The organism is Acinetobacter guillouiae, assembly GCF_002370525.2.
Taxonomy (GTDB): Bacteria; Pseudomonadota; Gammaproteobacteria; order Pseudomonadales; family Moraxellaceae; genus Acinetobacter; species Acinetobacter guillouiae.
This window is the reverse complement of the sequence record NZ_AP014630.1, coordinates 4,556,047-4,613,717: the sequence shown is the minus strand read 5'-3', so window position 1 is coordinate 4,613,717 and position 57,671 is coordinate 4,556,047. Positions and strand designations below refer to the sequence as shown.

47 protein-coding genes, 2 tRNA genes, 3 rRNA genes and 2 pseudogenes (2 of these 54 only partly in view) are annotated in these 57,671 nt (G+C 39.5%); 31 read left to right on the top strand and 23 right to left on the bottom strand.

The annotated features are described in order from the left end of the window. The 13 genes from tauA to AS4_RS21415 all read left to right on the top strand — a co-directional run. Window positions 1–634, top strand: partial view of a taurine ABC transporter substrate-binding protein gene (tauA, locus tag AS4_RS21475; protein WP_004818131.1) — the 3' portion only. 356 nt of this gene lie to the left of the window's left edge; the window shows 634 of its 990 coding nt (coding positions 357–990); the start codon falls outside the window, past its left edge; the stop codon is at window positions 632–634. 18 nt (window positions 635–652) lie between these two features. After that, window positions 653–1,477, top strand: a complete 825-nt coding sequence (tauB, locus tag AS4_RS21470; protein ID WP_096735441.1) for a taurine ABC transporter ATP-binding subunit — start codon at window positions 653–655, stop codon at window positions 1,475–1,477. Continuing rightward, a complete protein-coding gene (gene tauC / locus AS4_RS21465) occupies window positions 1,477–2,319 on the top strand; it encodes a taurine ABC transporter permease TauC (RefSeq protein WP_096735440.1) in 843 nt (280 codons plus the stop codon). The genes tauB and tauC overlap by 1 nt, the downstream gene beginning before the upstream one ends. Window positions 2,320–2,675: 356 nt before the next feature. After that, window positions 2,676–3,539: a taurine dioxygenase gene (gene tauD, locus AS4_RS21460; protein ID WP_004719027.1), complete on the top strand. Its 864-nt coding sequence runs from the start codon at window positions 2,676–2,678 to the stop codon at window positions 3,537–3,539. Between the two features lie 297 nt (window positions 3,540–3,836). Then, window positions 3,837–5,738, top strand: a complete 1,902-nt coding sequence (locus AS4_RS21455) for a 5'-nucleotidase C-terminal domain-containing protein (RefSeq protein WP_096735439.1) — start codon at window positions 3,837–3,839, stop codon at window positions 5,736–5,738. 534 nt (window positions 5,739–6,272) lie between these two features. After that, window positions 6,273–8,396 (top strand): AAA family ATPase, encoded by a 2,124-nt coding sequence (locus tag AS4_RS21450; protein WP_096735438.1) that lies wholly within the window; start codon window positions 6,273–6,275, stop codon window positions 8,394–8,396. Window positions 8,397–8,982: 586 nt separating this feature from the next. Next, window positions 8,983–10,521, top strand: a 16S ribosomal RNA gene (locus tag AS4_RS21445). Window positions 10,522–10,580: 59 nt separating this feature from the next. Beyond that, a tRNA-Ile gene (locus tag AS4_RS21440) sits at window positions 10,581–10,657 on the top strand. A 44-nt stretch (window positions 10,658–10,701) separates the two neighbouring features. Continuing rightward, a tRNA-Ala gene (locus AS4_RS21435) sits at window positions 10,702–10,777 on the top strand. Window positions 10,778–11,114: 337 nt separating this feature from the next. Beyond that, window positions 11,115–14,005, top strand: a 23S ribosomal RNA gene (locus tag AS4_RS21430). A 169-nt stretch (window positions 14,006–14,174) separates the two neighbouring features. Next, window positions 14,175–14,289, top strand: a 5S ribosomal RNA gene (gene rrf / locus AS4_RS21425). The 16S, 23S and 5S rRNA genes sit together here with 2 tRNA genes alongside, the layout of an rRNA operon. Window positions 14,290–14,483: 194 nt before the next feature. Continuing rightward, entirely contained in the window at window positions 14,484–14,795 is a 312-nt protein-coding gene (locus AS4_RS21420; RefSeq protein WP_096735437.1) for an ankyrin repeat domain-containing protein, read from the top strand. Window positions 14,796–15,203: 408 nt separating this feature from the next. Further along, window positions 15,204–15,515, top strand: coding sequence for an ankyrin repeat domain-containing protein (locus AS4_RS21415; RefSeq protein WP_096735437.1), 312 nt, complete (start codon window positions 15,204–15,206; stop codon window positions 15,513–15,515). 266 nt (window positions 15,516–15,781) lie between these two features. Here AS4_RS21415 and AS4_RS21410 read toward each other — a convergent pair whose 3' ends face one another. Genes AS4_RS21410 through tssH form a run of 6 tightly spaced genes read right to left on the bottom strand, consistent with a single transcriptional unit; the run spans window position 15,782 to window position 23,351 of the window. Then, a complete protein-coding gene (locus AS4_RS21410) occupies window positions 15,782–16,765 on the bottom strand; it encodes a M15 family metallopeptidase (RefSeq protein ID WP_096735436.1) in 984 nt (327 codons plus the stop codon). After that, complete coding sequence (locus AS4_RS21405; RefSeq protein WP_096735435.1) at window positions 16,762–17,358, bottom strand: hypothetical protein; 597 nt, start codon at window positions 17,356–17,358, stop codon at window positions 16,762–16,764. Before AS4_RS21405 ends, AS4_RS21410 begins: the two co-directional genes overlap by 4 nt. Window positions 17,359–17,369: 11 nt before the next feature. Continuing rightward, window positions 17,370–18,170 carry a type IVB secretion system protein IcmH/DotU gene (gene icmH, locus AS4_RS21400; RefSeq protein ID WP_004723567.1) on the bottom strand — a complete coding sequence of 267 codons (801 nt, stop codon included), beginning with the start codon at window positions 18,168–18,170 and terminating at the stop codon, window positions 17,370–17,372. A 14-nt stretch (window positions 18,171–18,184) separates the two neighbouring features. Beyond that, entirely contained in the window at window positions 18,185–19,549 is a 1,365-nt protein-coding gene (tssK, locus tag AS4_RS21395; protein WP_004823587.1) for a type VI secretion system baseplate subunit TssK, read from the bottom strand. Window positions 19,550–19,555: 6 nt separating this feature from the next. Next, window positions 19,556–20,659 (bottom strand): type VI secretion system protein TssA, encoded by a 1,104-nt coding sequence (gene tssA / locus AS4_RS21390; protein ID WP_004723563.1) that lies wholly within the window; start codon window positions 20,657–20,659, stop codon window positions 19,556–19,558. A gap of 19 nt (window positions 20,660–20,678) precedes the next feature. Beyond that, complete coding sequence (tssH, locus tag AS4_RS21385) at window positions 20,679–23,351, bottom strand: type VI secretion system ATPase TssH (protein ID WP_096735434.1); 2,673 nt, start codon at window positions 23,349–23,351, stop codon at window positions 20,679–20,681. A 365-nt stretch (window positions 23,352–23,716) separates the two neighbouring features. On the opposite strand from tssH, the gene AS4_RS21380 reads away from it, so the two are divergent. From AS4_RS21380 to AS4_RS21325, 13 genes and pseudogenes are all read left to right on the top strand, one after another. Continuing rightward, the gene (locus tag AS4_RS21380) at window positions 23,717–24,361 is read left to right on the top strand and encodes a hypothetical protein (RefSeq protein WP_096735433.1); all 645 of its coding nucleotides are present in this window, start codon (window positions 23,717–23,719) and stop codon (window positions 24,359–24,361) included. Window positions 24,362–24,390: 29 nt separating this feature from the next. Further along, complete coding sequence (gene tssB / locus AS4_RS21375; RefSeq protein ID WP_004723560.1) at window positions 24,391–24,900, top strand: type VI secretion system contractile sheath small subunit; 510 nt, start codon at window positions 24,391–24,393, stop codon at window positions 24,898–24,900. After that, window positions 24,893–26,374 carry a type VI secretion system contractile sheath large subunit gene (tssC, locus tag AS4_RS21370; RefSeq protein ID WP_004823591.1) on the top strand — a complete coding sequence of 494 codons (1,482 nt, stop codon included), beginning with the start codon at window positions 24,893–24,895 and terminating at the stop codon, window positions 26,372–26,374. Before tssB ends, tssC begins: the two co-directional genes overlap by 8 nt. A 46-nt stretch (window positions 26,375–26,420) precedes the next feature. After that, window positions 26,421–26,924 carry an Hcp family type VI secretion system effector gene (locus AS4_RS21365; RefSeq protein ID WP_004723558.1) on the top strand — a complete coding sequence of 168 codons (504 nt, stop codon included), beginning with the start codon at window positions 26,421–26,423 and terminating at the stop codon, window positions 26,922–26,924. Window positions 26,925–26,987: 63 nt separating this feature from the next. Continuing rightward, entirely contained in the window at window positions 26,988–27,461 is a 474-nt protein-coding gene (gene tssE / locus AS4_RS21360) for a type VI secretion system baseplate subunit TssE (RefSeq protein WP_004723556.1), read from the top strand. 17 nt (window positions 27,462–27,478) lie between these two features. Further along, entirely contained in the window at window positions 27,479–29,287 is a 1,809-nt protein-coding gene (gene tssF, locus AS4_RS21355; RefSeq protein WP_004823592.1) for a type VI secretion system baseplate subunit TssF, read from the top strand. After that, entirely contained in the window at window positions 29,251–30,243 is a 993-nt protein-coding gene (tssG, locus tag AS4_RS21350; RefSeq protein ID WP_034617199.1) for a type VI secretion system baseplate subunit TssG, read from the top strand. The genes tssF and tssG overlap by 37 nt, the downstream gene beginning before the upstream one ends. After that, a complete protein-coding gene (locus tag AS4_RS21345; RefSeq protein ID WP_096735432.1) occupies window positions 30,244–31,635 on the top strand; it encodes a hypothetical protein in 1,392 nt (463 codons plus the stop codon). Between the two features lie 34 nt (window positions 31,636–31,669). Further along, window positions 31,670–35,575: a type VI secretion system membrane subunit TssM gene (tssM, locus tag AS4_RS21340; RefSeq protein WP_096735431.1), complete on the top strand. Its 3,906-nt coding sequence runs from the start codon at window positions 31,670–31,672 to the stop codon at window positions 35,573–35,575. Window positions 35,576–35,609: 34 nt separating this feature from the next. Continuing rightward, window positions 35,610–36,006: pseudogene (tagF, locus tag AS4_RS22245) on the top strand (type VI secretion system-associated protein TagF); the annotation flags it as partial. 71 nt (window positions 36,007–36,077) lie between these two features. Further along, window positions 36,078–36,569, top strand: a pseudogene (locus AS4_RS22240) (type VI secretion system-associated protein TagF); the annotation flags it as partial. A gap of 118 nt (window positions 36,570–36,687) precedes the next feature. Continuing rightward, window positions 36,688–37,338 (top strand): OmpA family protein, encoded by a 651-nt coding sequence (locus tag AS4_RS21330; protein WP_434087049.1) that lies wholly within the window; start codon window positions 36,688–36,690, stop codon window positions 37,336–37,338. A 38-nt stretch (window positions 37,339–37,376) separates the two neighbouring features. Then, complete coding sequence (locus AS4_RS21325; protein WP_004723549.1) at window positions 37,377–37,643, top strand: PAAR domain-containing protein; 267 nt, start codon at window positions 37,377–37,379, stop codon at window positions 37,641–37,643. Between the two features lie 226 nt (window positions 37,644–37,869). On the opposite strand, the gene AS4_RS21320 is transcribed toward AS4_RS21325, so the two are convergent. Further along, complete coding sequence (locus AS4_RS21320) at window positions 37,870–38,412, bottom strand: NADPH-dependent FMN reductase (protein ID WP_004723548.1); 543 nt, start codon at window positions 38,410–38,412, stop codon at window positions 37,870–37,872. 158 nt (window positions 38,413–38,570) lie between these two features. Between AS4_RS21320 and AS4_RS21315 the strand changes: the two genes are divergently transcribed. Continuing rightward, window positions 38,571–39,137: a 5'-methylthioadenosine/S-adenosylhomocysteine nucleosidase family protein gene (locus tag AS4_RS21315; protein WP_096735430.1), complete on the top strand. Its 567-nt coding sequence runs from the start codon at window positions 38,571–38,573 to the stop codon at window positions 39,135–39,137. A 103-nt stretch (window positions 39,138–39,240) separates the two neighbouring features. On the opposite strand, the gene AS4_RS21310 is transcribed toward AS4_RS21315, so the two are convergent. From AS4_RS21310 to ubiG, 14 genes are all read right to left on the bottom strand, one after another. Beyond that, on the bottom strand, window positions 39,241–39,855 hold the full coding sequence (locus AS4_RS21310) for a TetR/AcrR family transcriptional regulator (RefSeq protein ID WP_016539535.1): 615 nt from the start codon (window positions 39,853–39,855) through the stop codon (window positions 39,241–39,243). 835 nt (window positions 39,856–40,690) lie between these two features. Then, window positions 40,691–41,488 (bottom strand): ATP-binding cassette domain-containing protein, encoded by a 798-nt coding sequence (locus AS4_RS21305; protein WP_096735429.1) that lies wholly within the window; start codon window positions 41,486–41,488, stop codon window positions 40,691–40,693. Between the two features lie 9 nt (window positions 41,489–41,497). Next, on the bottom strand, window positions 41,498–42,319 hold the full coding sequence (gene ssuC, locus AS4_RS21300; RefSeq protein WP_004723544.1) for an aliphatic sulfonate ABC transporter permease SsuC: 822 nt from the start codon (window positions 42,317–42,319) through the stop codon (window positions 41,498–41,500). Continuing rightward, window positions 42,316–43,485 carry an FMNH2-dependent alkanesulfonate monooxygenase gene (ssuD, locus tag AS4_RS21295; protein WP_004723543.1) on the bottom strand — a complete coding sequence of 390 codons (1,170 nt, stop codon included), beginning with the start codon at window positions 43,483–43,485 and terminating at the stop codon, window positions 42,316–42,318. Before ssuD ends, ssuC begins: the two co-directional genes overlap by 4 nt. Before the next feature lie 22 nt (window positions 43,486–43,507). Next, window positions 43,508–44,440: a sulfonate ABC transporter substrate-binding protein gene (locus tag AS4_RS21290; protein WP_096735578.1), complete on the bottom strand. Its 933-nt coding sequence runs from the start codon at window positions 44,438–44,440 to the stop codon at window positions 43,508–43,510. Window positions 44,441–44,534: 94 nt separating this feature from the next. After that, window positions 44,535–45,494: a sulfonate ABC transporter substrate-binding protein gene (locus tag AS4_RS21285; protein ID WP_004823603.1), complete on the bottom strand. Its 960-nt coding sequence runs from the start codon at window positions 45,492–45,494 to the stop codon at window positions 44,535–44,537. Window positions 45,495–45,829: 335 nt separating this feature from the next. Beyond that, the gene (gene argA, locus AS4_RS21280) at window positions 45,830–47,185 is read right to left on the bottom strand and encodes an amino-acid N-acetyltransferase (protein ID WP_096735428.1); all 1,356 of its coding nucleotides are present in this window, start codon (window positions 47,183–47,185) and stop codon (window positions 45,830–45,832) included. Between the two features lie 419 nt (window positions 47,186–47,604). Beyond that, window positions 47,605–47,967 (bottom strand): RcnB family protein, encoded by a 363-nt coding sequence (locus AS4_RS21275; protein WP_004823605.1) that lies wholly within the window; start codon window positions 47,965–47,967, stop codon window positions 47,605–47,607. Window positions 47,968–48,159: 192 nt separating this feature from the next. Beyond that, window positions 48,160–48,456: an RcnB family protein gene (locus AS4_RS21270; RefSeq protein WP_004723538.1), complete on the bottom strand. Its 297-nt coding sequence runs from the start codon at window positions 48,454–48,456 to the stop codon at window positions 48,160–48,162. A gap of 208 nt (window positions 48,457–48,664) precedes the next feature. Continuing rightward, window positions 48,665–49,066 (bottom strand): RcnB family protein, encoded by a 402-nt coding sequence (locus tag AS4_RS21265; RefSeq protein ID WP_034614751.1) that lies wholly within the window; start codon window positions 49,064–49,066, stop codon window positions 48,665–48,667. A gap of 281 nt (window positions 49,067–49,347) precedes the next feature. Next, window positions 49,348–49,503 carry a hypothetical protein gene (locus tag AS4_RS21860; RefSeq protein ID WP_167468963.1) on the bottom strand — a complete coding sequence of 52 codons (156 nt, stop codon included), beginning with the start codon at window positions 49,501–49,503 and terminating at the stop codon, window positions 49,348–49,350. A 227-nt stretch (window positions 49,504–49,730) separates the two neighbouring features. Continuing rightward, window positions 49,731–50,477 (bottom strand): YciK family oxidoreductase, encoded by a 747-nt coding sequence (locus AS4_RS21260; protein WP_004723535.1) that lies wholly within the window; start codon window positions 50,475–50,477, stop codon window positions 49,731–49,733. Between the two features lie 261 nt (window positions 50,478–50,738). After that, complete coding sequence (locus AS4_RS21255; protein WP_171478430.1) at window positions 50,739–51,413, bottom strand: HAD family hydrolase; 675 nt, start codon at window positions 51,411–51,413, stop codon at window positions 50,739–50,741. Then, window positions 51,410–52,123 (bottom strand): bifunctional 2-polyprenyl-6-hydroxyphenol methylase/3-demethylubiquinol 3-O-methyltransferase UbiG, encoded by a 714-nt coding sequence (gene ubiG / locus AS4_RS21250; protein WP_004723533.1) that lies wholly within the window; start codon window positions 52,121–52,123, stop codon window positions 51,410–51,412. The genes AS4_RS21255 and ubiG overlap by 4 nt, the downstream gene beginning before the upstream one ends. 229 nt (window positions 52,124–52,352) lie before the next feature. Between ubiG and AS4_RS21245 the strand changes: the two genes are divergently transcribed. After that, window positions 52,353–52,970: a thiol:disulfide interchange protein DsbA/DsbL gene (locus AS4_RS21245; protein ID WP_004723532.1), complete on the top strand. Its 618-nt coding sequence runs from the start codon at window positions 52,353–52,355 to the stop codon at window positions 52,968–52,970. Window positions 52,971–53,050: 80 nt separating this feature from the next. Here the strand turns inward: AS4_RS21245 and AS4_RS21240 are convergent, their stop codons facing one another. Next, the gene (locus AS4_RS21240; RefSeq protein ID WP_096735426.1) at window positions 53,051–53,695 is read right to left on the bottom strand and encodes a TetR family transcriptional regulator; all 645 of its coding nucleotides are present in this window, start codon (window positions 53,693–53,695) and stop codon (window positions 53,051–53,053) included. A 174-nt stretch (window positions 53,696–53,869) separates the two neighbouring features. On the opposite strand from AS4_RS21240, the gene AS4_RS21235 reads away from it, so the two are divergent. Together AS4_RS21235 and AS4_RS21230 are read left to right on the top strand one after the other, a co-directional pair. Continuing rightward, window positions 53,870–54,892: a ferredoxin reductase gene (locus AS4_RS21235; protein ID WP_096735425.1), complete on the top strand. Its 1,023-nt coding sequence runs from the start codon at window positions 53,870–53,872 to the stop codon at window positions 54,890–54,892. A gap of 119 nt (window positions 54,893–55,011) precedes the next feature. Continuing rightward, a complete protein-coding gene (locus tag AS4_RS21230) occupies window positions 55,012–56,151 on the top strand; it encodes a fatty acid desaturase family protein (protein WP_096735424.1) in 1,140 nt (379 codons plus the stop codon). Between the two features lie 119 nt (window positions 56,152–56,270). On the opposite strand, the gene AS4_RS21225 is transcribed toward AS4_RS21230, so the two are convergent. Continuing rightward, window positions 56,271–57,041: an AraC family transcriptional regulator gene (locus AS4_RS21225; protein WP_096735423.1), complete on the bottom strand. Its 771-nt coding sequence runs from the start codon at window positions 57,039–57,041 to the stop codon at window positions 56,271–56,273. 103 nt (window positions 57,042–57,144) lie between these two features. On the opposite strand from AS4_RS21225, the gene AS4_RS21220 reads away from it, so the two are divergent. Continuing rightward, window positions 57,145–57,671, top strand: the 5' portion of a protein-coding gene (locus AS4_RS21220; protein WP_096735422.1) for a Bcr/CflA family efflux MFS transporter. Its footprint extends 610 nt past the window's final position; 527 of the gene's 1,137 nt are visible here — the first part of the coding sequence; the start codon lies at window positions 57,145–57,147; its stop codon lies beyond the right edge, outside the window.

Genomic DNA, 57,671 nt, shown 5'->3' with positions numbered 1-57,671 from the left:
TAGTCCTCAAGACTTGATTGGGAAAAAGGTGGCCACCCCATTTGCTTCGACTTCCCATTACAGTTTATTGGGGGCTTTGCAGCATTGGAATATTAAAACCAATCAAATACGGTTGTTGAACCTAAAACCAGCTGAAATTAATGCAGCATGGCGCAGAGGCGATATAGATGCAGCTTTTGTCTGGTCACCTGCACTTGCCAATATTAAGAAAACTGGCAAGGTTATGACGGATGCAGGGCAGGTTGGGCAATGGGGTTCGCCTACATTTGAAGTTTGGGTGGCACGTAAAGATTTTGCACAGAAGCATCCTGAGGTCTTAACAAAGTTTTCTACAGTGACACTGAACTATTACCAATCTTATAACCAGAATAAAAGTCGTTGGACGGCCAATTCAGCTGAAGTGCAAAAAATTGCCAAAATTACCGGCGTAGATGCTCAAGATGTGCCAGCGCTTCTTGCTGGTGCCGCCTATCCAGATCGTCAGGCGCAATTAAGCACTCAATACCTTGGTGGGCGGACTACACAAAATATTGTCAACTCAGTGAACTTTTTAAAAGCACAAGGTTTGGTGAGAAAGGTTTCTCCAAATTATCAACAGTTTATTAACACGCGTTTTATTCAAACATCGAAATAGAGATCGGAAGTATTCATCATGGCTGTATTGACTGTAGAACATGTACAAGCACAGTATCCGGGTGCTGAACAACCGGTACTGAAAGATGTGTCATTTCAGCTGGGCTCTGAGCAACTGATGGTTGCATTAGGTGCTTCAGGCAGTGGTAAAACAACCTTATTAAATTTGATTGCTGGATTTACTCAGCCACAAGCAGGCACTTTAAAACTGGATGGTGAAGTAATCATTGCACCTAGCCGAGACCGTGGTGTGGTGTTCCAAGATGATGTTTTATTGCCTTGGCAGAATGTAGAAGACAATATTGCTTTTGGTTTAGAGCTTGCAGGGGTTGATAAAAAAACACGCCAAAACCGTGCACAAGCATTACTTAAATTGGTGAATTTAGAAGGCTTTGGGCAACGCCATATCTGGGAACTTTCAGGCGGGCAACGTCAACGGGTTGGTTTAGCGCGTGCTTTGGCTTCTGACCCTAAAATATTATTGATGGATGAGCCTTTTGGTGCTTTGGATGCGTTCATTCGTGAACAAATGCAGTGCTTATTATTAGATGTTTGGAAGAGTACGTCCAAACCTACTTTCTTAATTACCCATGACATTGAAGAAGCTGTTTTTCTGGCTACAGATCTGATTATTCTTGCACCAAATCCTGGGCGAATTGTGGAAAAGCTGGAGTTGGATTTTGCTAAACGCTATGCCAATGGCGAGCCAGCACGAAGTATTAAATCAGATCCCAAGTTTATTGAAATGCGAGAGCATGTGTTGAGTTGTGTATTCATTCAAAATAATCAGGATCAATACCATGTTGCTCAGAGCGACCAAGCTCAAGTGGAAAAGGTGGAGTAATGACAGCACAATTAGACCCTAAATTGATCCCTCGTACAGTTGAATTTCAGACTGTGGCGGTGAAGGTTCCACGTGAAGTCAATATTACTTTGATCAGTAGTATCACGATCATTACTTTGATTGCAATTTGGTGGCTGGTCACCACTTTAGGCTGGATTGATGCTTTATTCTTACCATCACCAACCGCCGTGTTGCAGCGTTTCAATGATTTGTTCAGCAATGGCTATATGAGTATTAGCTTGTGGAATCATATTGGCGCAAGTTTGGGTCGTATCGGCACGGCGTTGATTGCTGCGGTTATCACTGCTATCCCAGTGGGGATTGCGATTGGTCGCAATAAAATTGTGCGGGGTATTTTAGATCCCATCATTGAGTTTTATCGTCCGATTCCACCACTGGCGTATTTACCCTTGATTGTAATTTGGTGTGGTATTGGTGAATTGTCCAAGATGCTACTGATCTATCTGGCAATTTTTGCACCGATTGTTATCGCAACAGCAACTGGTGTCCGCTCAGTCGACCAAGCCAAAATTCGTGCTGCACAGTCTTTGGGTGCAAGCCCAATGCAAATTATTAAACATGTGGTTTTACCAAGCTCTTTACCGAGCATTTTAACTGGTATCCGTATTGGTCTTGGGGTGGGATGGTCGACTTTGGTGGCAGCAGAGTTGGTTGGTGCTTCTGAAGGTTTGGGCTTTATGGTGCAATCATCTTCACAGCTTTTGGCTACAGATGTGGTGATTGTCGGGATTTTAATTATCGCTGTGATTGCCTTTATTCTGGAAATTGGTTTACGTCGTTTGCAAAGAAAATTGGTCCCTTGGGATAAGCAATCTCAGTAAGTTATTTTCGCTACACTGTTCGATAGCGTGACGCTATATTTAGTTTTAACGATGCATTTGAGGGTCTGTTAACATTTCATAAATGGCTTGCGTTGTAGGTTAAAATTGAGCAGGCAAGGCATGAAACGAAGAGAATAGCGAGACTATTTTCGAGTTTCATAACGTAGGCTGAGATAATTTTAGCCACAACCCTTCGGGACTAGTGTGTTTTTTGCCGCTACGTCGTTACGAACTACTCATTTAGAATGACTAAATTTCGTATTTCGTGCCTAGTATCGCCTAAAAAACACACGTAGTCGCAAACATAGACGAATTGTCAACAGACCCTAATACATCGTGAGATGATCGAGGAAGAAATGAACGCTGTTGTTTCAAATATTTTTAAAGTTACCCCATTAAATCCAACGATTGGTGCGCTGATTGAAGGTGTGAATTTCAATCAGCCTTTAACACCTGAACAAAAGGCTTTGATTGAAGCAGCTTTATTGAAACATCAGGTGATCTTTTTTAGAAATCAGCCGATGACTGCACAGCAACATGCGGCTTTGGCACGTCAATTTGGTCAGTTACACATCCACCCAATTTACCCCAATATTCCAGAACAACCCGAAATCATGGTTTTAGATACGGAATTAAATGATTTACGGGATAATGCATTGTGGCATACCGATGTGACTTTTCTTGAAGCACCAGCAATGGGTGCAATTTTAAGTGCAAAAAAAGTCCCTGCATGGGGTGGAGATACACTTTGGTCAAGTGGAACAGCGGCGTTTGAAGCATTATCCAAACCGATGCAAGCGATGTTGTCTGGTTTAACTGCAACACATGATATTGCACGTTCATTTCCAGTAGATCGCTTTGGTGGTGATCCTGCCGAATTAGAAAAGCTAGAACAGGCCAAGAAAAAACATCCTCCGATTAGCCACCCTGTGATTCGTACTCATCCTGTCACAGGTCGTAAAGCTTTATTTGTGAGTGAGGGTTTTACCACACGAATCAATGAACTCGAAGCCAAAGAAAGCGATGCTGTCTTGAAAATGTTGTTTGAACATATTCAGAAACCAGAGTTTGTAGTGCGTTGGTCGTGGCAGGCCAATGATGTGGCATTTTGGGATAATCGTTGTACCTTCCACTATGCCGTTGATGATTACCGTCCTCAGCACCGTGTTATGAATCGAGCCACTTTGATGGGTGATAAACCTTTTTATCAAGCAGATTAAGATTTAACTTGTCGTAAAAACCAATCAAATTTGATTGGTTTTTTATTTTTGAAACAACTAAATTTGAATACAACTTTTTGAAACTTCAATATTTAAAAAATACATTAAAGAAAAATCATAAAGAGAGCTGTTGTTCAAAGTATCGGTATGCTGTGTTTGTCGGTGTTCACAAAACAAATTGAATATTCATGCTCTGATGAAACTTTGTTGCTGAGCAATAATGTTTAATTATTCATCAAAATTAAACAAATGATCAACATACTAGGCCATAAATATTTATTGCTTGTTGGAAATATCATGTTGATTAATAATAAAAAGCAAATCATTTTGCTGAGTGTGCTGTCTACGCTGTTGGTTGCTTGTAATGATGATAATGATCATTCAAATACTGAAAAACCAGTTGAGGCAAAAGCTTTAGAACTGAATATCTTGCATATTAATGACCATCATTCACATTTAGATGAAGAAAGCATTAAATTTAAAAGCAATGTAGGGACAGGGGATGAAGAGTTTAGTGTTGCAAGCGGTGGATTTGCACGTGTTGCCAGCTTAATTAACCAACTTGCAGTAGAAAAGAAAAATGCTTTAAAAATACATGCAGGTGATGCGATCACTGGCGATTTGTACTATAACTTAACGGATGGGAAAGCAGACGCAGATGCAATGAATACCGTTTGTTTTGATACATTTACGCCGGGTAACCATGAGTTTGATTCTAAAGATGATGGATTAAAGAAATTTATTGGTTTCTTGGATCAAAGTTCTTGTAAAGACAAAACCCAAATTTTAACGGCCAATGTCAGTTTTGGTGCATCATCACCACTGTATAAAACCAACCGCATTTTGAAGTCACAAGTGTTTGAAAAAGAAGGGGTGAAATTTGCAATCATTGGTTTAACGGTTGCCAAGAAAACCAAAAACTCTTCGCAACCGAATGCTGATACATTATTTGCAGATGAAATTGAAACAGCGCAAAAAGAAATTAATCAATATAAAGCGCAAGGCATTAAAAATATTATTCTTCAAACCCATGTGGGATACGACTTAGACCAACAGTTGGCAAAATCACTTACCGATGTGGATGTGATTATTGGGGGCGATTCACATACATTATTGGGCCCTGACAGTCTTAAAAAATATGGCATGACACCAGAAGGTGCTTATCCAACACAGCTGAGAAACAAAGATGGTCAATTGGTCTGCGTTGCGCAAGCTTGGCAATACAGTTATATCGTGGGTGATTTAAATGTGAAGTTTGACAAGAACGGGAATGTCGAAAGCTGTAGTGGGACACCACATGTACTTATTGGCAATAACTTTACCCGTACCGCCAAAGACGCAAAAGCAGTCACCGAAACAGAAAAACAAGCAATACTGACGCAATTTAAAACAGATCAGGTTCCATTTACTGTTGTAGCGCCTCTACAAAAGACCTTGGATGTTTTAAAACCATATCAGGAACAAAAGAAAAAATTTGCTCAGGAAATCGTAGGTCAAGCCACAGATAATCTCTGTTCACGTCGAGTCCCTGGTACACAACGTGATGTAAATCGTTCAACACTCGGCGATATCTGTAATAAGAATACCCATGTCGATCAACATGGTGGAGATATTCAACAAATTATTGCTGAAGCGTTTTTACAACAAGGAAAGACCTTCTTTGGCGCTGATATCTCATTCCAAAATGGTGGTGGTGTCCGTGAAGATGTTGCTTTAGGGGATGTGACAGTTGGTAAAATTTATAATGTCTTACCGTTCAAGAATACATTGTTGCGTTTAGATCTGACGGGTGCTGAAGTTAAAGCCACCTTAGAGGATGCAATAGATGGTGTGATTACCCAGAATAATACGGGTAGTTACCCATATACCGGTGGTATGCGTTGGAATGTTGACTTTACCAAAGACAAAGGCCAGCGTCTTAACCAAATACAAGTACGTAATGCATCTGGGCAATATGAAAATCTTGATCTCAATAAGACTTACAAAGCGATCACGATTGATTTTCTTGCCAATGGTGGTGACTACTATACCACCTTGAAAACCATTACTGGTGAGCGCCGTGTGAATGTTGGCTTAGACTATGCTGAGGCTTTCCTCAAATATGCCCAAGGTTTGGCTGGTCAGACAGGTCAAAAGAAAATTAATAAATTAGCAACGGCTGAATACAGTACCCAGCTATTTATCGATAAAGCAAAATAAACTGAAACAGACAATCAAAATCCCGCTTCGGCGGGATTTTTTCGTTGGGTCGTTGATGAAAACTGACAAAATCCTATGTTGGTGATGAATAAATAATTGCAAAAATCCATGCTTAACTTTAAAATGAGCCAAAATTTAGCCACGATGGCTTAAATAATCACAATGACAAAGCTAATTTTCTTTTCACTCGCCTCAATTTGATCTTGTAACGTTGCCTTTTGACAAGATTGTTTACAACCACTGACTGGTTGCAGGATAACCATAATATCTTGATTGAACCCATCATTTTAAGCAGGGTGCTTAAAATGTGATTTGAATCAGCTGTTAAATTCAATATTCGGGAGAAAAATCATGTTGTTTAACGTATTTCTCATTTTGGGCTTTAAATAGACCCTATACATTTTTAATCGTTTAAATTAAACGAAAATAAACCTTATTTTAAAGAATATACATGTTCTGAGGGATGACTTTGCTTGCAGAAAATGCAAATTGAAAAAAGTTTAGCCTTAGTCATGAAAAGAAAAAAGTGAATATATGAACGAATATATTAATCAACCTTTTGCACAAAATATGCATCAGGTTGACGTAGCGGATTTTGCTGAAATTTCTCCGATTGTAAAACTTTGGGCTTTTCGATTTTTGGTCGAGTTAGGTGGTGCAAAAGAATTTATTTCTGATCATTGCTTTAGTCATCAATGGATTGCAAAAAAGTTAGGTTTTTCTGAAGCATTACTTGCAGATAAGTTCGATGAGCAAGCTGCTTATCAGAAACTCAACCATTTGCATAAAAATAGCCAACAGCAAAATTTATTAGATAATTTTCAGTTCAATGCTGAGTTGCAATATAACCTAAAGTTAATACAGCAATTACTGGATTTAAATGCTGTTGAAAGTACGATTTTAGGTTTTATCGTGATGTTAAACAGTGAACAACTTCTAGATGATATTGCGGATACCATCGGTGAATTGACTGCGTCTAAAACCATACGTGCTTTGGCTGTGGTTTTAGATTTACCTTATGAAGCAATTCGGCAGGCTTTGTCTGTACAAGGGCGTTTACATCGCAGTGGCTTAATCAGTGTTCAACAACACTATCGTAATTATTTACGTGGGAAATTGAATCTGGTGTCAAACCAATTGGCCGATAAGTTATTGGTGAAAACCAATGATGTGATGGATCTGTTTGTTGGAACCATTAATAAAAGTCAGCCTGCTGAATTAACCTTAGAGGATTATCCTCATTTACACACTGAATTGACTTTACTCCTAGCTTACTTAAAGCAAGTCAAAATGAGTAAGCAACAGGGGGTAAATATCTTCCTTTATGGCAGTTCAGGCACAGGCAAGACACAACTGTGTAAGACCCTTGCAGATGAAATGGCGGTGCAACTTTTTGAAATCTCCTGTGAAGATGAAGATGGTGATGCAATTTCAGCCACAGGGCGTTTATGTGCGTATCGTGCAGCACAATGCATTTTCGACAGTCAATCTGCTTTATTGATGTTTGATGAAGTTGAGGATGTGTTTAATGACACCGAAAATGGCGTGGGGATGAAAAGTACTGCGCAAAGTCGTAAGGCTTGGGTCAATCGTATTTTAGAGCAAAATCGTACACCAACGATTTGGGTGTCTAATTCTGATCAGCTTGATCCTGCGTTTATACGCCGTTTTGATATGGTGCTTGAAATTAAAGTGCCACCTAAAAAGCAACGCAGAAGCTTTATCGAACAACATTGTGGTCAAGAACTTAATCCTTTGTATCAGGAAGCCTTGGCCAATGTTGAGCAATTATCTCCAGCAATTTTACGCCGTAGTTATCGTGTTGCCAAAGCGGCTCAAATGCACAATGCGCATTTAGTGGTACAGGAAAGCATGACCAAATTGGTGTCCAATACCTTAAAAGCACAGGGTCATCAAGGCATTAAATTGCAAGATAGTAATGCTTTGCCCAAGTTCTATGATCTGAACTATATCAATTGTAAGCAGAATCTTGCGGAGATCGCATCAGGTATCCAGCAACATGGTTTTGGCCGTTTATGTTTATACGGAGCATCAGGAACAGGTAAAACTGCATTTGCACGATGGTTATCTGAAACCATCAATCGACCTTTACTGATTAAGCGTGGTTCAGACTTAATTTCTGCTTGGGTTGGTGAAACAGAACAGAACCTTGCTAAAGCGTTTCATGAAGCCGAAGACTTACAGGCAATTTTATTGCTGGATGAAGTAGATGGTTTATTACAAGATCGCCGCCAAGCAACCCGCTCTTGGGAAGTTTCGCAGGTAAATGAGTTTTTGGTTCAAATGGAAAGCTTTAATGGCATCGTGGTGGCGACAACCAATCGCTTTGATGAGCTTGATCAAGCTGCGTTACGCCGTTTCGATTTTAAAATGCATTTTGATTTTTTAAATTATGCACAGCGTTTGGCTTTACTGGAAAATGTCTGTACACAACTCAAACTTATTGTTCATGAAGCCGATATAAAAGTAAAACTGCAATCTTTAGATCGTTTAAGTGCTGGAGACTTTGCAGTGATTGTACGACAGTCCTGTTTTCATCCTTTTGAAAATGTGGATTCTATTCTGCAGCATTTAACAGATGAAATGACTGCAAAATATAAAAGTGCACAAAGTATAGGATTTACCGCATCAAATTGATGCGGTTTTTCTTTTTGAATCCTAATTCAGTTGAATAATGCTCAGATTTTGTGATTCGAGAGTGGAAAACAAAGCATAAAAATAACTTTAATATGAAAAAAATAATGAAAAATGCTTAAAAAATAGATAAAAAGCATAAAAAACACTGATTTTGAGGAAAAAACGCACATCCGATAAAAAAGTTTAAAAAAAGGGGTTGTGTTGGTTTGTGAATGCTGTAGAATGCACATCCATCGGCGGTGATGTTAAATAAAACTTCTGATAAATCAGGCACTTGATTAAGTTGTTAAGATTTCGAATTGAGATTTTAAGATGAGGTTAGGGTTGGGTTTGTTAGAAAAAATAATTAACATTATTGATTGACTTTTTAGAGATAGAGAGTAGTATAGCCGACCTAGCTTGATGCTGACGAAGCATTGAGAAGATCATTAAGAGAATATGAAGAACAACTTGTGTGGATTTTTACTGATTGATTAATCGAAATATTATCATTAATTGATTGGTTTAAATTACTCGAAGTTTATTTGAGAGAATTTGTCAGTACATTGATGAGCCAGAATTGTGACCTTAAGTCACTAATGATTTTTAACTGAAGAGTTTGATCATGGCTCAGATTGAACGCTGGCGGCAGGCTTAACACATGCAAGTCGAGCGGGGGAGATTGCTTCGGTAATTGACCTAGCGGCGGACGGGTGAGTAATACTTAGGAATCTGCCTATTAATGGGGGACAACATCTCGAAAGGGATGCTAATACCGCATACGCCCTACGGGGGAAAGCAGGGGATCACTTGTGACCTTGCGTTAATAGATGAGCCTAAGTCGGATTAGCTAGTTGGTGGGGTAAAGGCCTACCAAGGCGACGATCTGTAGCGGGTCTGAGAGGATGATCCGCCACACTGGGACTGAGACACGGCCCAGACTCCTACGGGAGGCAGCAGTGGGGAATATTGGACAATGGGGGGAACCCTGATCCAGCCATGCCGCGTGTGTGAAGAAGGCCTTATGGTTGTAAAGCACTTTAAGCGAGGAGGAGGCTCTCTTGGTTAATACCCAAGATGAGTGGACGTTACTCGCAGAATAAGCACCGGCTAACTCTGTGCCAGCAGCCGCGGTAATACAGAGGGTGCGAGCGTTAATCGGATTTACTGGGCGTAAAGCGTGCGTAGGCGGCTTTTTAAGTCGGATGTGAAATCCCCGAGCTTAACTTGGGAATTGCATTCGATACTGGGAAGCTAGAGTATGGGAGAGGATGGTAGAATTCCAGGTGTAGCGGTGAAATGCGTAGAGATCTGGAGGAATACCGATGGCGAAGGCAGCCATCTGGCCTAATACTGACGCTGAGGTACGAAAGCATGGGGAGCAAACAGGATTAGATACCCTGGTAGTCCATGCCGTAAACGATGTCTACTAGCCGTTGGGGCCTTTGAGGCTTTAGTGGCGCAGCTAACGCGATAAGTAGACCGCCTGGGGAGTACGGTCGCAAGACTAAAACTCAAATGAATTGACGGGGGCCCGCACAAGCGGTGGAGCATGTGGTTTAATTCGATGCAACGCGAAGAACCTTACCTGGTCTTGACATAGTAAGAACTTTCCAGAGATGGATTGGTGCCTTCGGGAACTTACATACAGGTGCTGCATGGCTGTCGTCAGCTCGTGTCGTGAGATGTTGGGTTAAGTCCCGCAACGAGCGCAACCCTTTTCCTTATTTGCCAGCACTTCGGGTGGGAACTTTAAGGATACTGCCAGTGACAAACTGGAGGAAGGCGGGGACGACGTCAAGTCATCATGGCCCTTACGACCAGGGCTACACACGTGCTACAATGGTCGGTACAAAGGGTTGCTACCTAGCGATAGGATGCTAATCTCAAAAAGCCGATCGTAGTCCGGATTGGAGTCTGCAACTCGACTCCATGAAGTCGGAATCGCTAGTAATCGCGGATCAGAATGCCGCGGTGAATACGTTCCCGGGCCTTGTACACACCGCCCGTCACACCATGGGAGTTTGTTGCACCAGAAGTAGGTAGTCTAACCGTAAGGAGGACGCTTACCACGGTGTGGCCGATGACTGGGGTGAAGTCGTAACAAGGTAGCCGTAGGGGAACCTGCGGCTGGATCACCTCCTTAACGAAAGATTGACGATTGGTAAGAATCCACAACAAGTTGTTCTTCATTGATGTATCTGAGGGTCTGTAGCTCAGTTGGTTAGAGCACACGCTTGATAAGCGTGGGGTCACAAGTTCAAGTCTTGTCAGACCCACCAAGTCTACTGAACACAGAAGAGCAGATATATTAAGATCTTAAGCTGGGGACTTAGCTTAGTTGGTAGAGCGCCTGCTTTGCACGCAGGAGGTCAACGGTTCGACTCCGTTAGTCTCCACCACTATATAAAGACTAAGTGATTACAGAACTTAGTAAGCAGATAGCTTATTAAGTTCTGTGATTTATCACAGTTAACTACTCGCTGACGAGGCGGTAGTGAATCATTAACAGAATATATTTGAGTTGAAATAATTGTTTAAACTCGTTTTAGTTGATGTTAGCAAGTAATTGTTAATATTGAATGAAATGAGCACTAGCGATAAAACTGAATCAAGCGTTTTGGTATATGAATTAAATTGAAGCTGTATGGTGATTAAGTTCACAGGCAACAAATAGAAGTGATTAAGTTCACATTGTTGATCCTCCTTGTAGGGATTAACGACTGTTTGGGGTTGTATAGTCAAGTAATTAAGTGCATGTGGTGGATGCCTTGGCAGTCAGAGGCGATGAAAGACGTAATAGCCTGCGATAAGCTTCGGGGAGGCGGCAAATATCCTGTGATCCGGAGATTTCTGAATGGGGAAACCCACTTACCATAAGGTAGGTATCGCATGATGAATACATAGTCATGCGAGGCGAACGAGGGGAAGTGAAACATCTCAGTACCCTTAGGAAAAGAAATCAATTGAGATTCCCTCAGTAGCGGCGAGCGAACGGGGATCAGCCCATTAAGTTATATGTGTTTTAGCGGAAAGCTCTGGGAAGTGCTACCGTAGAGGGTGATAGTCCCGTACACGAAAGGGCACATATAATGATGACGAGTAGGGCGAGGCACGTGAAACCTTGTCTGAATATGGGGGGACCATCCTCCAAGGCTAAATACTCCTGACTGACCGATAGTGAACCAGTACCGTGAGGGAAAGGCGAAAAGAACCCCTGTGAGGGGAGTGAAATAGATCCTGAAACCGCATGCATACAAGCAGTGGGAGCCGACTTGTTCGGTGACTGCGTACCTTTTGTATAATGGGTCAGCGACTTATATTCAGTAGCAAGGTTAACCGCATAGGGGAGCCGTAGAGAAATCGAGTCTTAATAGGGCGTTTAGTTGCTGGGTATAGACCCGAAACCGGGTGATCTATCCATGAGCAGGTTGAAGGTTGGGTAACACTAACTGGAGGACCGAACCCACTGTCGTTGAAAAGCCAGGGGATGACTTGTGGATAGGGGTGAAAGGCTAATCAAACTCGGTGATAGCTGGTTCTCCCCGAAAGCTATTTAGGTAGCGCCTCGGACGAATACCATAGGGGGTAGAGCACTGTTTCGGCTAGGGGGTCATCCCGACTTACCAAACCGATGCAAACTCCGAATACCTATGAGTACTATCCGGGAGACAGACTGCGGGTGCTAACGTCCGTAGTCAAGAGGAAAACAATCCAGACCGCCAGCTAAGGCCCCCAAATTATAGTTAAGTGGGAAACGATGTGGGAAGGCATAGACAGCTAGGAGGTTGGCTTAGAAGCAGCCACCCTTTAAAGAAAGCGTAATAGCTCACTAGTCGAGTCGGCCTGCGCGGAAGATGTAACGGGGCTAAAACTATATGCCGAAGCTGCGGATGTATACTATGTATACGTGGTAGGGGAGCGTTCTGTAAGCCGATGAAGGTGTATTGAGAAGTATGCTGGAGGTATCAGAAGTGCGAATGCTGACGTGAGTAACGACAAAACGGGTGAAAAACCCGTTCGCTGAAAGACCAAGGGTTCCAGTCCAACGTTAATCGGGGCTGGGTGAGTCGACCCCTAAGGCGAGGCCGAGAGGCGTAGTCGATGGGAAATTGGTTAATATTCCAATACTTCTGTGTAATGCGATGAGAGGACGGAGAAAGTTAAGTCAGCCTGGCGTTGGTTGTCCAGGTGAAAGGCAGTAGGCATGCATCTTAGGCAAATCCGGGGTGCTCTATGCTGAGAGCTGATAGCAAGCTAGTTTACTAGCGAAGTGGCTGATACTATGCTTCCAGGAAAAGTCTCTAAGCTTCAGTTACACAGGAATCGTACCCTAAACCGACACAGGTGGTCAGGTCGAGTAGACCAAAGCGCTTGAGAGAACTCTGCTGAAGGAACTAGGCAAAATGGTACCGTAACTTCGGGAGAAGGTACGCTGCTGACGGTGATAGGACTTGCTCCTTGAGCTATTGGCAGCCACAGAAACCAGGCCCCTGCAACTGTTTATTAAAAACATAGCACTCTGCAAACACGAAAGTGGACGTATAGGGTGTGATGCCTGCCCGGTGCTGGAAGGTTAATTGATGGGGTTAGCGTAAGCGAAGCTCTTGATCGAAGCCCCAGTAAACGGCGGCCGTAACTATAACGGTCCTAAGGTAGCGAAATTCCTTGTCGGGTAAGTTCCGACCTGCACGAATGGCATAATGATGGGGGCGCTGTCTCCAGCAGAGGCTCAGTGAAATCGAAATCGCCGTGAAGATGCGGTGTACCCGCGGCTAGACGGAAAGACCCCGTGAACCTTTACTGCAGCTTGACATTGAACTTTGATCTTACTTGTGTAGGATAGGTGGGAGGCTTTGAAGTAGTGACGCCAGTTGCTATGGAGCCATCCTTGAAATACCACCCTGGTAATATTGAGGTTCTAACTCTGTCCCGTTATCCGGGACGAGGACCATGTCTGGTGGGTAGTTTGACTGGGGCGGTCTCCTCCTAAAGAGTAACGGAGGAGTACGAAGGTGCGCTCAGCGTGGTCGGAAATCACGCGTAGAGTATAAAGGCAAAAGCGCGCTTAACTGCGAGACCCACAAGTCGAGCAGGTACGAAAGTAGGTCTTAGTGATCCGGTGGTTCTGTATGGAAGGGCCATCGCTCAACGGATAAAAGGTACTCTGGGGATAACAGGCTGATACCGCCCAAGAGTTCATATCGACGGCGGTGTTTGGCACCTCGATGTCGGCTCATCTCATCCTGGGGCTGAAGCAGGTCCCAAGGGTATGGCTGTTCGCCATTTAAAGAGGTACGCGAGCTGGGTTTAGAACGTCGTGAGACAGTTCGGTCCCTATCTACCGTGGGCGTTGGAAATTTGAGAGGATCTGCTCCTAGTACGAGAGGACCAGAGTGGACGAACCTCTGGTGTACCGGTTGTGACGCCAGTCGCATCGCCGGGTAGCTATGTTCGGAAGGGATAACCGCTGAAAGCATCTAAGCGGGAAGCCTACCTCAAGATAAGATTTCCCTAGGACTTTATGTCCTCTAAAGAGCCGTTGAAGACTACGACGTTGATAGGTTGGATGTGGAAGTGCGGTGACGCATGAAGCTGACCAATACTAATTGCTCGTGAGGCTTGACTATACAACACCCAAGCAGTTGTATACGAAGCATCATTTGATTCATAAAAGATCAAACATACTTGATTTAGTTGTAAAGCTAGTTAAACTATTCAACTCAAATGTTCTGTTAATAACTCATTTGGTACGAAGTAAGGCATTTAAATAAGACCCGAACAAGTCCATAACAGTTTGCTGGCGACAATAGCAAGAGTGAACCACCTGATCCCTTCCCGAACTCAGAAGTGAAACCTCTTAGCGCTGATGGTAGTGTGGGGTTACCCATGTGAGAGTAAGTCATCGCCAGCTTTTAAATCTAAAACACCCCGTTCTCTAGCGAGACCGGGGTGTTTTTTTATGCGTGGGATTTGTAGTGTTGATTAGCGAAATGAAATAGATCTCGTTATATTAAGCTAATTGATGACTGAATTCATTGAATAATGGACTATTGACCTTTAAAATTTTTAGCTAAATAATAATTGAACAAAAATTTGGTATTTCTTATGAAACTTAACTCATTCTCACCGCTTCCTGATCATGATGAAGAATTACATCTTCCTGAACTGGTGTATGCTGCATCTTTAGGGGAGTTTGAACAGGTCGAACAACTATTATCACAAGGTATTGACGTTAATCAAACTGATGATGAAGGCTATAGTGCGCTACAAGCTGCGGCGGAGAATGATCATTTAGATATTGTTAAATTATTGATTTCTAAAGGCGCAGACAAAGACTATAAAAGTCAATTTACCGCATTAGAGCTTGCAGAAATGGCTGAAAATCAACAGATTATTACGTATTTAAATGGTTTATAGATTCTCAAACAATATGATGTGAATCAGATATTCTATAGATATAAAAAGAAAACCCCATCATCCTGATGGGGTTTTCTTCGTATTGGTGTGTTAGATCTGACTCCTGTCGAATCTCACGTTCCTGATGCTCAGACGCTTTATTGTTGTTTTATGTCTGGGAAACTTCCTGTTCCCTATAACTATAGAATATAAGACTGTGCTTTGATCGTATAGATGACAATCGCTGTGATTACTGTAAGCATTTTCCTACACAGACAACATGGTGCGTGGGATTTGTAGTGTTGATTAGCGAAATGAAATAGATCTCGTTATATTAAGCTAATTGATGACTGAATTCATTGAATAATGGACTATTGACCTTTAAAATTTTTAGCTAAATAATAATTGAACAAAAATTTGGTATTTCTTATGAAACTTAACTCATTCTCACCGCTTCCTGATCATGATGAAGAATTACATCTTCCTGAACTGGTGTATGCTGCATCTTTAGGGGAGTTTGAACAGGTCGAACAACTATTATCACAAGGTATTGACGTTAATCAAACTGATGATGAAGGCTATAGTGCGCTACAAGCTGCGGCGGAGAATGATCATTTAGATATTGTTAAATTATTGATTTCTAAAGGCGCAGACAAAGACTATAAAAGTCAATTTACCGCATTAGAGCTTGCAGAAATGGCTGAAAATCAACAGATTATTACGTATTTAAATGGTTTATAGATTCTCAAACAATATGATGTGAATCAGATATTCTATAGATATAAAAAGAAAACCCCATCATCCTGATGGGGTTTTCTTCGTATTGGTGTGTTAGATCTGACTCCTGTCGAATCTCACGTTCCTGATGCTCAGACGCTTTATTGTTGTTTTATGTCTGGGAAACTTCCTGTTCCCTATAACTATAGAATATAAGACTGTGCTTTGATCGTATAGATGACAATCGCTGTGATTACTGTAAGCATTTTCCTACACAGACAACATGGCTATTAATTTACATCAATATTATTTGCCATAAGCCCTTTGCCTTGTGCTTCAGCAATCAAGCGTTCAGCAGATTCACGGTTTTTACGCAGTCCCGGCATACGGAACTCAGTATGACCATAGTCGTGAATGCGTGTCCAACGTCCACCCCATGTTAAACCTACAGATTCAGCAACAACCCCATATAATTGATAACCTTTCCATGCCCAAGGATCTCGTTCAGAAATAACAACTTTACCATCTCGTTTAAAGGCAACATCGGCTGCTAAACCAAATTGATGATAACTTTGATAGGCTTTGGCTAAAGTCGTGGCTGTATTGCCAGATAAACGAGTTTGACGCTCTGGACTACGATAACCTTCTAAAAGCACCATTTCATAACCATGGCGCTCTTTCATGATTTTAAAGACCATGAGTAAACGCTGCTTATAACTTGGATGCATTTTGTCCCATTTACGGTCAACCATTGCTGTATCGAAGCTGCTACGTTGATCTCCAATCCCTTCATTATCTATAGCTGATGGATTTACACTTGGGAATTGATGATTTGGAAGAGGATTTTCTCTTTCCAATATCTGTGCTTGAACAATCGCAGCATCAATTAAGCTTTCATCCACTGCTGGAGGAGGAGTTAAAACCTCACCATTTAATAGCGCATAAATTTGAGGGTCAGTTTTTCTTAAATATTCTGCTTCAACCTTTGTCGGATCAATTGGTCGTGTAAATGCAAAAACAAGAATGCTGGAAAGTAAAAAGAAACCCGCAATCAAAATCCACCATTGCTGTAAATGCCAATGGGTTTGGGTTTGATTGGCTGAGGCTGCTTGATTCATTTGTTCTGCAAAGTGCTTTGCAGAAGCCAGCTTTCTCTTACCTTGCGGTAAAAGTGCTTTAAGGTAGTCTAAAGTTTTATGTCTAATTTCATAAGACATCAGAAAAGTTAGACCAAGCACCAAAAAGATAAAACAAATGACAACAAACAAAATCATGGTTTGTTTTCTATGACTTTACGGTCTATCGTCACTTTCACTGTACCTTCAGGGGAAGCTTCTTGCGCTTCCTCTTTTTTAGGTGCGGCTTCTTTTTCAGTAGGTTTAGCCGCAGTTTCTGCTTTTGCTTCTACTTTCGCTTTTGGTACTGGTTTTGCGGTTATTGCAGCTTGTGGTCTGGTTGCAGCTGGCGGTGGCACTGCTGGTTTCGCCTCTGGTTTTAGTATTTGTTCAAACGGGGAGGCATTCGGATTTGGATTTTTCTGAGCAGCAACCTTATTTTCATGTTTAAAAATCTGATTGAAATCTTTTTCATTGATATGCTGCTTATATGCACCAGCATTTTCATCGTGATGATTGGTTGCTGTTTCTTCAGCATGCACATCGCGTAGTTCAGGTTCTTGAGTTGCAACCGAATCCGTATTGGTACTGTTATTTTCTGTTGGGTTGATATTGATAAAAACAAAAAAGAAAATAGCAGAGATAACCATCCCAGCAATTAAACCAAGTAGAAAAACAGATGATTTCCCCAATGTTTTTTTAGCGGGTTTACTTTGTAATATACGAATAGATGTTTGTTTTTCTTGTGTCATAATTCAACCTGTCAAGGCAATTGAATAGTGATATGTGCTTGTTCAGCAGGTGCAGAAATCACATTATTAAATTTCGCAATAGAAGCATTTTCCGTCTTATTCAACATGAATTTTAGGCCAGCGAAAGCCAGTACAGCAAATAACAACAGGAAAATTAAAATCCAAACAAAGGGTAATTCTTTATGAATAATATTTTTGATTTGATCTGGTAAAGCCGCAAAAGGAGAAAAGGCAGTCTTTTTGCCTTTTAAATAATCGATTTCATCACCGACTCGTGCCACAAGATGATTTAAACTTTCAATTGATTCAATACGATACTTACCTTGGAATCCAAGCAATAAGCAATAATGAAAAACTTCGAGAGAAGCCAATCGTTCTTTACCACGAGCACGAATCAGTTCGAGAAACTCAAAGAAACGATAACCTGCAAGCTGTGAACCAAATAAAGTTAATTGGAGTGGACTGATTAACCAATGATTTTGTAGGTTAAAGAATGATGGATCTTGTTGAGTAACAATGGTTTCATCAATTAAGGCGCAATATGCATATTTTGCATCATGAATATCTTCAGGAGAAAACTGCAGTTTTTTTGCTTGGTGTTCAAAACGATTCAACAAATCTAAAATTTTGTCTTTAAAGCCGTTTGCATTTTCTGGCACATACTGATTCTTCAATAAGAAAACAATATAAAATCCGTCATGTAGAAGATCGACTAAATTGGTTGCTTGTGTGATTTTGGATTGTTGCGGTAAAGAACCTCCACCAATTTGTCCATCATCAAACAGTGAGGGGGCAATATTATTCTGGCTCATGACATACTCCTCGCTTAACCATTCATCACTGCAATTAATTCAATACTGATATCTTGGAAACCTGCAGGGACATATATACAGATGGTTTCAGAATCAAGCATACGTTGATACATTTCATGATGTGGTTCAATTTCAAAATAATTCACACCAGAACGTACCGGGATAGCAGTTGGAATTTGGACTAAATGATGAATTGGGATTGCAGGAAGTGCTGCAACAACACGTTGTTCAACATCGACAGTATTCCCGACTTTGAAACGCAGTGGGACAATTTGAATCAGTTCATGGGTTTGCATCATGCTACTAGAAACAGCGATATAAAGTCTTGATTCTTTAGTGATTTTATCTGTTTCTAAGCTTCCGACCCAATAAGATGGGCGAATTTCTTTTAGCGCAATACTGATATAACGACTTGAAATAATCGTGTCGAGCAATTCGCGTAAAATTTTATCAAGCTGGCTAAAGCTATCTTGCAAGTTATGATGTTGATATTGTGGCAAATGTTCAACTTCGTATGCGGTCGAGAATGTCAGCAATGAACCCGTTAAACGCAAAAGTTCAAAAAATAATTTTTCAGGGTGAATCTGTGGATTTTGTAACAGATGATTCAAGGTCGCATGAGCAGTATTTAGTGCATTGACCAACCAGAATGAAACAATATCACCCGATCTAAACTCTATGAGCTTTTGTTCATTTTCACGGTTATTGGTTTGAATCATTTTAATTTTGGCACGAACAACGTTCAACGTTCGCTTCAAATTTGCCAATAAGGTTTCATTTGACTGAATATGTAAAATTGGTGGGATATATTTTGAATCAATCTCAAAATTCCCTGAACTATGACGTCGAATTTTTCCGATGGCGAGATATAAAAAACCATCTAAATCTTGATTTGGATCTGCTTGAACATCAAAAAGTTTAAATTCAGTTCGGCGTCGAAGAAATGTAATTTCAGCAGGGGATGCGTCTGTAAAAAGATCGTGAGTTTCATTCAAATATGAATGGTAGCGAGCAGGTTGTTTATCCTGTTCATCAGAGATGTTCTTCTTATTCGGTTGTAAAATAGGCAATGCTAAGTAGATTAACATTTCCCCACGTAAGTTCAGTTCATCCAATAAAATCGGTTGTGGTAACAGATCTTTGGCTGGCGCTTGGTAAATTTCACCATCCTGCCAAATCATATCAATTTGCTCTAAAGCAAGCACATGTGTGCCCAGCTGTGTTTCGTCAAATCGAAGATTTTTAATTCCATAAGGATAAGGAATCGTTGAACGAATGGTGTGGTTAAGTCGTTGTTCTTGATACGTATCTTGTAATTGGAAGTGTTGTGGTCTTAAAAATAAACCTTCACCCCAAAGAACTTTTTCTGCTTTAAACATAGATGATTACCATTCAGAAGATTCATTATTTTGGTTTACGCCCAATAATTCTTGAATAGAATCAAGGGGATTATCATTTTTAATGACTTGAGTTAACCATTCATGTAAAGGCATTTGGCTCCATTTAATTGTTTTTTGCAGCATATAACTCACAGGACTATGCGGCTCATTGGTTTGAAAGTAATCGGCAATCTCTTGTAAAACCCGCATTGCCTGTTCACGGTTTTGTAAATGGCTTTGTGGTTGCGGTTGAAATGTTTGCGCTTGTGGAATTGGCGCTGAATGCGTTGTTTCTGTTACTGGCATTGTCATTTGAGCTGGGGTATCTTCAACTGCAGCTGTATTGGTGTTGTTTCCAAATGAGTCTGCTTTATAGATTTTTTTCAGATTCATTTGAATATTTTCAAACTGTGAATCGATGCTCGCAAAACTTGGTGCTTCCAGCTCCATCAGTGCATCTAATGTTTGTTTGATAATATTCCAATGCTGCAAAATTTCTTGAAATTGCTGATAATTTTGATATTGAAAAGTGCGTGAGGTGTTGAATAGCGCCTGATTGAATTGATCTAATTCTAAGGACGCTTCTACACTGTCAGAATCTTCGGCTTGCTTACGACGATTATTCTGTAAATGTAAGAATTTTTCGTATTGGGCAAGTGAATAAAATGGTTGAATGTTGATGAGCGGAACATTCTTTACCAAGCTCGGTAATTGGGTGGTAAAACCTTGCAGTAAGCCTAGGCGTTGATCTAAGTCGTCATCTTCAATTTCAGGATGAATCTTTAACCAGAACTGTTCTAAAACACGGTGACTCAGTTCCAGTCCTTTGATTAGACCTTCAAAGCCATAGAGGTTTGTCCAAGCTTCAGTAAGCCATGTTAATAAACGAATATCTTTGGTTTTTTGCGTGAGTAATTGGATTGATTTTTCTGCAACAAATGACCAGTCGGCTTGCTTTGGCTCAGAAATCCAATCACCTTGGTCTAATAAAGGATCATCATGGGTACGTGCTTTTTTAATTTCGTGAAACTCATTGGAAAAAGATAAATCTTCTCCACACGGATGAGCATCAGAAATAGGCTCTAATAAGACGTCTAAATTTATATCCATTTTCTATACTCGTATATATTTAAGCTTCCACAACTTTTGACTTTTTGCTCGACTTTTTCTTTGCTGGCTTCGCTTGTGGATCTAATAGGTAAATGATTTCATCATCTTTCGTATCAATATGAATGACTTTTGGTATTTTTTGTTCAGCCAAAGCCACCAATATTTCAGTGGCCAAAGCAGGCAACACTGAGGCATTTAAAATGTTATCAACATTACGAGCGCCACTATCAACTTCAGTACAACGACTTAGAATTAATTCGATTAAATCATCGCTATATGTCACTTTGGTTTCATACTGTTTTTCGAGTCGTGCTGTAATTTTTCCTAGTTTATGCTCAATAATTCTGACTAACAGATCATCATGTAGTGGGAAATAAGGGACAATTCGCATACGGCCTAAGAATGCCGGCTTAAATTGTTTGTATAAGCTTGGTTTGAGTTGTTCAGTCAGCTCTTCAGCACTTGGCCATTCTTCGACAGGTTGATTTAGGCATGCCTGCATGATGGCATTTGAGCCCGTGTTTGACGTCAGTAATATCGTGGTGTTTTTAAAATCAATCACACGACCTTCACCATCTTCGAGCGTACCTTTGTCAAAAACTTGGTAGAACAGTTCTTGGACATCGCTGTGTGCTTTTTCAATCTCGTCTAATAACACAACGCTATACGGATTACGTCGAACGGCTTCAGTCAAAACACCGCCTTGACCATACCCGACATATCCTGGAGGTGCGCCTTTAAGTGAAGAAACCGTATGCGCCTCTTGGTATTCAGACATATTGATGGTGATTAAATGTGACTCACCACCATAAAGTTCATTGGCAAGTGCTAAGGCAGTTTCTGTTTTACCTACACCACTTGGACCAACAAGCATGAAAACACCCTGTGGTTTATTTGGATCTTCTAAACGTGCTTTTGATGTTTTAATACCTTGAACCAACTGATGTAGGGCATAATCTTGTCCCATCACACGTTTTTCAAGTTTTTCTTCCAGACTGAGAATTTGCTTAATTTCATCATTGACCATTTTGCCAACAGGAATACCCGTCCAGTCTGAAATAATTTCATTAATAATTTGGGCATTTACACGTTCAAAGACCAGTGGTTGCTGACCTTGTAGCTCAGAGAGCTGCGTACGTGTACTGAGAATCTCATCTTTGTTCGAATCAGCCTGTTCAGCAGTTTCTAATGCTTGAATTTTTTGAATCAGTGCCAATTCAGCTTGCCATTGTTGTTCTGTTTGCTGAATTTCTTGATCAAGCAATTCCAATGATGATGTTAACTGAGCTAAACGTTCTTCATGAATTGGCTGGTGGCGGTGTTCATTTTCAATAATATTGAATTCAAGGTTTAAATTATGTTGTTGTGCTTTAAGTTGGTCGAGTTTGACCGGTTGAGCATTTTGGGTTAGCGCAACACGAGCCGCAGCGGTGTCAAGCACACTAATGGCTTTATCCGGGAGTTGGCGGCCACTAATATAACGATGTGAAGAATGAACAGCGGTGATAATCGCTTCATCATCAATGCGTAAATTAAAGTGATTGGCCATCACTGGAATCATGGCACGTAGCATATCGATCGCGACTTCTTCCGTTGGCTCTTCTACTTTGACCACTTGGAAACGACGACTTAAAGCAGCATCTTTTTCAAAATACTGTTTATATTCAGCCCAAGTTGTTGCCGCAATTGTGCGTAATTCACCGCGCGCAAGTGCAGGTTTTAATAAGTTCGCAGCATCATTTTGCCCAGCTTGGCCGCCCGCACCAATCATGGTGTGAGCTTCATCAATAAACAAAATAATTGGATGAGAAGACTGTTGTACTTCTTGAATCACTTGTTTTAAGCGGTTTTCAAACTCACCTTTAACACTTGCACCTGCTTGTAACAGCCCCATATCCAAAGAGTGTAATTGGACATTTTTTAACGCATCGGGCACTTGGTTCTGTGAAATTTTTAATGCCAGACCTTCCACAACTGCGGTTTTACCCACACCAGGCTCACCCGTTAAAATAGGGTTGTTTTGACGACGACGCATTAAGATATCAAGCATTAAACGGATTTCATATTCACGACCAATGACTGGATCAATCCCACCTTTTTGGGCTTTTTCAGTCAAATTAATGGTGAATTGATCTAATGCAGGTGTCTTTTTGCTTGAAGCGGAATTGTCTGTTGGCTGATTCTTAAGTTCAGCTTGTTGTTCTTGAGAATTGTTTGGAATATTTTCGGCGCTGTTTACACAAATTTCCAAGAATTTATGCTTCATCGTATCGATTGGAAACAAATCAAATAAACTCGATGCTCGAATGGCAATTTGATAAAGATCAGATGCTGTTAAGAGCGCAATCAATAAATGACCGCTTCGAATCACTGGGTCTGGTTCAGCCGAAGCAAGTAACCAAGCTTGCTCAAGAAGTCTAACAATTGATTTGGAAAAAATAGGTGTACGGGTATTTCCTTTAGGAAGTTGAGAAATACACTCTAATAAATCCGTTAAAAGTGCATCTTTTGAAATTTTGTATTTATTAAGTAGAAGTTCAAGATCATTGGATTGTTGTTCTAATAATTTGACAAAAAAATGTTCGATTTCGATTTCAAAATTTTGATGGTTTACACATAAATTGGCGGATTGTTCTAAAGATGTACGTGAAGATGCTGATAACTTTTTAATCAAAACTTTTAGATCTGTCATTTTCTGTCTCTCTCAAAAAACTTTATTTCTAGGCAAATAAATTCTAAATTTTCTAGCCTATAAATTTGGCATTAAAATTAGTATATTGAAATCAAATATTTAATAATTTTTTAAAAATCACTGGAAATATTTTACATAAAAAAAAACTTTTGTGAAGATAGGATATTATGTATATTATACCACCAATTAAAAAAGTCATTTTTATCAAATGGTTAAAATATTGATACGAAATTTAACTTGACGAGAGCACGTTTTTTTAGTCTTATTTTTAAGTCTTTAACGAAATTGCTTAATTATACATATTTATAAAACATCAAAAGTAAATCTATTGAATAACTGAATCAAGTAAATATTGAGGTTGGATTTTGAAGAATTTTATTCCATATATTTTAGTTCTTGGCGCATCATTGGCGACTACATTTGTCTACGCGGATGATGAAATCAAACTAAAAAGATCCTGTATAAAAGATTACCCAATGATCGAGGGAGAAACCAATCCTGAGTTGTTGGCGGTCTATTCACAATTGTGTGATAAGAAAAATAAAGACAATAAAAACAAACTGTTGGTCTCGGCGGCAGAAAAGTTTCAGCAAATTGGAAAAAATGATAAAGCCATCCAAATTGTCAATTATTTAGAAACGCAAAACATCCAAAGCAATGAATTAACAGATGTCAAATTCCTTGCAGGAATTGGCTTAGCTTCTGACGCATTGAATAAAATGCGCACGCGTGAAATGAGATATTTGACTGAGGATAAAACTTATCCTGTTGCGAAAAGTTTTACTGATGCAGTTAGACAAGCAATGCCAGCAGCAGTTTTGGTTGAAAAAAATCAGGAAAGTGCCCCAGTTGTAGAGCGTGCTCGTCCTCAGAAGGTAAGTCGCCCTCAGAAGAGCCGCACTACACCAACACGCTCAACGCCTGCTGCAAAACCAGCTACAAAGCCTACTGCGACGCCAGCGAAACCGAAGTCTACGTCATCAGCACCAAGACCGAATTTCCCAACATAATTTATTGCCCAAATTAATGGATAACAAAAATGTCAAAACGTGAAAGTGTACAGAAGAAATTACAGCGAATCCGACCACCACGTGTTCAACTGACTTATGATGTTGAAGTTGGAGATGGTAAAGAAATTAAAGAGTTACCTTTTGTTGTAGGTGTTTTAGGTGACTTTTCTGCTGCTTCTGAGTTAGAAAAAACCAAATTAAAAGATAAAAAATTCATCAATGTCGATTTAGAAAACATTGATGAAGTGATGGAGTCGTTGTCTCCACGTGCCGCATATCAAGTTGAAAATACGCTAACTGAAGAGGGTGGGCGTATGTCGGTCGATTTAACCTTTAAATCGATGGAAGATTTCAGACCAGAACAAGTGGTACAACAAGTAGAACCATTGAGAAAATTAGTTGAAGCTCGTGAACGTTTAACGGATTTGAGAAACAAGATTTCAAATAGTGAGCGTTTGGAAGATTTACTTGATGAAGTCTTACAAAATACTGATCAGATTCGTAAATTAAGCGCTGAGGCGGGTCCTGAAAATGAGTAATTTACAAACCAATACTGTGCAAGATGCAGCCGTAGAAGAAGTAAGTTTACTTGATTCTATTGTGGAGCGTAGCCGCATTGCACGTAATGACGAAGAGCATGACCGTGCGAAAAGCTTGATTGGTGAATTAGCCAAAGAAGTGATGGCAGGAACAATCACTGTTTCAGAAAATATGTCTTTATCGATTGATAAGCGTATTGCTGAAATAGATGCGCTGATTTCAAAGCAGCTCAGTAAAATCATGCACAATGAGCAGTTTCAGAAAATTGAATCGACTTGGCGTGGTTTGTATTACTTCTGTCAGGAATCACCTTCAAATCCATTGATCAAAATTCGTATGTTAAACACAACGAAAAAAGAATTGGTTAAAGATTTCCAAGGCGCGACAGATTTCGATCAAAGTACCTTGTTTAAAAAAGTTTATGAAGAAGAATACGGCTCATTCGGTGGCGCACCTTATGCGACATTGATCGGTGACTTCGAGTTTGACCGTACCCCTTCAGACATGTATCTGTTAGAACAGATTTCACATGTTGCAGCAGCGGCACATGCTCCGTTTATTTCGGCAGCAAGCAGTAATATGTTAGGCCTTGAATCATTTACAGATATTGATCGCCCTCGTGATGTTTCAAAAGTATTTGAAACAGCAGAATATGTACAGTGGCGTTCTTTCCGTGAAAGCGATGACGCTCGTTATGTTGCGTTGACAATGCCACGCGTTTTAGGCCGTTTGCCTTATGATCCAAAAGAAGGTTGGGCGACTGAAGGCTTTAACTTTGTGGAAGAGGTTTCAGGGCAAAACCATGATGAATATTTGTGGATGAATGCCGCGTATGCGTTTGGTACTCGTTTGACCAATGCATTTGACCTCCATGGTTGGTGTGCTGCGATTCGTGGTGTTGAAGGTGGTGGTATGGTCGAAGGCTTACCAGTACATACTTTCAAAACCAATGATGGTGAAGTTGTATTTAAGTGCCCAACTGAAATTGCGATCACTGACCGTCGTGAGAAAGAGTTGAGTGACTTAGGTTTTATTCCACTTGTTCATTGTAAAAATACAGATTACGCAGCATTTTTTGGTGCGCAGTCTACACAAAAACCGAAGAAGTATGACAGTGATACCGCAAATGCGAACTCGTCATTATCGAGCCAGATCCAATACATCATGGCAGTTTCTCGAATTGCACATTATTTAAAAGCAATGATGCGAGATAAAGTCGGAAGCTTTGCTTCAGCGGGTAATGTAGAAGCATTTTTAAATGAATGGCTATCACAATATGTATTGCTTGATGATGGTGCTTCACAAGAAGCAAAAGCGCAGTATCCATTGCGTGAAGCTTCTGTAAAAGTTGTAGAGAATCCTGCAGAGCCAGGGCACTACAAGTCTGTGGTCTTCTTAAGACCGCATTTCCAGCTAGATGAGTTGTCGGTTTCTTTGCGACTTGTCACTGAGTTACCTCAGTCCTCGAATTAAAATAGAGCGTGGCTAAATAATAACTTTAAAAAATAAGGGTAATCCAATGAAAGATATATACGTTCAATTTCAAGGCAAGTACAAAGTTGATGGCGAGTCACGTGATTCTGAGCACAAAAATTGGCTAGAAGTTAATTCTTGGTCTCATAATATTCGTCAGCCGAAATCTGCGACTTCTTCAAGCGTTGGTGGTCATACTGCTGAACGTGTAGAACACTCAGATATGCTTTTTGTTAAAGATTTGGATGCAACTAGTCCAAAACTTTGGGAAGCTTGTTCTGCGGGTTATACATTTGATGAAGTTCAAATTGACTTCTACCGTGCAAATGGTGACAAACGTATTAAATACCTTCAAATCAAACTTAAGCATGTACTTGTTTCAAGTGTAACGCCTACGGTAAATGAAGAAGGTGTTCCAACTGAAGCATTTGGTCTTAAATATGCTGCGGTTGAGTGGACTTATAATCAACAAGATATTAACGGTTCTGCTAAAGGTGCCGTTACTAAGAAATGGTCTCTTTCTAACAATACCGCATCTTACGCTGCGTAATTGTTTGTTGGAACAGATAGGGACTCGGGTCCCTATCTGTTTCATATTATTAGAATATACATTATGAATTTAGATCAACTATACCCATATGGATTTCGATCTACACTATTTGATCGTTTAATTGTTGAAGATGATTATATCAAAGGGCTTTCGATTCATGAGTTAAGAGAGTCTGTTGCTCATGATTTAGAAGACTTATTAAATACACGAATTGCCAAGCTAGATTTGGAAATCGATGATTTCCCTTTAGTAAAAAAGTCTATCGTACAATTTGGCATTATTGATTTTGTTGGGCTTTCCACAGCGAATCCAACCGATCGAGATACCATCTGCCAGTCCATAGAACAATCGATTGCTGCACATGAACCACGCTTAAAACAAATTAAAGTAGAAATGCAGTTAGATGACCAAAATGTTGGTTCGTTATGCCTAAGCATTCAAGCTTATTTAAATATCCACCCACTTTATGAACCTGTAATTTTTGATGCCTTACTTAAGCCAACAACACAGCAATATGTGATTTCTGCCAGATCTTAAAATAAAGTAGGTATGTCGTGATAGAAGAACTTTTACCGTATTATGAAAAGCAATTACAAGAATTTGGACAACAGTCGCGTGCCTTTGCAGATAAATACCCCAAAATTGCACAACGATTATCTTTAAATCAAGAACAAATTGATGATCCACATATTGAACGCCTGATACAGGCATTTTCTTTAATTGCCGCACGTATTGATAAAAAGTTAGCTGATAGTTACGACATCTTTACACGTTCTTTATTTGAGGTGATGTTTCCTCAATATTTACGCCATTTCCCGGCATGTTCAGTTGTGAGTTTTGAAGACTTAAATAAGCAAAAACAATTGACGGATGTTCACATTATTCCCAAAGGAACCACTTTAAAATCGAGAAGTTTCAAAGGTGTCCAATGTGAGTTTAATACCAGTGCTGAAGTTAAATTGCTGCCGATCCAACTGGAAAGCCTGAGTTTCCAAACCAATCCTAGTGCACATATTCATTTAAACCAAAATGCGACATTAAATTTAAAATTTGAGTTATTAAACCCTGCTAAAAATTGGTTGAAAAATGAAAAGCTGCCCATTTATTTGGATGCGATTTCAAACTTTCCTTTGCAAGTCTTGGATCATATTTTTCATAAAGAGACCAGTTTTAGTCTTCGCATCAATCATAAAGTCGTGGCGATAAAAAATCCGTTTGAAGTAATGGGTTTTGATGAAAATGAAAGTTTATTGCCTGTTGATCAACATACCCATCATGCTTATCGATTATTAATCGAATATTTCTGTTTTCCTGAAAAGTTTAGTTATTTAAATTTGAATTTAGATTTTTTAAAATTATTAAAAGAAGAAAATCTAAGTTTTGAAGTGCAGATCCATTTAAAACTGAATTTAAATGACCAAGCCATTATTCGCAATTATTCAGAATTGAATGTGGCAAATTTTAAGTTATTTACCAGCCCTGTCGTCAATTTGTTTGAGAAACAAGCTGAGCCACAAAAAATCAATCATAAAAACTTAGAATATCCTTTGATGACGGATGCACATCATCCTGAGTTCTATCAAGTGTATTCAATCGTTGAAATGAATTTGATCCGTGAAAAAAGTAACCAAGATCAAGTGGTTTATCCGATTTTACCTTTCTTTGCCATGAGTCATTATCACGGTGACGATATTCAGTTTTTTTATGCATTAAATCCAACCGTTTTACAAAATCAATATGTCGAAACGGGCTATTCGATTATTTCTAAACAATTAGAACCACACAGTATTAAGTCTGATTTTGTCAGTTGTAAATTGTTATGTTCCAATCGTGAATTACCGCACGAAGCTTTGGGTCAGTCAAACAATGTCTTGAATTTGAATGACAGTACCGTTGCTCGTCGTGCATTGGTGTTAAAAAGACCTACTGCACCGTTCCAATTTGAAAAAAATAAGAATGAACAATGGCGTATTATTTCGCATCTTTCATTAAATACTTTAGCATTAATGAAAGGTGATGCTGTCAGCCATATTAAAGAGTTGTTAGAGCTTTATAACTTACCAAAATCTAAAGAAAATCATTTAATTATTGATGCAATTAAAAAAATTGAGTTTGAAATCACCAATAAACTGGTTGAAGCCAAACCCTTTCCAATGTTTGTCCGTGGGGTCAAGGTTTTAATGGATGTGGATGTCCAAGTCTTTAGAGGGCATAGCTTATATATTTTCAGCGAATTGATCAGTCATATCTTTAACTTAAAAGTACAGATGAACAGTTTTGTTGACGTTTTTGTTCGAGATTTAAATACAAAACAGGAGTTATACCAATGCGTACAGAACGTTGGTGGCAAGAAGCTTCTGTAATTGATGAGCTTTTTAAAACCCCTACAGCTTTTGAATTTATCCAAACCACACGATTATTTAGACATGCGCCCAATACTGCTGTTTTAAAGAATTGGTCTGACGATTTTCTTTTTGAAAGTTCATTAAATTTGAACTTCCCAAAACATGAAATTGAATTACTCGAACAACAAGATGAAAAAATTCATCTTACCAATTTGATTGTCGGTTTAACCGGTATGCAAGGCGCAATGCCGTATACCTATACCAATAAAGTGAAACAAGCACCGCGTAAACAGCGTGTTGAAGTTCAAAAGTTTTTAGGCTTATTTAATCATAAGCTTACAGCTCAATTTGTTGAAGCCAGTTTAAGTTATAACCTGCCTGTACGTTATGAAGTTGAAAAAGAAAATAATTACTTAGAAATCCTACATGCATTAAATGGTTATATTCGGACACAGCATCAACAGAGTGATTTAGACGATTATTTTGCTGAATTTTCTGGGCTGATGCAGGGGCAAAACAATACAGCCCATGCACTAAAGACAATGCTGACCTGTGTGTTCAATCAACACGTTGAAGTCAAAGAATATATTACCGAAAAGTTTAAACTCGGCGATGATCAGAAAACCACTTTGGGAGGCAAGCAGCCTTTTTTGTTAGGTGTAAATACTTTTTGTGGAGAAACGATCCGACAAATTGATGGAAAAATTGAGATTCAAATTGGACCATTGAGCCATGCACAGTATTTAGAATTTTTACCCAAGAAAAAATTGAGTAAGAAGTTAAAGAAAATTCTGCAAAGTTGGTGTAGTCCCACCTTACTTGTCGATCTACGTTTAGTCTTGGCAAAAGAGGAAGTCCAGCCTTTACAACTGAGCTCAACAACACAAATCGGTTTGGCACAAGGTGCTTTTGTGATGCCAAAAACTCAAAGTGACAATGATGAAACCTGTTATGCACTGATTGGAGTGTCATAAGTGATCAAAATAATTTTAGGAACTTTAGTCAGCACAATATTACTGGTTTCGGTAATCGTGGTGTTTTATTGGCGTGATATTAAATATGACCCAAATGGGCAAGATTTTCTGATTTTCTTTGGGGTGATTCCAGCGGCGATTACTTTGTTAATTCTAAGCCCAATGTTGATCAAAAAGATTTATCAAAGCCGCCAAGAGAAGAAAGAACAACAAAGAATTGAGGCAGAACAACGTTCAGAACAACAACAAACCACTGAAGCTAAAGTTGAAGAAAAAATTGAATGGGTAGACTTGAAAGTTTATTCAGCGACAAGTTTAAGTGCCTTAGGCGAAAATGAAGCACAGCTTGATCAGCTTCAAGATGTGGCAAGTCCTGAACTTGATTCGCAATTGGTCAATGGTTATGGCTTACCGATTCTTTCATTCCGTGTTCAAGAGATTGAAGAACCGTTAGAGGATGAGGCATCTAGTCTTTCCAGTCGTCAAAAGCGTATAAGCGCATTAATTCAGCAGCAATTAGAACAGAATACTGAAACGTTGTATCAAATTGCAGAGCACCTAAAAAACTCAGCGCTCTTTTATGATGCCAAACTTGCACATGAATATCGTATGCATCCTGCTTGGATTGACCCTCATCGTGACTATGAGGATGAGCCGATAGAACAACAGGTTGCAGAAGCAGTACCGCGACTTAATCGTTTGAATATCCATATTATTTTGCCAGAAAACTTATTCCATAGCTGGGATGAAAATTCAGCTTCAGAATTGGTTCATCATTATCTTACTGAACTGGGCATTCTCGATCAGCAATTTGGCACTGAATATCATTATTGGGGTGAAACAACTGCATATAAAGACTGGATTAAGTTGCTGAAAAGAACCCAACTTCTGGATTCTGAGGCATCACTGTTTATTGCAGTAGATTCAGAAATTGATCAAGAAACCATAGATGATCGGACGTGGATGACTGAAAAATATATTCCATCTGAGTATATCAGTACCTGTTGTATGACAAATACCCAGGTCGAATTGCAAAATTTACCAGCAATAAAGTATATTCGAATTGCTTTAAATTCTGATCAGGCATCTAAAACATTAAAAGAGTTGAATTTAGACCAAGCAGAACAGTTTGATCAAGAACAGCCCTTTGTCTTGGTCTTAGACGACCCAGCAGAGATCAAGCTGTTAAAGAAACTTGAACAAAACTTTGCCGAAACAGCGATTGAAGCGCATCATTATCTTTACAGTAAAAATAGCCTAGGCCATACCCAACCCTTAGCCAAAGTTTTTGGTTTTATGTTGAGTTTGCACTTTAAAGATGAGTTGTACGGTTATGTTTATAGTGCTGAACATCAGCAAACCCAAGTGCTTGTTGGGACTGAGTTTGCATAGAACTTACAGATAAATTTAGAAAGAAATAGAGAAAATGATACAAACAATTTTAAGCTATGCATGGCAGTACATCACAAATCCGAAACTGGTGATTGCGCTTTCGATTCTGGTTGCGCTCGTTTCTTCATATAGTGTAGTGCCGCGTCAGTACTTCTTTATGATGGTTGCAGCTTACATTCTTGGATTGGTGATTTACGGCATCTACTGGTTGATCCAGCGCCGTAAACATGCGGAACAAGGTGAAGCATTGGCTGAAGCGATTCAACAAGACACCACTGCTGAATATGGAAAACAAAAAGATAAAGAAGAATTAAATCTGATCAATCAGCAGATGAAAGATTCGATCCAATTGATTCGTAAGTCTAAATTGGGTGATAAAAGTGGTAACGCAGCACTCTATGAGTTGCCTTGGTATATGGTGATTGGTAACCCTGCTGCGGGAAAAAGCTCGGCAATTTACCATTCTGGATTAAAATTTCCCTTTGAAGAGACCCACCAAAAAGTGGTGTCTTCAGGACTCAGTGGTACCCGAAACTGCGATTGGTTTTTCTCAACAGAAGGGGTATTGCTGGATACAGCTGGTCGATACTCTGTGTATTCTGAAGACCATTCAGAATGGTTAGGCTTTTTAAATATTCTGAAAAAGAACCGTTCTAAAGCGCCGATCAATGGCTTAATTGTGATTGTTAGTGTGGCTGAGTTGGTCAGTCAAAGCCCTGAAAAATCAATCAAATTGGCGAAAAGTTTAAGAGCACGTATTCAAGATTTAACTGAACGTTTAGAAATTTTTGCACCAGTTTATTTGGTCTTTTCTAAAATGGATTTGATTGCAGGATTCACTGAATTTTTTGAATGTTATGAATCTGCTGAGTTTGATCAAGTCTGGGGCGCGACCTTACCTTATGACTCTGAATCATCGCAGAATGCTGTAGAACATTTCGAGAAGCACTACAATATTTTATATGATGGATTAAAAGGGGTCAGTACCACCCATTTAAGTCGCCGTCATGCGCAAAATATTTCGCCAAGTGTGATGACTTTCCCACTTGAATTTAAGACTTTAAAACCTGTATTAAAAACGTTTATTGGTACTTTATTTGAAGAAAATCCGTATCAGTTTAAACCGGTCTTCCGTGGCTTTTACTTTACCAGTGCTTTACAAGAGGGCGTGATAGAAAGCCCGATGACGGAACAGATTGTTGATGATTTTCAGCTGACTAAAATCCCCAACAGCGAACATGGTATTCCACAAAACTCAATTTCTCAGAATCATGGATATTTCTTAAAAGGGCTATTCTCAGAAGTCATTCTCAAAGATAAAAACTTAGTTAAACAACATATTAACCCAACCACAAAACGTAAACGTTATTTGGCGTTTATTGCATCATTATTGGGTGTTTCCATCATTTTAGGTCTATGGGTTTGGTCTTATCGTAATAACCAACAATTGATTGCAGATGTTCAGGCCGATTTAAATAAAGTTGTGCAAATGGAGCAAACTTCGGGTCAAGAGCTTTCAACCCAAATCGATGCATTACTGATTTTGCAACAACGTTTAGAGCAATTGGATGATTTTGATCAGCATCGCCCGTTGAAGTTTTCGTTTGGTCTATATCAAGGCAATGACTTAAAAGAAAAATTAAAAGCCGAATACTTAAAAGGTGTGAAACAGATTGTTTTAGCGCCGAGTCAGCAAAACATTGCGCAATATCTACAACGTGTAAAAGGCAATGAGCAGACGCTTAAACAAAATCATGTCAATGTAGAAATTAAACAAGCGTCTTCGACACAGATTGCATCAGAACCTTCTGATACCAATCCACAAGATGCCTACAATGCGTTAAAAGCCTATTTGATGATGAGTAATCCACAATATATGGATGCGAGTCATTTAAGTGACCAAGTCACACGTTTCTGGCGTTCATGGTTAGACACCAATCGTGGGCAAATGCCACGTGGCGAAATGATTCAAAAAGCTGAAAAAATATTAAGCTACTCAATGACTTTAGCCAATGATAAGAAGTTTCCAGTGTTAGAGTCTGATGCACAATTGGTCGATCAAACTCGTCAAGTGTTGCTCTCTGTGGTACGTGGAATGCCAGCACGTGATCGCGTTTATAATGAAATTAAAATGCGTGCGGCTGTTCGATTCCCTGCGGTGACGGTGGCACAAATTGTTGGTGAAACCAATCGTAATGTCATGCTCGGTGGTTATGCATTGCCTGGTATATTTACCCAAAAAGCATGGGATGAATATGTCGATAAAGCGATTGAAGAAGCTGCGAATAAGCCAACAGATACCAAAGATTGGGTGTTGAATAGTACCCAGTCCGATGATTTAACTTTTAGTGGTAGCCCTGACCAAATTCGTAAACAGTTAACCCAGTTGTATAAGCAAGAATATATAGCTGAATGGAAGAAGTTTATTAATGCTACCCATTATGCGAAAGGTGCTGATTTTGTTCAGCAAGCCAAGGTCATGGATGTGTTGGGTGAGCCACAAAACTCTCCAATCCGTACCTATATTGACCGTGTTGCAAAAGAAACCAGTTGGGATAATCCAGTCGTTCAAGCTGAGCTTGCCGCACCACAAACTGGCTTTATTGCTTGGTTTAAGCGTAAAGTTTTAGGTCAAGGTAAAACGGATGATATCCAACGTGCATCCAATCAAGCACAAGGGCAGATTTCTCAACAATTCCAAGTATTCTACCAATTGGTCCGTAAACGTGATGATTTACAGAACAAATCACTGCTGGATGATTATTTACAGAATATGGCGCAAGTCAGAAGTAAGTTGAATGATCTACGCAGTGCAGGTGACTTTGGTCCAAGTGCTTTGGCCTTAGCGAAACTGACCATTAATGATCAAAGTTCAGTTTTCAACACCACTCAAAAAGTCGTCGATGAAAAATTGACGGTTGGTTTGGGTGAGTTGGATCAGCAAATGGTTCAAAAATTGTTGGTGAGTCCATTAACGCAATCTTTTGATAGTTTGTTGACCCCAGCACAGGACGAAATTAATAAACTTTGGACCTTGCAGGCTTTCCAACCGTTTAGCCAAACACTTTCGCAAAAAGTGCCATTTAACTCATCTGGAACGATTCAAGCGACCAGTAGTGAAATTAGTCAAATTTTTGGTGATAACGGCAGCATTTCTAAATTTGTAAAAGAAACCCTTGATCCATTTGTTATTCGTCGTGGTTATACATTGTCATCGAAGACTTGGAAAAACATGGGTATTGGTTTAAATCCTGAATTCGTGATGAATTTTGAGCAATATACCACCCCAATCAATGGTGCTTCTGCGGGAGCAGCAGGTGGTGCTCCAGTTGCAGCCAATCAGTCAAATTTCCAATTCTATCCGATCCCTAACAATAAATTATTGTCCTATACCATTGATATTGATGGGCAGCGTTTGGTTTATGAAAATGGCATCCAACAATGGGTTAACTTCATGTGGCCAAATCCTGGTGCAATACCAGGAGCACGGATTACGGCAATCGATTTAGATGGGCAAACCCATACTATATTTGATGAGCCGGGTGAATACGGCATCAATAAACTAATTGATAGTGCACAACGTAAGTCATTGAATGGAAGCTTTGAAATGACATGGGCAAGCAAACAAAACAGTGATTTGTTTGTGAAACTTCAATTCCGTTTAATTAGTGGTAATGCTTCAAATCCAATTGGTTCTAATCGTGGCTATGTTGGATTAAAACTGGTTGATCGAGTCACAAGTCCTAAAGCACCATTGGTTGTTGCAGCACAGGCAGCGCCTGTTACCGTAAGTGCAAACTCACCAGCGGCTTCACCATTTGGCGGTGCGACTGCACCGACAGCAGCTGCACCTAAGCCTCAGACAACCGCACCAGCAAGCTCAACTGTAGCGCCTGCTGGCAATGCGGCAAATGCTGCTGGAAAAGGAGTGGCTCAATGATTAAAGGGAACGATTTGACGCGAGGGATTAAAGTATGCAAACGATAAAGTCTACACCGTTGTATTATGGAAAATGTCCCGCACGTGGTGATTTTCTGAAAACAAAAGGGCAATATTCATTGATTCAAGTGATTGATCAATGGATTACGGAAGCTTTAGAGCTTGCAATGCGAGAAGAAAATTTTAATCAAGCTTATGAATCATTAGCACCTTTAGACTTCTTTATCGCAAACCCTAAGGAAAGAATGTTTCTTGCAGCAAATATGGTGACCAGTGAAGACAGTTCTGGTCGTCAATTTCCAATGGTTTTAAGCCAGTTATTAGAAGTTGATCACCCTTTTCAAAACTTACTCTATGCGCCGTTTAAATATAAACCTGTATTGATTGATTTATTTCAAAAAAATCGAAGCATCCGAACCATTCGTGATCCTGAAGTATTGATCAATAAGCTGGGTGAAATTGATCATGAAATACAGGTCTTGCCTGAATTAAAAACGCAGGACTTTTTTGAAAATCATACCATGCATTCATTTGCACAAATGATGAAGATCACGCCGTATGAATTGGCGCAAAGTATGCTGGGTTTGGGCTTATTACTACAGCCTGTGCTTAAACACGGTACCAGTAAGTTATCTAAGGTGCTTATTTTACCGATTAATAATCATAATTATTGCTATGAAATTGCCGCATTTTGGGTCAACTTAATCGGACGCTTTTTAGAAAAAAGTAATACAGAGATCTTGATTGGTATTCTTCACCAAGAGTCTCCAATTTTATTATTTGGATTCCAAGGGGCTGATATCACGGCTTTAAGTAATATTTTCACTCAAAATATGCAAAATGATCATTGGGTATCTTTGGTCAAACCGTTATGGATTGATGCCTATTTGGAACAGAATGCAGGTCTAGCAGCACTTGAACAGTCTTTATGCGAACGTCAATTGAGTCTGGTTCAAGGCATGAAAATTTTTAGACAAACATTTATAGATGAATAATGATATGAAAAATAAACAAGTCAAAATATTGAAAAAATTTGCGCTTATTTCTAGCTTATTTTGTTCATTCAATGTGTTTGCTGCGCCGATTGTGGTTGAAGGTGCTGTGCCGAATGACATGACCAAACAAGCAATCTTGGCGAAATTAAAAGCGGTTTATGGTGATGATCAAGTTGTTGATAAAATCCAAATTCGAGCCGTATCCGCACCGAATGGCTGGAGTGATTCGGTTACACGTGTGATTACCCCAGATTTAAAGAAGATTAGCCAAGGTAAGCTCTCTGTACGAGGCACGCAAGTTGAATTGGTTGGGAAAATGGGTGTACAAACTGATATTCAGCCAACCACCAGTTTATTCCAATCCTTAGTTCAGCCACCTTATCGATTTAATTCTCAAATTTCAGTGAATGCTGCTGAGCAATCTGTGATTGATAATGCCCTAAAAAATCGAATTATTGAGTTTGAATCTGGCAAAGCTGTACTTACCGCAACAGGTACACAAATCTTAGACGAGATGGTGGTTGCATTAAATAAAGTCCAAGGTAAAAATGTTAAAATTGTGGGGCATACTGACAGCCAAGGTAATCCACAGAAGAATCAGGATTTGAGTTTGCAACGTGCTGAAGCGGTGAAGCAATACTTAACTACGAAAGGCATTGCACCGACTCGTTTAAGCACAGCTGGTCTGGGTTCAACCAAACCGGTTGCGGATAATGCAACTGAAGATGGGCGTAAAAAGAACCGTCGTATTGAGTTCGATGTTTTATAAATTTTTATTCCATAACAAAACAATAAAAGGTAGGCACTATGGCACTTCCATATATCACGTTAGGGTCACCCACGACAGGTGGTGGAAAAATTATTTCTGCACAGTCTTCTTTTCTGATTGATGGTAAAGCGATTGCATGTGTAGGCGATAAGGCGACTTGTCCCAAGCATAAATGTGTCGCCAGCATTGTTGCTGGTGATAATCATATGTTGGTAATGGGAAAGCCCGCTGCGCAGCATAATTCACCTTTATCTTGCGGATGTAAATGTATTGGTGATCAGTCATTAACAGTTGGGCAAAATTAAATAGTTCAGCGTATAAAAAAAGCCCCATCATCCTGACGGGGCTTTTTCGTATTGGTTCGCTAGGTAAACTCCTGTTCTACCTCACTTCCTGATGTACAGACCGATTATTATTGTTTTATGTCTGGGAAACTTCCTGTTCCCTATGACTATAGAATAGGGTATTTGCTTAAACTTCCCTAGCCGTCAATGCATGCAAGTGATGTAAGCTAAAGCGTACAATGTGATTCTAGACATTGGCATATTGGATGAGTTTGTTTACCACAGATTTGACTGCTTTATTATCAAACTCATTTCCCTCAAAGGTTTCACTCTTACCACGTTGTCCAATATCTCGCAGTTCAATGACTGCATTAGAGTCAATCATGCCAATAAAAGCACAGACTTGTTTAATTTGATCGATTGAACGTGAACCGTTAGTACCGCCATAGCTGACAAAAGCCGAAGGTTTGCTCTGCCATTCTTTATAAACGAAGTCGATGGCATTTTTCAGTACAGGACTATAGCCGTGATTGTATTCTGGTGTAATGAAAATAAACGCATCTCCAGAAGCAACTTTTTTCGCCCATTCTTGCTGTTTAGGCTGATCATAGATTCCTGAGGCGGGTGAGTTTTTTCCGGCAAAGAAAGGTAAATCCCATTCTTTTAAATCTACAATTTCAACATTGAGGGTACTGAAGTCGAGTTTTTGGATTTCTTTAAGTAACCATTCTGCGACTTTAATGGCAACACGACCTTCTCGAATACTGCCCACGATGATTTGGATATTCATTTATTTTCATCTCTATTTTTCTATGAAAACATTATGCGCAATCAAGGTCATAGGTACAGTAGTGATTTGTATATGATTTTAAAATTTTGAGTTAACAATAAGATTGATCAGGATTTGAATTTCCATTCTAATAAGGAAAATTTTAATTTTGAATAGATATGAAAGACGACATTGCACTGATTATGGCTTTACCCAATGAATCTAAAGGCCTATTTGAACAAGCAGGTATCACCGTCCACTATAGCGGGATTGGCAAGATTAATGCAGCCTATACGGCATTCGATGTTATTCAAAAAACCGGCTGTAAAACCATACTGAATTTAGGTAGTGCAGGAAGTTCTTTCTTTGATGCCCATGAGTTGATTGAAGTAAAAACCTTTGTGCAACGTGATATGGATGTTTCCCCACTCGGTTTTGATGTGGGCGTTACGCCAATGGATGAGCATTTTCCAGGCGAAATTCATTTAGAATCGTATTTTCCACATTTAGCGCAGGGTGTTTGTGGTACAGGGGATAGTTTTGAAACAGGACAACCCAAAGTGAGCTGTAACTTGGTCGATATGGAAGGCTATGCACTGGCTAAAGTCTGTAAAAAATTAGCTGTGCGTTTCGTTTCGATTAAATACATTACAGATGGTGCAAATGACACCGCCCATTTAGATTGGGAAGATAATTTATTATTGGGTGCGCAAAAGTTGTTAAAACTATATCAGTCTATTTATTAAAGACTTAGTTTGTTTGAGTATTATATAAAGTTTAAAATTGAGTCTTGGCGACCATAGAACTCTATGGCCGTTTGCCAAAATAACCAATAAGTATATTGGATGATTAATTGCGCGGTAACACACCATATAAAGTCATATGGATTGTATGTTCAATTGCGCGTTGACACATACTTTTATTACGCAAAGTTTTACCAGTCACCATTTCAATTTGAGTACTAAAGTCTGCATAATTTTGAGTCAATGCCCAAATATTAATAATCAGCAATTCAGCATCGATTTGATCTGATATTTTACCTTGCGCCTGCCAGTTTAAAATCACTTTAGCTTTGCGTTTAAAGAGCTTTTTAAGCGGGCCTTTGAGGATCGGTAAAATATGTGGTGCGCCTTGAATCACTTCTAATGCAAAAAGTTTTGAAGCTTTAGGCTGAGTTCTAGAGATTTCAATTTTGGTCATGATGTAATGTGACAAAGCTTCTGTCGGTTCCAATTCTGACTCAAGCGACTGCAACGGTGCTAACCATTTCTGCATAACTGTCGTTAGCACTTCAACATATAAGGCTTCTTTATTTTCATAGTAGTAGAAAATATTGGATTTATGCATATCTGCTAATTGAGCGATTTCATCTAGACTTGCGCCGTTGAAACCATAGACAGAAAATACGTCAAGTGCAGCATTGAGCAGCTGCTGGCGTTTTTGAGCACTCTTTTTTTGTTCCATCGCATCTTTAATCGAAAAACTGATTATTAAATTGTACGGTAAAATGTTTGATTTGTGCACAGAAAGCAGCATTATTTTGGTATATTTCTGATAAATAATGATGAAGTTTTATTATTAAGTCGATCGTAGATCCCTATTATCTAATTTTGCACTAAACTGGAGCAAATCTTATTTTAAAATTCTGTCAGTTATGACTTAATATTTAAATTTTGTGACATTTTTTAGTATAAGGTTAATTTTTGAGTTAATTTAAAAATTAGATAATCTTAAATAGCATGATTTAATTTTCATTTAAGAAAACTAACTTGCTTTTAAATACCCAGCTCATTTTTAATCAATAGAAACAGTTGAAAACTTAAACATATTTGTGACAGCGAACATTTTCTATCCGATCAAAACGACTAAATATTCGATTTAATTATTCAAGATCAGCAACATGGTTCCGCAAGGTTGGGGTTTGTTGGCATTTCATAAATGGTTTGCGTTGTAGGTTAAAATTGAGCAGGCAAGGCATGAAACGAAGAGAATAGCGAGACTATTTTCGAGTTTCATAACGAAGACTGAGATAATTTTAGCCACAACCCTGAGCAAGAACAAAGCACTGCTTTGTTTGCAGCGCAAGGCGCAGCGGGGGACTTGTGTGTTTTTTGCCGCTAGGTTGTTACGAACTACTCATTTAGAATGACTAAATTTCGTATTTCGCGCCTAGTATCGACTAAAAAATACACGTAGTCGCAAACATAGACGAATTGTCAGCAAACCCTAATATGTAAAGACAAAAATATTCTGCCCGACAATACCTTGCGTTGCCTACAAAAGCGTATTTTGTTGCTGTTCATGTCGCAAGCACAGCACTGAGTACCTGTTGTTCAAGCTCTGCAAACGCCACACCTTTTTGACGTGGACGTGGTAAATCGACTTGAAACTGTTGTGCAATATGCCCTTTATCCAAAAGAATAATACGATCGGCGAGTTGAACCGCTTCACTGACATCATGGGTAACAAGAATCGTGGTAAAGCCTTGTTCTAACCATAATTTTTCAATTAAACTTTGCATCTCTAGTCGCGTCAATGCATCTAAAGCACCTAAAGGTTCATCCAGTAATAAGACTCGTGGTGTATGTGACAAAGCACGAGCAAGCGCCGTTCGTTGACGTTGTCCACCAGAAAGCTGTGATGGCCAAAGTCCAGATTTCTCCTTTAATCCGACCTTTTCTAATAATTGCTCAGCTTTAGAAAATTGGTTTTTGGCTAGACCCAATTGCACATTTTTTAGAATACTTTTCCATGGCAATAAGCGTGGATCTTGGAACATCACCCGAATATCATCTGCAATAATCCCTTCACGGAAATTTAATAAGGATTTAAATTTGATTTCACCATAACTGGGTTGTTCTAAATCGGCAATTAAACGCAGTAGGGTACTTTTACCACAACCACTACGTCCCACAATTGCAACGAATTCACCAGCTTCAATGTTTAAATCTAAGTCCTCAAGAACTTTAACTTCACCATAATATTTATGCAGTTGTTCGATCGAAATTTCTGCACCAATTTTTGCTTGTTGTTCTTCAACAATCTCGGTTGGTGCCACCAAGTCATTGGCATATTGGCTAATGCTTAAATCGGTCATATCAGACTCCTATTTTTGATAACCTGCGTGCCAACGCAATAGGTATTTTTCTAAAAATTGTGCAAATACATCGGCAAGTTTGCCTAAAAGGGCATACAGCAAGATACCCACTAGCACGATATCTGTTTGTAAAAATTCACGCGCATTCATGGTCATATAACCAATTCCAGATTGTGCGGAAATTGTTTCTGCCACAATTAGCAGTACCCAAACCAACCCCAGTGAAAAGCGTAAACCCACTAAAATTGAAGGCATTGCGCCCGGTAAAATAATGTCTTTATACAATTGCCATCTGCTTAACCCATAGCTTTTTCCCATTTCAATCAATTGAGGATCAACTGAACGAATCCCATGATAGGTATTGATATAGATCGGGAAAAACACACCGACAGCCACTAAAAAGAGTTTTGCAGACTCATCAATTCCAAACCATAAAATAACCAATGGAATCAGCGCCAATGCTGGAATATTTCGGATCATTTGCAAGGTGGTATCCAATAAGTTGGATGCAACTTTTGATGAACCATTGAGTAGTCCCAAAAATAAGCCAAGTCCACCACCAACTAAGAGGCCAAGTAGCGCACGACCAGCACTGACTTTGACGTGCTGCCAAAGCTCACCGCTGACTAAAAGTGTCCAAAATGCAGAGACTACCGCTGTCGGCGCAGGTAAAACACGGCTTTCAAGCAATCCTGTTTTAGACGCAATTTGCCAAATGACAATCAGTAAAATCGGCACAATCCAAGGCAGCAAACGCTGCCCAATTTGTTTCGTTCCACGTGAAACGGCAGTGCTTTTGGCTGGAGCAGCATTGTTAATTAAGGCATTCATGCAGGCTCCTGTAATGGTTTTTTATTTTCTTCAGGGGTGTAGTTATTGGCGACGATTTCGCCAAATGGTCCAGTCAAATTAGGTTGTGTGAGTTTCTTGCGTGTTTCCAACGGCAGCAAGGGGAATACCAGTTCAGCAAAGCGAATAGATTCTTCCAAATGTGGGTAGCCTGAGAAAATAAAGGTATTGATGCCTAAATCTGCATATTCTTGGATACGATCTGCAACAGTCTGAGGATCACCGACCAAAGCCGTACCTGCACCGCCACGAACGAGTCCAACTCCTGCCCAAAGGTTTGGCGATACTTCAAGCTTACTACGATCACCATTATGTAGTTCAGCCATACGGCGCTGACCGACGGAATCCATTTGTTTAAATTTTTTCTGTGCAGCGGCGATCGTCGCATCATCTACATATTGGATCAGTTCATTGGCAGCTTGCCATGCTTGTTCATTGGTCTCACGAACAATGACATGTAAACGAATACCATAATTAAGTTGACGACCTTTAGCATCGGCTTTCGCTTTCACTACTGCAATTTTTTCTTTGACCGCAGCAGGTGGTTCGCCCCAAGTCAAATAGGTATCAACTTGCTCAGCAGCCAATTCAATCGCATCTTCAGAAGAGCCCCCAAACCAGAGTGGTGGGTAAGGTGCTTGAATCGGAGGATAAAGCAGTTTGGCATCGTCTACACTTAAACGTTCGCCATGGAAGGTAAATGATTCACCCGTATGTGAACGTTTTAAAATTTCACGCCAAATCGTGGTGTATTCAGCTGCTGTTTTATAACGTGAAGCGTGGTCTTCGTATACGCCATCACCTTTCAATTCTTGCTCATCACCACCTGTAACGAGGTTGAGTAAAACCCGTCCATTGGATAGACGATCAAAAGTTGCAGCCATACGTGCCGCGAGTGCAGGCGTTGTTACGCCTGGACGTAACGCAACCAAGAATTTTAAATTTTTAGTCGCATCAATCAGGCTCGCAGCAGTAATCCATGGATCTTCACACGAACGTCCCGTGGGAATGAGTACACCTTCATAGCCCAAATTATCCACAGCTACAGCAATTTGTTTCATATAAGCATGGTCCACTTGGCGAGCGCCTTTGCTTGTACCTAAATAACGACTGTCACCGTGAGTAGGAATAAACCAGAAGATTTTCATTTCATTCATCCTTAGAAAAATATTATTTCGCTGTCCAAACGGCTTGTTTGATATCAATGCTGTTTGGAATAATTTTGAGTTCGCTAAAACGATTGGCCAGCTGTTGTTGATCTGCAATTACTTTTGCTGAAAGCGGTGCTGCACCCGAAGGTCTTGGGCGTCGTTCAATAAAAGTTTGACTAACTTTCGGTTTTAAACCAGTACTTTGCCCGATGGCTTGCGCTGTTGCGACACGATTGGCTTGTACCCATTTATCCGCAGTATTAATTTGCTGGATAATGCCTTTAACTGCTTGAGGATATTTCTTTACAAAATCTGGAGATGCCAAATAGAAGGTATAATTCGGACTTAAACCTTGCCCTGAAGCGAGGATACGCGCCTGATCTTCGACTTGAGCAGAAGCAAAGAATGGGTCCCAAATCGCCCAAGCGTCGACAGCACCTTTTTGAAATGCAGCACGGGCATCAGCAGGGGTTAACCAAATCGGTTGAATGTCTGACCATTGCAAACCAGCTTTACGGACAGCTTGTACCAATAAATAATGCGCACTTGAGCCTTTCTGTAACGCAATACGTTTACCTTTCAACTCATTCAGTTTGGTGATTTTTGAATCTTTAGGCACTAAAATTGCCGAAGCCAACGGTTTGGCTGCTTCATAGGCAATGTAGTACAGCGGTTTATTCGCGGCTTGGGCATATACTGGTGGGGTATCGCCAGTGACACCAACATCCAGAGAACCTACAGCAAGGGCTTCTAAAATTTGAGGACCCGCAGGGAATTCATTCCAAGTGATTTTGGTATTTGGGAATTCTTTCTCATACAACTTTTGTTGTTTGGCGATTGCAAAATTAATAGAACTTTTTTGAAAGCCTATACGTAATTCTTTTACCGTTGGATCGATTGCCCACACAGAGGCTGAACCCAGCATTGCGCTACAGATCAACATCGTGGTCATGGCATGAGTCGTTGCATTAAACCATGATGCTGTGTTTTGTTGTGCGATTTGCTGGGTCATATTGATGTCCTCTTTAACGGCGCTGTTGGCGAAATTAGTTCGCTAAAACAGCTGCTTGAATGTTGATTTTATTGGGAATAAGTTTTTGTTGATAAAAAGCATCTGCGACAGCTTGCTGTTTCTTTACCACATCGTTAGAAATTGGAGTCACACCAAAACCCATACGAGAAATTGAGGTATTCAAAATATCAAGTGGTAAGCCTGTCGGTTTTTCTAAGAGTTTTGCCGCATCGGTTTGATGTTGAGACACCCACTGCGTTGTCGTATTCAGTTCATTGACCACAATTTTTAAAACATCAGGATGTTGTTCAGCAAACTTACGATCAGCCAAATAGAATTGATGGTTGTTGACCAAGTTTTGACCTGTCGCAATGACTTTGGCATTGAGTTGTTTTTCTGCAGCAGCAAAGAACGGATCCCAAATGACCCAAGCATCTACAGCACCTTTTTCAAAGGCAGCACGTGCATCAGCTGGAGGTAGGTAGACCACTTGAATATCATCAAGTTTTAAATGATTTGCTTCTAAAACTTTGAGTAAAAGATAATGTACATTTGAACCTTTATTCAAAACTACACGCTTACCTTTTAAATCTTGGACTGATTGAATGGCTGAATCTTTCGGCACAATTAAGGCTTCAGCCAAAGGTGCAGCAGGTTGATTGGCAACATAGACCAGATTTGAGTTTGCAGCTTGGGCGAAAATAGGCGGTGCTTCCCCAGATTCACCAAAGGCGACACTACCGACATTTAAACCTTCTAGCAGTTGAGGACCAGCAGGGAATTCAACCCATTTCACATTTACCCCTTTTTCCTTTAAGGCTTTATCTAAGTCGCCACGTGCTTTGATAATGGGCAAGACCCCATATTTTTGAAAACCGATATTTAAGGTTGTGGTTTCTTGTGGTTTTGAGCATCCAGTAAGCATCATGATGGTGGCAAGGCTAGCACTCATAAGGGTGATTTTTTTCCACGAAGGTTGAAATAAGCTCGCCATGAGTCACGATGCTCCTATAAAGTCAGAAAAAGGCATGAGCATCAGCTTAAAAGGCTTTGTATTTTCAAAAAAATAAGTTTTTAGTGATTGCTAATGAAAAAAACAGATAAATAATTAACTGCTAAGCTTAGCTATAAATGAGAAATATAAAGTGGATATTCTATAAAAATATAATGTTATAAGAATTTGAAAATTATGATGTTATTTGTATTATTCAATCGCCATATATAGATTCCACCCTCAAGAATAAGAAAATATTCTGCTTGATGGAATCTATAGCGATAAGCTTAGCAGCAAATGTGATAATTGATTGAGAATAAAAAAATTCATCAATTTTAAGCAATTGATTTTTTAAACACCATCGAATTACGTTGATAGTTATACAGCGCTTGTCGCGCTTCGGGTAAATCATCAACATTGGCCAGTTCAAATCCATGCTCTAAGAACCAGTGTGCGGTTCGCGTGGTTAATACAAACAGTTGTTGAATACCCAATTGACGTGCATTTTCTTCTAGGAAATGCAAAATTTGGCTACCACGATTAGATTTGCGATAGCTTGGGTGTACGGCTACACAAGCAATTTCGGCCGATTGCACTTCATTGTCTGTTGATGGAATCGGGTAGAGTGCAGCACAGGCGAGAATAGTTCCATCTCGTTCAATGACTGCAAACTTTTCAATTTCATTTTCTAAACGTTCGCGTGAGCGATAGACTAAAATACCTTCATCTTCCAAAGGGCGTAATAGATTAATCAAACCGCCAACATCACCAATATTTGCCATACGAACTTCTTCATAATGGGAATCGGTGATCATGGTGCCATGTCCATCACGGGTGAAGAGCTCTTTAATCAATGCACCATCATCGCTATAGGAAAGCAGATGAACGCGATTTACGCCTTTTAGTGAGGCTTCTTTTGCATTGTGCAAATGCAAAGCGATTTCAAAATTTGAATCTTGGTATTTTTCAATATGCTTATCGAGTTGCTGCGGGGTAATTTCACGTCTCAATTGCCCATATTCATCCATTAAGCCCTGTTGATTGCCTAAAAAAATTAATTTATCGGCTTTGATATGAATGGCCGTTTTTGTCGCAACTTCTTCTGCAAGTAAGTTAAATACTTCACCCGTGGTGGAATACCCAGTAGGACCAAGTAATACAATATTTTGATTGCCTAAATGGCCTTGAATGGCTTCAGTATCAATCGTGCGAACTTCGCCAGTGAGTTGGAAATCGACACCATCACGAATGCCATACGGCTTTGCTGTGACAAAATTACCTGAGACCACATCAATGCGTGCACCAAACATAGGTGAATTGGCAAGCCCCATAGACAATAATGCTTCGATTTGTAGACGAATTGAACCAACGGCACTCATAACACAAGGCAGCGATTCACGTGTGGTGACACGACGGTTGATATGGATCGGACTTTGAATTTTATTGTGAAGCAAGTTGGCCGTAATTTGCGGGCGAGCGCCGTGGACTAAAATGAGTCGTATGCCCAATGAATGCAGTAGCGCAATATCATGAATAATATGCTGAAAATTTTCATGTTCAACAGCTTCACCACCAAACATCAATACAAAAGTTTTACCACGATGGGCATTGATATAGGGTGCAGAGTGACGAAACCAATGCACGTATTCTTGCGTTGTGCTTTGTATTGTTTCTAAACTGTCGGTTTGCATGCCTATCTCAGTATTGATGATTGCGATACAGCGATTCTAAACAAAAATAGTGCAAGAATAATAGTCAAAATAAAAAAAGCACTCGAACGTGGGAGGACGAGTGCAAAAGGGTCATATGAGTGTTGCGATTCACATTGGATTATTGAGTTAAAAACCAAATATTTTAAGGATTACTGTTCATTGAAATGACATAATCTAATCTTTTCATTTTGAACAATTTACTGAGGATATTTGCCTTTTTAGCTAATTCAATAATTAACCAGTTCAGATTAAATCTAATCGTAAAATATAGAGAAACTATGGAGATATAAATGAAAGTATGTAGTTTATTTATTTGCCCAATCAATTAGATTTTAATCATATTCTCAAAATGTGAAAAAACCCAAGCTGAGTTGGGTTTAAAAGTTAAAATATAGACATTAACCAATCACACGAATAATACGATTATTTCGCTCATTTACCAGCACATAATCACCATTTACTTTATACCATTGCTGATATCTTCCAGGTTTAGGTAACTGGCGGTAGTTTTTATAATTGACATGATAACGCGAAGAATTGAATTGAGTCGGGAAGTATTGCCCAGAGCGCCAACGCTGACTCGAATTTACTCGGTTGTCATAATGGTTGTTGTTATTCCAACGATTGTCATATTTATGATCCCAATGGTTTTGTTGATAGCGATTGTGATCATTTCGATGATAATCATGCGGTGCAGCCATCGCAGACGTTGCAATCAGCGCACTCATCGATAAAGCCAGTGTCGTTAAGATATTTTTCATTTGATTCACCTGAATTGAACTTTTGTCCTTTGATCTAATCAAATTACTCAATAATTTGAGATAAACGGTGAGCAAGATTTAGGTGAATTGTGAAATGTATGAAGACTTGATGAAGAGACCCATTGGGGTTTTTCTTTTCATAAATAAAAAAGCCCAAAAAAGAATTTGGGCTGTAAATATGTAGTTTGGATATTATCGAATCACACGGATAATATGATGGTTGCGTTCATTAACCAGTACATAACGACCATCTACTTTATACCAGCGTTCAAATTTAGCTGGTTGATGCAGGTTTTTGTATGCACGATAATCATTTACGTAATAGCGATTGTCATGGTAACGATCAGGTAAAATGACACCTTCTCGCCATTCAAATTTTTCATGTGATGCAACAGGGCGATGATTTTGACCATGATCCCAGTCAGCCATTGCTGAAGTAGCAACTAAGGCACTGAGTGATAGTGTGATTGCGCTTAGAACTTTTCTCATTTGAATTGACCTTTTAAGACGGATGCTTTATCCGATCATTCAAATTACAATTTAAGTTAAGATAAAAAATGGAGAAATATCATCTAATTGTCAATTTTATGGAGGTTTCTAGCGTTTTTTAAAAACAGATTGTAAAAGCTGAAATTTAGACAAAAAAAAGCTCAAACAAAAAGGTGTTTGAGCCTATGAAACCAAAATATTAAAAAAACTACATTCCTCGGATATTCACAATATTATTATTGTCTGAGTCGACCAAGATATAGTCATTGTTAATCTTATACCACTGTTGATTACGTGAAGGTTTTGGAAGATTTTCTTCTTTATAATCAACTTTATAACTATTACCACGATAATGCTGTGGCATTACATAACCCATTTGCCATTTGTGTTGTTGCAAACGTTTTACGCCACGTTCTTCACGTTCACGACGTTGTTCTTGAATGTTGTCATCGTCATTACCACGATCACGATGATTGCGTCCACGATCTCCACGGTCACTTTTGCCACGATCAAAACCATTGTCATCGTCAAAATGAGGACCTGCACTGCTGATCTGAGCCGTCAACAGCGTTGATAAAGAGATGGCGATGATCGCTAAAATCTTTTTCATAATCGTCCTCGCTTATTCAATATGTTTATTTTGACCTCACTACTGTACTGCTAAATTGCAGAGAAACTGTGAAGAAAGTTCAGTTTTTCATTTAAAATGACAGACATAATAAAAACATATTTATGTAAAAGTGAAAAGGGTTATTGCAAAGCTTTGAGCTGTAATGCATCGCAGCAAATTTTTTTTAGCGGAATATGTGACTAAAAAATGTAAATATTTATGAAAATAAACTTGTATGCAGGCTTAGAGAGATGACCCCGCTATAAATTGAGCCTGAATGATTAATACCACTGCTGATTCATCTGCTTTAAACAATTGATCGCTTTGATCATCTCTTTAGCTTGATGGGCATCATCTAAGGCCTGAATAAACTGATTTGGAAGCTGTAATTGTTCGATAGAACGAATCATCTCTACTTTATGTTTTAAATCTTTCATAAAAAAACGCCTCAAATTGATCTGCTTAACTTGAGTACTACTATAGAGTAAGCGTTGTTATTTAAGAAACTGAATAAAATTATCATTTTTATTGGGTAAAACGATTTTGATATGGGCTTTTATTAAATTTTTATTTTGACTCTATGACCAATATTTTAAATGACAGGATCGCTTATGATTTTCTCCACACTTCGAAAAGCGTGGAGAAAGAGAAATGTCAACAGACCCTAATCTTGTGCGTCGATACTCTCACCATTCAACGCAAGGCTATCATCTCCCATGAGGTAGAGATAAGCAGGCATGATGGCTTCAGGTGATGGTAAAACCTTTGGATCCTCATCAGGATAAGCTTTGGCACGCATAGCGGTACGGGTCCCACCTGGGTTGATACAGTTATAACGGATATTTGGATAAGTATTTTCTTTGGCAAATATTTTACTAACCGCTTCAATCGCAATTTTTGAAACCGAGTAAGCGCCCCATTGCGCACGTGCTTCGCGTCCTACACCAGAGCTGGCAAAAACGACTGATGCATTTTCAGATTTTTCCAGTAAAGGCAGTAATTCTTGGGTGAGCACAAAGGGTGCACGTAAATTCACCGCCATAACATCATCCCAGACTTCTTCTGGATAATGTGCCAACTCAACACGCTCTCCTAAGATTCCGGCATTATGCAAAATACCATCTAAGCGGCCAAATTGTTGCTCTAGAGTATCGACAAGCAGTTCATAGTCACGTGAAGAGGCAGTAGAAAGCTGCAAAGGAAGAATGGCAGGTTGCGGGGCACCAAGTGATTCAATTTCATCATAAATGACTTCAAGTTTATTGAGCGTGCGACCATGTAACACGACTGTTGCGCCGTGTAAGGCGTAGCTGAGCGCAGCTGCACGTCCAATACCGTCTCCCGCACCCGTAATAAGGATAATTTTATCCTTCAATAAATCTGGGCGAGGTTGATATTCTGAATACTTCATGGGAGACCTCCTATAGTTGTTATGATGTCATTTAGGCTTTGGACGCAATGTCGTTACCCAATCAAACAATGTTTCTCATCATTTAGAATGATTAAATTTTATATGTCTTACTTTGCACTGTTGGAAAAGAACTGCTTCTCGTAAAGCGAGCCGAAGTGCCAACAACGCTATCTTCTATATAAAAACATTGAAACATCATATTCAAGATGTTTCAGTGTTATTTATCATGTTGTTGGGTAAATTGAATGATTTTCTTGAACTTTAACTATTCACAAGTTTTCGAATAACTTGATGTAATTCATCGACATTCTCTACAATACAGTCGGCTTGCCAAGCATTTAAATCATCTTTGTACTGTAATGGTAAATAACCATATGCTGCGAGGATTGTATACATTTGCGCATTACGTCCTGCATCAATATCTCGCGGATGATCACCCACATAGATACATTGTTCAGGTGCAATCTCAATTTGCTTTGCCGCCAGATACATTGGCTCAGGATCTGGTTTGGTCTGAGCGACATCTTCAGGGCAGACCAGAACAGTGCAACGTTGTGTGAGGTTCAATGCGTTCAATAATGATTCACTTAACCAACGTGGTTTATTGGTCACAATACCCCAAGGGATCTGTTGGCTTTCTAACTCTGCCAAAAGTGGATACATACCCGCAAACAGATCTGTGTCTACAGCAATGTCATCACCATACTGATCTAAAAAGCGTTGGCGATGCGCTAAAAAGACTGGATCATCCACTTCAAGTTCAGGATAAACCAGTTTTACCATTGCACGTGCGCCCTCAGAAACCTGAGTGCGGATCAAATCCGCATCAACCTCTGCGCGGCCTTCTTCTCGACACATATTTTGAATAATACGGATAAAATCCGCAGCCGTATCAATCAGTGTTCCGTCTAAATCAAAAAGAACCGCTTGCATCAAACACCTTCATTCACAGTATAAACCATGTAATTCACATCAACATTGGGCGCAAGCCAGTAATGCTTTGTGAGTGGGTTGTAGTGTAAGCCAGTCATATCTTTAAGTTTTAAACCTGAGTTACGAATGTCATCTGCAAGTTCAGACGGTTTAATAAATTTATGATAATCATGGGTGCCTTTTTTCAATAAACGTAATACATATTCCGCACCAATAATTGCGAATAAATAAGACTTAGGATTACGGTTAATTGTTGAGAAAAACACATGACCATTTGGTTTAACTAACTTTTGACACGCTTGGATGATGGATGCTGGGTCAGGAACATGTTCTAGCATTTCCATACATGTAACAATATCGTATTGTCCTGCTTGTTCTTCTGCGAGTTGTTCCACAGGAACCTGGCGATATTCAATATTTTGAACATTTTCTTGTTCAGCGTGTAAGCGAGCCACATTCAATGGTGCTGCACCCATGTCGATGCCTAAAACATCAGCACCACGACGTGCCATACTTTCAGCCAAAATGCCGCCACCACAGCCCACATCAAGAATTTTTTTGCCTGTAAGACCATTGGCATGTTCATCAACCCAGTTTAAACGCAGTGGATTGATTTGATGTAAAGGTCTGAACTCAGAGTGTTGATCCCACCATAAGGCAGCAAGTGCTTCAAATTTAGCAATTTCCTGTGGATCAACATTAAGTTGCGACATGCCGGGCACCTCTAAGTAAATTGTTTTAATCAAAAATTAAGTTCAGTTATGCTAGTGTTTGTTAACACTTCGTCTATTTATGAAATATCAACAGACTCTAGTGTAACCATAAATCCAGAAAAAGCGATGAATCGTGTAAAAAACTTCACAGAAGGAAAACGATTTTCCCATATTTGTTTTATAGTGAATGCATAAGCTATACGAGATGACTACGAGGACAATAAAGTCAATGAAAAAATTTATTTTAGGTGGCATGACTGCCATGGTGATGGCGTTTTCTGTAAATGCCATGGCTGCCGATTTTGTTGCAGGTAAAGATTATACCGTGGTGCAAAACCCAGGAAAAGTTTCAGTTCCGGGTAAAATTGAAGTACGTGAGTTTTTTTGGTATGGATGCCCTCACTGCTTTACATTAGAACCGCATATGCAAGCGTGGTTAAAGAAGATCCCTAAAGATGTTAACTTTATCCGTACACCTGCAGCAATGAATCCATTATGGGAACAAGGTGCTCGTGCATATTATGTGAGTGAAGCATTGGGTGTACGTAAACGTACGCATTTGCCTTTATTCCATACCAATCATGCAGGTAATCAGCAAGTTCTACAAAAAGATGCTTTTGCTAAATTCTTTACTCAGTACGGTGTGCCTGAGGCGAAATTTAACAGTATGTATAGTTCTTTTGCGATCACTGCAAAAATTGCTGAATCAAACCAATTGGCACAACAGTACCAGCTTTCAGGGGTGCCTGCTGTTGTGGTAAATGGTAAATATGTGGTTCAAGGTGAAGATGGTAAAGTGACGCAAGTTGTTGACTATTTGATCAATAAAGAACGTAAAGCCAAATAAGCTTTGCTGTTTTTAAAACCCGCAATTGAATTGCGGGTTTTTTTATTGCTGGTGATATACAGACGAGTTTAGGAGAGAAATTAAGCTCTATCTCGGTCCCAATTTTCGATGCCTTTAAAAATTAAGCGGATTTGCGTCACCGATTGTTTTTTAAGCACCATTTTTTGCAACTCGAGTTCGATGCCAGAGTACTGTCGAGATAAGTTGATCCATGACATTGCCCAAGTAAAAGATAAATTAATCAAAATATTGGTGATCACTTTTAAATCATTTTCATCATGAAAATTTGCGATAACTTCAAACTTTTTTAACGCGTTGGCAAGATCATCATTTAGGAAGTCAATTTCACGGGCGATGGCTTTACGCACCACCTCTGAACCACCCCAACGTTCCGCGATCATAAAAATCCATTGTTGCGGACTGCTGTCTACAGCCTCAAAAAATAGCGCCATGCTGGTTTTGGTTTTCGCTTCAGGATGCGCTAGGCCTTTGCCTAATTGATGTAGGACATTCTTTAAATACAGCGCAACTTGATCCACCAGCTCTTTACCCAATTCATCCATATCTTGGAAATGGCGATAAAACGCTGTCGGAACCAAACCGACTTCACGGGCAACTTCTCGCAAACTGATACTCGAAAATGAACGACCCGATGTGCTTAAGGTTAAAGCAGCATCAAGTAAAGCCTGACGGCTTTGTTGTTTTCGTTCATCGCGTATCGACATTCTGGTATCCAAAGATTTTTGTTGTGATGAGTCTATCAAAAATAAAAACAAATTAAACGACGAATGTCAGTGTACAGGTGTTGACTGAATTTAAAAAATGATTATAGTGTACATATGTTCACTAAAAGAACGTTTGTTCACTCAATAAATAGCAAGCACAAAGAGGAACGTCACATGAGTAGCTATATGCAGTATCAGCCAGAATGGGTTCGTGAGGATTTTGTCGATTTTATCGCTGAAAAAATCAATCCTGTTTGGGCTTGGAAAAAGGTAAAAGCCACGATTATTAAAACTCGTGCATTAAGCCCTGATTTTTATCAAATTCAATTACGTCCAAATCGTAATTTTAAGCATCAGCAGTTTAAAGCGGGACAATCTGTTCTTGTAACTGTTGAAATTGCGGGTGTACGTCAACAACGCAGTTACTCTGTGGTTAAATTTTTGAATAATGGCGATATGATCATTGCTGTAAAACAGCAGGGTAAAGTCTCCAATGCATTGAGCCAGATGGCTTTTGGTAGCATTGTAGAGTTGTCACAAGCTCAAGGTGATTTTGTTTTAGCTCAAGACGCGTCACCATTGTTATTGATTGCGTCAGGCAGTGGAATTACCGCAATTCATTCTTTATTGCTTGAAGCACTTAAAGATTCAAATCGTCCAATTGATTTAATTTATTTTAGTCGTGATGAGGCTTTTCATACAGATCTAGAACAGCTTTATCAGCAACATGGGTTGTTGAATTATCACCATATTCTTACCGCTCAACAAAAGCAACATTTAACTATCGAGTTATTGGAAAGTTTGGTTCCTGATTTCCAACAGCGTCAAAGCTATGCGTGTGGTGCAAGTGCAATGATGCAAAGCATCAATCAAATTTTTCAAGATTTGAATATCACAGATCGTTTGAAACAAGAATATTTCCAGATTGCGGTAGATGAAAGTTTAGAAGCACAACCGATTGTTTTTTTACGCTCACAACAAGAGTTTGATGCGAAATCAAATCTACTTGAAAGTGCTGAACAAGCGGGGTTAAAGCCAACTCATGGTTGTCGTATGGGGATTTGTAATACCTGTACCTGTACCAAAGTGAGTGGTTCGACCAAAAATATGCTGACAGGTGAAATCGACCATGCTTCAAATACACAGATCAAATTGTGTATCAGCCAAGCGATAAGCCCTGTGGTCATTAATCTGTAAATTAAAACAATCATTTCAATAAATTTAAACAACTTCTCGGTCTGTTGAACCTAGGCGTAGGAAGTTGTACCCAAAATTCAGCTAAGGCTTCTAAAAATGAAGCGCTGAGGAGCAAGACAATGAATATGTCAGTTACTTTTCCAAACAGTAAATCGAAACATTTAAACCCAGAACAAACCGCAGAATTTGGTCGCCGTGTTGATGAAATCCGTCGTGAAATCATGGACAGTTTAGGCGAACAAGATGCCAAGTATATTTATAAAATCCGTAATTTTGTCCGTTATAGTGAAATTGCTTCACGTGGTATGTTGATGTTTGGCGGATGGATTCCACCTGTTTGGGTGGTGGGTACGGGATTGCTGGGCATTTCGAAAATCGTGGAGAATATGGAGCTGGGTCATAATGTCATGCATGGTCAATTCGATTGGTTAAATGACCCAAGTTTGAATGGTGCAAACTACGACTGGGATACCATGGCAACAGGTGATGATTGGAAATATACACATAATTATGTGCATCACACCTATACCAATATTGTGGGTAAAGATCATGATGTAGGTTATGGTTTGCTCCGCGTTAGTGAATCGCAAAAATGGGAACCGCGCTTTTTGTTTAACATCCCTTTAGCGATTCAATTGATGGTGTTTTTTGAATGGTATGTTGGCTTACAAAATTTACATTTGGAAGATGCGCTGATCTATAAAACCAAAACCTGGAAACAGGTCTGGGCAGATGCGGCAAAATTTCGTAAAAAAGCCCGCCGTCAAATTTTAAAAGATTATGTGTTTTTTCCTGTGATTGCAGGACCCAATGCTTTACCTGTTTTAGCTGGGAATGCCATTGCCAATGTGATCCGCAGTTTGTGGTCTTCAGCGGTGATCTTTAATGGTCATTTCACTGAAGATGCAGAGACTTTTGAAGCCGATAATGTGGAAAATGAAACCCGTGCTGAGTGGTATTTACGTCAGATTCGTGGTTCTAGTAACTTTACTGGAACAGACTGGTTGCATATTTTGAGTGGGAATTTAAGTCATCAGATTGAGCATCATTTGTTTCCTGATATGCCTGCCAATCGTTATTCAGAAGCTGCCCCAAAAATTAGAGCTTTGTGTGCAGAATATGGCATCCATTATAATGAAGCGAATTTCTTTAAACAGTTCGGTAGTGTGTGGGTACGTTTAGCGAAATGTTCTTTACCTAATCACTGGACCACAAGCATTACTCAATCAGTGCAGAAAGTGAAAGGGATGTTTGCTTAGATTTTATTTTACAAAGCCCTTTTGTGGTGGCGAAAGTCTGAAAGAACCTTGTTGAGAGCGGCAAGGTTCTTTTGTTTAAAATATAAAAACTCAACTTTAAAATTCAGCTTCGGGTCCAATCATGATTGATCTTTTTTAATCAACATCCTTGGTGATTTCCCCGATATTCTTTTAAAAAAGGAGATAAAGGCACTCTCACAGGAAAAACCTAAGTGATGGCTGATCACGGATATTTTTTCATTTTTAGATAATAATTCTATCGCTTTCAGAAAACGCCATTGTTGTCGCCACTGCTGATAATTCAAACCTGTTTCGCGTAAAAATATTCTGCCAATGGTTTTTTCACTGAGCCCAACCAGATTTGCAAACACATTTAAATGCGGTAGGAGCTCAGTACCTAAAAATTTTCTTAATCGACGATCAGTTGGAAATTGTAGAATAACCGATACTGATGGTGCAGTTTCAATTTCATTCAATCCAACATTAAATAAATCCAAAAAAGGTCGTTTGCTCCAGTCCGTATCAAAATCAGCGAAAGCGATTCTCTCCAATATTTCTTTTAATAAAGCACTAACTTGCAAGACTTTGACTTCTTTAGGAAGTGCTGGGTATTGAACGGTATTAATATATACCGAGCGATAGCCAGTCACTTGGCTCATTTCAGCACGATGAGTTGTGTCTGGTGGAATCCATGCGATATGTGCAGGGGGCAGGATACATAGCTGACCAGATAAGGTAATTCTAATACTGCCACTGTTGGTAAATAGCAGTTGTCCCATTTTGTGGGCATGTTCTCCCGAATCATGTCGAGCAATTTCCGAAGCAATACCGATCACATTTAATCCGAGTTGATCGGGATTAAAATCAGCATCCGCTGCTAACCATGCCATTGTTTGTCCGATTTTATAAATAATATGTCTTTTATGATTATATCTCTCAAAATTTGATTTTGTTATTTTTCTCGATGGTTCAATTAAACGTATTCAAAAGAAAATGTTAAAGAAATCTATATTTTATTTACTGGCTGTTTTGATGATGTTTCCCCAAGTTGTTGAGACGATCTACAGCCCAGCACTGCCTCATATTGCACATGGATTCCATATAAGTTCTGAAAAGGCGAGTCAAACGATCTCTTTATATTTCATTGCCTTTGCGCTGGGTATCGTCTTTTGGGGGCAGATGTGTGACATTTTAGGGAGACGAAAATCGATATTGGGTGGATTATTGATTTATGCTATTGCCTCGATTGCTGCGATTTTATGTCGTACTTTTGATGATCTAATCATCGCCAGAATGTTCTCGGCATTTGGCGCTGCTGTGGGTTCCATCGGAACACAAACCATTATTCGAGATACTTTCAAAGGCAAGGAGCTGGTCAAGATTTTTTCCATCATTGGTATTCTGCTTGCGCTTAGTCCAGCTCTAGGTATGGTATTTGGCGCATTCATCACAACATGGTGGGGATATCAAGGTGTATTTCTAGGTTTAGCGCTATTTTCAATCCTGCTTATGTGTTGGTG

Coding starts and splice junctions, on each gene's coding strand:
- tauB (WP_096735441.1), top strand. CDS start 653: ATGGCTGTATTGACTGTAGAACATGTACAAGCACAGTATCCGGGTGCT.
- tauC (WP_096735440.1), top strand. CDS start 1,477: ATGACAGCACAATTAGACCCTAAATTGATCCCTCGTACAGTTGAATTT.
- tauD (WP_004719027.1), top strand. CDS start 2,676: ATGAACGCTGTTGTTTCAAATATTTTTAAAGTTACCCCATTAAATCCA.
- AS4_RS21455 (WP_096735439.1), top strand. CDS start 3,837: ATGTTGATTAATAATAAAAAGCAAATCATTTTGCTGAGTGTGCTGTCT.
- AS4_RS21450 (WP_096735438.1), top strand. CDS start 6,273: ATGAACGAATATATTAATCAACCTTTTGCACAAAATATGCATCAGGTT.
- AS4_RS21420 (WP_096735437.1), top strand. CDS start 14,484: ATGAAACTTAACTCATTCTCACCGCTTCCTGATCATGATGAAGAATTA.
- AS4_RS21415 (WP_096735437.1), top strand. CDS start 15,204: ATGAAACTTAACTCATTCTCACCGCTTCCTGATCATGATGAAGAATTA.
- AS4_RS21410 (WP_096735436.1), bottom strand. CDS start 16,765: ATGATTTTGTTTGTTGTCATTTGTTTTATCTTTTTGGTGCTTGGTCTA.
- AS4_RS21405 (WP_096735435.1), bottom strand. CDS start 17,358: ATGACACAAGAAAAACAAACATCTATTCGTATATTACAAAGTAAACCC.
- icmH (WP_004723567.1), bottom strand. CDS start 18,170: ATGAGCCAGAATAATATTGCCCCCTCACTGTTTGATGATGGACAAATT.
- tssK (WP_004823587.1), bottom strand. CDS start 19,549: ATGTTTAAAGCAGAAAAAGTTCTTTGGGGTGAAGGTTTATTTTTAAGA.
- tssA (WP_004723563.1), bottom strand. CDS start 20,659: ATGGATATAAATTTAGACGTCTTATTAGAGCCTATTTCTGATGCTCAT.
- tssH (WP_096735434.1), bottom strand. CDS start 23,351: ATGACAGATCTAAAAGTTTTGATTAAAAAGTTATCAGCATCTTCACGT.
- tssB (WP_004723560.1), top strand. CDS start 24,391: ATGTCAAAACGTGAAAGTGTACAGAAGAAATTACAGCGAATCCGACCA.
- tssC (WP_004823591.1), top strand. CDS start 24,893: ATGAGTAATTTACAAACCAATACTGTGCAAGATGCAGCCGTAGAAGAA.
- AS4_RS21365 (WP_004723558.1), top strand. CDS start 26,421: ATGAAAGATATATACGTTCAATTTCAAGGCAAGTACAAAGTTGATGGC.
- tssE (WP_004723556.1), top strand. CDS start 26,988: ATGAATTTAGATCAACTATACCCATATGGATTTCGATCTACACTATTT.
- tssG (WP_034617199.1), top strand. CDS start 29,251: ATGCGTACAGAACGTTGGTGGCAAGAAGCTTCTGTAATTGATGAGCTT.
- tssM (WP_096735431.1), top strand. CDS start 31,670: ATGATACAAACAATTTTAAGCTATGCATGGCAGTACATCACAAATCCG.
- AS4_RS21330 (WP_434087049.1), top strand. CDS start 36,688: ATGACCAAACAAGCAATCTTGGCGAAATTAAAAGCGGTTTATGGTGAT.
- AS4_RS21325 (WP_004723549.1), top strand. CDS start 37,377: ATGGCACTTCCATATATCACGTTAGGGTCACCCACGACAGGTGGTGGA.
- AS4_RS21320 (WP_004723548.1), bottom strand. CDS start 38,412: ATGAATATCCAAATCATCGTGGGCAGTATTCGAGAAGGTCGTGTTGCC.
- AS4_RS21315 (WP_096735430.1), top strand. CDS start 38,571: ATGAAAGACGACATTGCACTGATTATGGCTTTACCCAATGAATCTAAA.
- AS4_RS21310 (WP_016539535.1), bottom strand. CDS start 39,855: ATGGAACAAAAAAAGAGTGCTCAAAAACGCCAGCAGCTGCTCAATGCT.
- AS4_RS21305 (WP_096735429.1), bottom strand. CDS start 41,488: ATGACCGATTTAAGCATTAGCCAATATGCCAATGACTTGGTGGCACCA.
- ssuC (WP_004723544.1), bottom strand. CDS start 42,319: ATGAATGCCTTAATTAACAATGCTGCTCCAGCCAAAAGCACTGCCGTT.
- ssuD (WP_004723543.1), bottom strand. CDS start 43,485: ATGAAAATCTTCTGGTTTATTCCTACTCACGGTGACAGTCGTTATTTA.
- AS4_RS21290 (WP_096735578.1), bottom strand. CDS start 44,440: ATGACCACGATGTTGATCTGTAGCGCAATGCTGGGTTCAGCCTCTGTG.
- AS4_RS21285 (WP_004823603.1), bottom strand. CDS start 45,494: ATGGCGAGCTTATTTCAACCTTCGTGGAAAAAAATCACCCTTATGAGT.
- argA (WP_096735428.1), bottom strand. CDS start 47,185: ATGCAAACCGACAGTTTAGAAACAATACAAAGCACAACGCAAGAATAC.
- AS4_RS21275 (WP_004823605.1), bottom strand. CDS start 47,967: ATGAAAAATATCTTAACGACACTGGCTTTATCGATGAGTGCGCTGATT.
- AS4_RS21270 (WP_004723538.1), bottom strand. CDS start 48,456: ATGAGAAAAGTTCTAAGCGCAATCACACTATCACTCAGTGCCTTAGTT.
- AS4_RS21265 (WP_034614751.1), bottom strand. CDS start 49,066: ATGAAAAAGATTTTAGCGATCATCGCCATCTCTTTATCAACGCTGTTG.
- AS4_RS21860 (WP_167468963.1), bottom strand. CDS start 49,503: ATGAAAGATTTAAAACATAAAGTAGAGATGATTCGTTCTATCGAACAA.
- AS4_RS21260 (WP_004723535.1), bottom strand. CDS start 50,477: ATGAAGTATTCAGAATATCAACCTCGCCCAGATTTATTGAAGGATAAA.
- ubiG (WP_004723533.1), bottom strand. CDS start 52,123: ATGTCGCAACTTAATGTTGATCCACAGGAAATTGCTAAATTTGAAGCA.
- AS4_RS21245 (WP_004723532.1), top strand. CDS start 52,353: ATGAAAAAATTTATTTTAGGTGGCATGACTGCCATGGTGATGGCGTTT.
- AS4_RS21240 (WP_096735426.1), bottom strand. CDS start 53,695: ATGTCGATACGCGATGAACGAAAACAACAAAGCCGTCAGGCTTTACTT.
- AS4_RS21235 (WP_096735425.1), top strand. CDS start 53,870: ATGAGTAGCTATATGCAGTATCAGCCAGAATGGGTTCGTGAGGATTTT.
- AS4_RS21230 (WP_096735424.1), top strand. CDS start 55,012: ATGAATATGTCAGTTACTTTTCCAAACAGTAAATCGAAACATTTAAAC.
- AS4_RS21225 (WP_096735423.1), bottom strand. CDS start 57,041: ATGGCATGGTTAGCAGCGGATGCTGATTTTAATCCCGATCAACTCGGA.